The organism is Streptomyces sp. NPDC059832 (assembly GCF_042731715.1).
GTDB lineage: Bacteria > Actinomycetota > Actinomycetes > Streptomycetales > Streptomycetaceae > Streptomyces.
This window is the reverse complement of sequence record NZ_JBHWIY010000002.1, coordinates 440,173-496,197: the sequence shown is the minus strand read 5'-3', so window position 1 is coordinate 496,197 and position 56,025 is coordinate 440,173. Positions and strand designations below refer to the sequence as shown.

The following is a 56,025-nucleotide window of genomic DNA, read 5'->3' as shown; positions in this document are numbered from 1 at the left end:
CCTGGAACTGGTCGCTCGCCTCGATCTCCCGCTTGGAACGGATCGTGGCGCCGAAGCCGATGCCCTTGGCACCCGCCCGGGACTCGATGATCCGCTCCAGACCGGAGAAGGCACCGCCCACGATGAACAGCACGTTCGTCGTGTCGATCTGGATGAACTCCTGGTGCGGGTGCTTCCGGCCGCCCTGCGGCGGTACGGAGGCGGTGGTGCCCTCCAGGATCTTCAACAGGGCCTGCTGCACGCCCTCGCCGGAGACATCGCGGGTGATCGACGGGTTCTCGCTCTTGCGGGCGACCTTGTCGATCTCGTCGATGTAGATGATCCCGGTCTCGGCCTTCTTGACGTCGTAGTCCGCGGCCTGGATCAGCTTCAGCAGGATGTTCTCGACGTCCTCACCGACATAGCCGGCCTCCGTCAGCGCCGTCGCGTCGGCGATGGCGAACGGGACGTTGAGCATGCGGGCCAGTGTCTGCGCGAGCAGCGTCTTGCCGGAACCCGTGGGGCCCAGCAGCAGGATGTTGGACTTGGCCAGCTCGATGGCGTCGTCCCGGCCCTGGGCGCCGCCGTTCTCACCCGCCTGGACCCGCTTGTAGTGGTTGTACACAGCGACCGAGAGGGCCTTCTTCGCGGGCTCCTGCCCGACGACGTACCCCTCGAGGAACTCGTAGATCTCGCGCGGCTTGGGGAGTTCCTCCCACCGCACCTCGGAGGTCTCGGCGAGCTCCTCCTCGATGATCTCGTTGCAGAGATCGATGCACTCGTCGCAGATGTACACACCGGGTCCCGCGATGAGCTTCTTCACCTGCTTCTGGCTCTTTCCGCAGAACGAGCACTTGAGCAGGTCGCCGCCATCACCGATGCGTGCCACGAGGTGCTTCCCCTTCGCCTGGGAGCAGCTTGGTTCAGCGGCTCCTGGTGCCTCTATCCGACGGTACCTTGCCTTGGCCCCCGTTCGGGCCCCCCTTGGCACGGTTCACACGGCCAAGACCGGGCGAACGTGGCGCGCCAAGGGGTGAAGGCCGACGTCAGGCGGCCGTAACCGCCTGCTTGCGGGTCGACACGATCTGGTCGACGAGACCGTAGGCGAGGGCGTCCTCGGCGGTCAGGATCTTGTCGCGCTCGATGTCGTCGCGGATCTTGTCGATCGGCGTGGTGGAGTGCTTGGCCAGCATCTCCTCCAGCTGGGTGCGCATCCGCAGGATCTCGTTGGCCGCGATCTCCAGGTCGGAGAGCTGCTCACGGCCGGTCTGCGAGGACGGCTGGTGGATCAGCACACGGGCGTTGGGCAGCGCCATCCGCTTGCCGGGCGTACCCGCGGCGAGCAGCACGGCCGCGGCGGAGGCCGCCTGACCCATGCAGACCGTCTGGATGTCCGGCTTCACGAACTGCATCGTGTCGTAGATCGCGGTGAGCGCGGTGAACGAGCCGCCGGGGCTGTTGATGTAGATCGAGATGTCCCGGTCCGGGTCCATCGACTCCAGGCACAGCAGCTGCGCCATGACGTCGTTGGCGGAGGCGTCGTCGATCTGCACGCCGAGGAAGATCACGCGCTCCTCGAAGAGCTTCGCGTACGGGTCGTACTCACGCACGCCCTGCGAGGTGCGCTCCACGAAGCGCGGCACGATGTAGCGGTTGTCCACCTGCGGGCCGGTGTAGAGGCCGCTCGCGGAGGCGCCGGGGAAGTTGTTCATGTGGGTGTTCACCATCCTGGTGGCGTTCTGTGGCTGGGTGTCTCGGCGTACGAGAGGTGCGCGGGGCGGTGGAACCGGATCCGGTGGGTACCGGATCAGGCGCCGGTGCCGCCGCCGCCCGGAACGCCCGATGCGATCGTGATGATCTCGTCGATGAGGCCGTACTCCTTGGCCTCCTCCGCGGTGTACCAGCGGTCGCGGTCGCCGTCGCGGATGATCGTCTCGACGGTCTGGCCGGAGTGACGGGCGGTGATCTCCGCCATCCGCTGCTTGGTGCGCAGCAGGTACTGGGCCTGGATCTTGATGTCCGAGGCCGTACCGCCGATGCCGGCCGAACCCTGGTGCATGAGGATGTCGGTGTTCGGGAGCGCGAAGCGCTTGCCCGCGGTGCCGCCGGTGAGCAGGAACTGGCCCATCGAGGCCGCCATGCCCATACCGATGGTGACCACGTCGTTCGGGATGTACTGCATGGTGTCGTAGACCGCCATGCCGGCCGTCACCGAACCGCCGGGGCTGTTGATGTAGAGGTAGATGTCCTTCTCGGGCTCCGCGGCGAGAAGAAGAAGCTGCGCGGTGATCTTGTTGGCGATCTCGTCGTCGACCTGCTGGCCGAGGAAGATGATGCGCTCGCCGAGCAGCCGGCTGTAGACCTGGTCACCGAGGCCTCCACCGAGGGACGGCTCTCCGGCGGCGTAGGGCATCAGATTCGTCACGTATCCACCTGCTCGTCTCTGACGGCTCCGGCCGTCTCAGCGTCTTCGTACCGGGTGGGCGGGGACTCCCCTGCCCTTCCTATTCATGGACCCTAACGCGCAGGTGGGACAACGCCATCCCGCTTCCGCAACTGTTCGCTGGGAGCGCAAGCTCCGCAGTCCGCACAAGGGTTGTGGGGCACCGTACGCCATACGACGACGGGCTCCGGACGCACAAGCGTCCGGAGCCCGTCGTTCGGGTTCAGCGCGAGGCTCAGGCCTCGTTCTTCTCCTCGGCGGCCTCGGCGGCGTCGGCGGCGGCCTCGGTGGTGCCCTCGGCGGCCTCGACGGCCTCGATGGCCTCCTCCTCGTCGTCCTCCAGCTCGACGAGCTCACCGTTGGTGTCGACGACCTTGGCGGCCTCGACGACCACGGCCAGCGCCTTGCCGCGGGCGACCTCGCCGACGAGCATCGGCACCTGGCCGCCCTCGACGACGGCCTGGGCGAACTGGTCGGGGCTCATGCCGGAGGAAGCAGCGCGCCGCATGAGGTGCTCGGTGAGCTCCTCCTGGTTGACGTTCAGCTTCTCCTTGTTGACGATCTCGTCCAGGATGAACTGGGTCTTGATGCCCTTGACCGCCTGCTCGGACGTCTCGGCGTCGAACTCCTCGGCCGTCTTGCCCTGGATCTCCAGGTACTTGTCGAGGGTCAGACCCATCTGACCGAGCTGGTGGTGCTCCAGGTTGTGCTTGCGGGTCTGGACCTCGTCCGCGAGCAGCTTCTCCGGGATCGGGACCTCGGCGAGCTTCAGCAGCTCTTCCAGGACGCGCTCCTGGGCCTGGGTGGCCTGGTCGTACTGCTTGGTGTTCTCGAGGCGCTTGCGGCTGTCCGTCTTGAGCTCGTCGAGGGTGTCGAACTCGCTCGCCATCTGGGCGAACTCGTCGTCCAGCTCGGGGAGCTCACGGGCGGCGACGGTGGCGACCTTGACGGTGACCTCCGCCTCCTTGCCCTCGGCGGAGCCGCCCTTCAGCTCGGAGGTGAAGGTGGCCTCGCCACCCGCCTCCAGGCCGGTGACGGCGGCGTCGATGCCGTCGAGGAGCTCTCCGGAACCGATGGTGTACGAGACACCCTCGGCCACGCCGTCCTCCAGGACCTCGCCGTCGACCTTGGCCTGCAGGTCGATCGTCACGACGTCGCCCTCGGCGGCGGCGCGCTCGACCGGGTTGGTGGAGGCGAAGCGCTCGCGGAGCTGCTCCACGGCCTTCTCGACGTCCTCGTCGCTGACCTCGAGGGCGTCGACGGTGACCTCGATGCCGGAGTAGTCCGGAATCTCGATCTCGGGGCGTACGTCAACCTCGGCGGTGAAGGCCAGCAGCTCGCCGTCCTTCAGCTCGGTGATGTCGACCTCGGGCTGACCGAGGACATTGAGCTCACCCTCGTTGACGGCCTCGGTGTAGAACTTCGGGAGGGCGTCGTTGACGGCCTCCTCCAGCACCGCACCACGGCCGAAGCGCTGGTCGATGACCCGGGCAGGGATCTTGCCCTTGCGGAAGCCCTTCACCGTGACCTGCTGGTTGATCTTCTTGTACGCCGCGTCGAGGCTGTCCTTGAGCTCCTCGAAGGGCACCTCGACAGTGAGCCGAACCCGGGTCGGGTTCAGGGTCTCCACGGCGCTCTTCACGGTTCGGTCTCCTTGTGGCTGACTTCTTGGGGTTCTGCTCCGCCGCACGGGTGGCGGCTTCGCGGACCGAGCCCGGTACATCAGACACACGGGCACGCATTTTGCATAGTAACGGCAAGGAGTCGGACTCCCACAATGCGATCTTGCCCGTGGTCTGCGATCTTGCGGGTGGTCCCTGGTCCTGCTTGCGATGGTCCCTGATCTTGCCGGTGGTCGGGGTGGCCGGATTCGAACCGACGACCTTCCGCTCCCAAAGCGGACGCGCTACCAAGCTGCGCCACACCCCGTCGGTGCGACACGTAGGGTACATGCAGTCAGGCAGTGCATCGGCCGCTTTGCGCGAGCGGCACCCAACGCGACACCGGGTGGCTGCAATCGGGTGTGCGGGCAGCGCCCGTGACCCGCTACGATGCTTCACGTGCCGCCGGTCCTCCGGACCTGTGGTGCGGCTTTGCGGGCGTAGCTCAATGGTAGAGCCCTAGTCTTCCAAACTAGCTACGCGGGTTCGATTCCCGTCGCCCGCTCCATGCTTGGGCCCGGTCCGGCGAATTCCTCGCCGGACCGGGCCTTTTGCGTGATGTCCGCGTGGCGCCGGGTCGCCCGCGCCGGAGCACGGACGACCGGTTCGGCCGGCTCGGCCCGATCCGCCGGATCAGAAGGAGATCTGGTTGATGGTCTCCGCTATCGAGTTCATGAATCTGTTGATCGACGGCGCCATGCCGGTCGATGCCAGGAAGAAGCCGAAGAGCACCGCGACGATCGCCGGCCCGGCTTTGATGGAGCCGCCCCGGATCAGGACCACCAGGATGATCGCCAACATCAGCACCACAGACAGTGAAATGGCCACGACTGATCACACCCTTGGTCGGTCCGCCTTGCCGGCCCGGAGGGGCGCATCCGAACACTCCTCCGTCCCGTCCATCGTGCCACCAACTCCCCTGTGGTCGCTGCCAGGTGACGGATCGAACTGACGGGATCGCGCCATCCTTGCGCCCCGCGCGCGCCTGGGGCGCACGGCCGCACGAGGGGTCGCACGGGGCCCGGTCAACGCCCCTCACACCTGTGAGTGAACTGTGAATCCATCAATCGCAATGACGTGCGAATGTGACGGTTTCCATATCCACACACTTCATTCACATGCAATTCCAAGGTTCAAGTGCGATGAAATTCACGCCCCTCAACAGCCTGCCGATATGCACCATTTAAGGTGGATGAATCGGTGCATAGCGGGCGGTTGCCGGTGGTTTCACTTTCGATTGGTCGGGAACACGCGATATCCCTGAGCGGTTTTACGAATTCCAATCGAGGCGTCTAAGGTGCATGAGATGTTCCACGCTCCGAACGTATTTCAGAGGGCCCCGCTCCCATCGGCGACCCGGGAGTCGGAGCCCAGACCCCGAGGGACGAGCACCACCGCGGCACCTCCCGCACCGGTGGCGAACAAGCCTCCGGCGACCGCACCGGCGAAGAGGCGTGACGCCTACTTCGACAACGCCAAATATCTGGCCATCGTGCTCGTCGCGGTGGCGCACTCGTGGGAACCGGTGATGGACGGCAGCCGGACCGCCCGTGCGCTGTACATGGTGGCGTACACCTTTCACATGCCGGCGTTCATCATCGTCTCCGGCTACTTCTCCCGCTCGTTCGACATGTCCGCCGCCAAGGTGAAGCGCCTGGTCACCGGCGTCGCCGTGCCCTATGTGGTGTTCGAGACGGCGTATTCGCTGTTCAAGCGGTACGCGGACGACCAGGCCGATCTGTCGATCACCCTGCTCGACCCCTGGTACCTCACCTGGTTCCTGATCGCGCTGTTCATCTGGCGGATCACCACGCCGCTGTGGCAGGCGCTGCGCCATCCGCTGGCGGTCGCGCTCGTCATCGCCGTGCTCGCCTCCTTCTCCCCGGCGATCGGCGACGATCTCGATCTCCAGCGGGTTCTGCAGTTCCTGCCGTTCTTCGTGCTGGGGCTCCGGCTGCGGCCCGAGCACTTCCAGCTGGTGCGCCGGCGCGAGGTGCGGTTGCTCGCGCTCCCGCTGTTCGCCGGGGCCCTGGTGTTCGCGTACTGGGCGGCGCCACGGATGCAGTTGGGCTGGTTCTACCGCAGCAACAGCGCGCAGGAGATGGGCGCCCCGTGGTGGTCCGGTGCCGTGATGACGCTGGCGATGTTCGGCTGCGCGCTGCTGCTCACCATCGGGTTCCTGTCCTGGGTGCCGCGCCGCCACATGTGGTTCACGGTGCTCGGCGCCGGGACGATCTGCGGCTATCTGCTGCACGGCTTCCTGATCAAGGGAGCCGGATACGCCGGGGTGTTCGACCTCTACGACTGGCTCTCGGCGCCCGTCGGCCTGGTCCTCGTCTCCCTGGTCGCGGCCGTCGCCGTGACGCTGATGTGCACGCCGCCGGTGCGGCGGGTGCTGCGCCCGGTGACCGAGCCCGACATGGACTGGGCGTTCCGGCGGGACTCGGCCAGGCTCTGAGCCGAGCGGCCGAGTGGATCAGTCCTTCGCCGTGTTGGCTTGAACCGATTGCTCGGCGGGCGATTCGCCCGGGGTGAGACCCAGCAGCCCCCGTACCAGCGCATACTTCTCGGTCAGCCGGGTACGGGTCGCCGGTTCCAGCACGGCGAGGCGGGCCGGGTCCGCGTTGTGTGCCAGGTCGGACTCCTTGATCAGCAGCGCACCCGGGGTGTCCAGGATGCGCCGGGTGTACGAACGGAGGTCCTCGCCGTCACGTTTGGTGACGGCGAGGACCATGTCCTTCACCTGCTGCGGCAGCGCGGCATCGGCCAGCCACCGCGCCGGCAGCGCGTCGTCCTCGACCGCGTCGTGCAGCCAGGCCGCGGCGATCTGTTCGTCGCTGCCGCCCCTGCTCCGTACCCCCTCGGCGACGGCGGCGAGGTGTTCGGTGTACGGGCGTCCCGCTTTGTCCCGCTGCTGGGCGTGGGCCTCACGGGCGATGGCCTCTACTTCGGCCAGGGTCAGGTGTGCGTGTGGCGCGGTCATGGCCCGACTCTACGGACGGGCGGCCGTTCCGCGCAGGGCCGCTCGGGCCGGGACCACCATGGCGAGGAGGCCGAGGCCGACGGTCGCGGCGACGAAGCTCCCGTACAGGACCGGCGGGATGTACGGCGACTCGCCGGTCAGGCCCTTCATCATCGGGAAGAGCGTGGCCATCGCGATGCCGGTGCCGAGCGCGACGCCGGCCACCGTGACCAGCAGCGCCTCCCATCGGATCATGCCCATGACCTGACTGCGGGTGGAGCCGACCAGGCGCAGCATGGTCAGTTCGCGGCGGCGGTCGAGGACGGTCATCACCAGGGTGTTGATGGCGGCGATTGCGGCGAATCCGCCGAGTACCGCGGCCATGACGGTGTTGGCCCAGGCGTTCAGCTCGCGGTCCTTGTCCTGTGCCGCGGCGTAGCCGGAGGAGTCGGTGACGGTGCCGAGCGCGGTGAGCTCCTGTGCGGCGGCGGGGGTGGCCCGTACCAGGATGTCGGTGGCGTACGGCGAGGTCATATGGGTCTTCAGGTCGGCTGCGGGGAGCGTGACGAGGCTGGTGCCGAGGCCGCGTCCGTAGACCGCGACGACCTTCGGGTTCGCCTTGGTGCCGTCCGGCAGCCGCAGGGCGAGCCGGTCGCCCGTACGCACGTCCGCCGTGTCGGCGAGCGTGGTGTCGACGGCGACGGTTCCGGGCCGCAGGCCGGTGAGGGAGCCGGTCCTGACGTCGAGGTCCTGGACCCTGGCGAGCTCCTTGCCGGAGCCGATGACGCCCTGCGCGGAGGCGCTCTGCAGCACCGGGCCGTCGCCGCCCGGCACCAGGACGGAGCCGCGGAGCAGTCCGACCGCGGTGGAGACACCGGGGGTGGCGGCGGCCCGTCCGGTCGCGTCGGAGCCGAGTCCCGCCGGGGCGGAGACGATGTGGTCGGCGGTGATCGCGTCGCGCTGCTGGTGTGCGGTCACCCGCTCCTGGCTGGTCTGCATGAAGACGAGCGTCGACGAGAAGGCCATGGCGAGCACGATCGGGGTGATCGCGGAGGCCAGCCGGCGGGAGTTGGTACGGGAGTTGGCGGCGGCCAGCGAGCCCGACGCGCCGGCGGCGCGCAGCGGGAGGCCGATGACGGCGGCGCAGATCCGGGCGATCACCGGGCCGAGCAGCCCGACCGCGACCATGAAGAGCATGACTACGCCCAGGGCGGCGTTCGCCGAGTCGCCGCCGGACGTGGAGGCCGCGACTCCGGCGAGGACCACACCGCCGACGAGGGCGGCGATGCCGAGCGGGGTGCGGATCACACCGAACGGGGCACGCTCCACGGCCGTCTGGGCCAGGGCGAGTCCCGGCTTCAGCTTGGCTGGGCGCCGCGCGGCGAGGTAGCCGGCGCCCAGCGCGGTGAGCATGGTGGTGGCCGCCGCGATGGCCAACGGCAGCCAGGAGACGTGCAGGGCGACGCTGTCGAGGACCGCTCCCCGGTCCTGGAGCTGTCCGAACCACCACGTGGCCAGGGCGGTTCCGGGCAGGCAGCCGAGCGCTCCGGCGAGCGGGGCGACGAGCAGGGACTCCGTGGCGATGCTGCGGCGCAGCTGGCGCGGGGTGGCCCCGATGGCGCGCAGCAGGGCGAACTCCCGGCTGCGCTGGCCCACGGAGAGGGCGACCGTGCCGGCGGCGGTGAAGACGGCGACCAGAGTCGCGACGCCGCCGAAGGAGAGGCCGAGTCCGAGAAGAAGGTCCTTGGTGCTCGCGAGGGCCGGGGTCTCGACGGCGCCCCGGTCGTCACCGGTGTGCACCCGGGCGGTGGCGGTGTGGCCGACGGCCTCACGGACCTGGTCGGCGAGGGTGCCGGTGGCGGTGCCCCGGTCGGCGAGCACGGCGATGGCGTCGACCCGGCCGGGGTGGCCGGAGAGCTGTACGGCCTGCCGGTCGGCGAACCAGACGGTGGCGTCGGCGGCGGTGGTGCCCGACACCTGGAACTCCCGTACGCCCGCGGGCGTGTCGAGGACCACGGTGTCGCCGACCCGGCTCTTGGCGCCGGCCGGGACGACGACCTCGCCGGCCCCGGGCGCGTCCCCGGTGACCAGCCGCGTACCGGTGAGGGCGGTGGAGCCCCAGCCGTGCGCGGTGAGGGGGGTGCCGTCCTGTCGTACCGCGTAGCCGACGTCCCCGATCGCGGTGGCCGCGCCGGGGGCCGAGGCGGCCTTCGCCACCAGGGATTCGGGCAGCCGCGCGGTGTCCGGGATCAGTACGTCGGTCTCCTCCGTGCTGTCGCCGCTGCCGGACTTCAGATGGATCTTCTGGTCGGCGGCGACCACCACGGGGGCCTTCGCGTAGCGGTCCGCGGGTACGGAGGCGCGCAGGCCGGACTCCGTCAGGATGCCGCAGGCGGAGACGACGGCCGCGGCCAGCAGGAGCGCGACGAAGGTCCCGATGAACGACGAGGGTTTGAAGCGGACGGCCGCGCGGGCGAGGCCGTTCGGGGCGTGCAGGATGGACATCAGGCTGCTGCTCCTGCGTGGGCGGGGGCGGTGCGCGCGGTCAGCGCGGTCATCCGGGCGGCGATCTGTGCGGCGCCGGCGCGCGGCAGGCTGTCCGCGATGGCGCCGTCGGCGAGGAAGAGCACCTGGTCGGCGTAGGCGGCGGCGGCCGGGTCGTGGGTGACCATGACGACGGTGGCGCCGAGGCTGTCCACCGCGTTGCGGAGCAGGGCGAGGATCTCGGCGGCGGTGGTGGTGTCGAGGGCGCCGGTCGGCTCGTCGGCGAAGATCACATCGGGCCGGGTGACCAGGGCGCGGGCGACGGCGACGCGCTGCTGCTGGCCGCCGGAGAGCTGGCCGGGGCGGCGGTCTCCCTTGTCGCCGAGGCCGACCCGGGTGAGCATCTCGGTGGCTTCGCGGCGGCTGCGGGCGGAGCCGGTGCGCTGTCCGGCCAGGCGCATGGGCAGGACGACGTTCTGCTCGACCGTCAGGGACGGCAGCAGGTTGAAGGCCTGGAAGACGAAGCCGAGGCGGGTGCGGCGCAGTTCGGTGAGCCGGTTCTCGCTCATGCCGGTGATCTCGGTGCCGCCGAGGCGTACGGAGCCCTCGGTGGGGCGGTCGAGTCCGGCCGCGCACTGGAGGAAGGTCGACTTCCCGGAGCCGGACGGTCCCATGACGGCGGTGAAGCTGGAGCGCGGGAGGGCGAGGTCGATGCCCCGCAGCGCGTGGACGGCGGAGCCGCCCCGGCCGTACTGCCTGCGGACGCCGCGCAGTTCGACGGCGAGGTCCGAGGGCCCGGACCCCTGGTGGATGTCCGTCGTGTACTGCCCGTCCTGCGCGCGCTGCCTGGTGCGTCGCAGCCCCATGATGTCCGCCTTCCGTCGCTCATCGGCCGCTTCTTCGACCACGACTCGAACCTACGGATCGGGGGCGGGTCCGGAACATGGCGGCTGCTGGCGGATCGGGGGTGGGGGAAACCCCAGGTCCCATCGGGGGGAAGCGGACCCCGGCGGACGGAACACCGACGTTCTCCCGGCGGATTCGCGAGGGAATCCCGGCGGATTCGCGAGGGTTCCCGAGGCGTTCCCAGCGTTCTCCCGACGTTTTCCCGAGGGGAGACAGTTGCAACGTCAATCGTTCGGTAAACTAATTACTGACGCTTCCTTGACGCTCTCTTGACCTAACGAAGGATCGGGCCCATCGGACACGCAGACACGCTCATCGCCATGGGCGGCGCCTTCCTCGCCGCCGCCGTTCTCGCCCGCGTGGGCAGCCGCATCGGACTGCCGACCATCCCCCTGTTCATCCTGGCCGGAATCCTGCTCGGCCCGCACACACCCGGCATCGTGCTCGTCGCCGATCCGCACGAGCTGGAGATGCTCTCCGCACTCGGCCTGGTGCTGCTGCTCTTCTACCTCGGTCTCGAATTCCACCTCGACGACCTCAAGACCGGCGGCCGCAAGATGGCCATCGCCGGCGGCACCTATCTCGCCCTGAACGTCGGCGCCGGGCTCGGCTTCGGCTTCGCGCTCGGCTGGGGCACGTCGGAAGCACTCGTCCTCGCCGGTGTGCTCGGCATCTCGTCGTCGGCCATCGTCACCAAGGTCCTGGTCGACCTGGGCCGTATCGGCAATCCGGAGACCAAGCCGATCCTCGGCATCATCGTGGTCGAGGACGTCTTCCTCGCCCTCTACCTGGCCGCGCTCCAGCCCATCCTGTCGGGCGCCGACAGCCTGTCCGCCGCGGCGGTCGACGGCGGCAAGGCCTTCGGCTTCCTGCTGCTGCTCGCGCTGGCCGCCCGCTTCGGCACCCGGGTCATCGGCAAGCTGATCAACACCCGTGACGACGAACTCCTCGTCATCTCCTTCCTCGGCGCCGCGGTCTTCATGGCGGGCGTCTCGGAGTGGTTCGGGGTCGCGGACGCGATCGGCGCGTTCATGGTCGGCCTGATGCTCGGCAGCACGACCTCCGGCGAGCGCATCCTCAAGCTGGTCCACCCGCTGCGGGACGCCTTCGGCGCGATCTTCTTCTTCGCCTTCGGGCTCTCCATCGACCCGGGCGATCTGCCGACCGTGCTGTGGCCGGTGCTGGCCGCCGTCGCGGTGACCCTGGCCATGAACGTCTTCGCCGGGCTCGCCGCCGCGAAGGTGTACGCGTTCGGCCCGCAGGCCACGGCGAACATCTCCACCACCCTGGTGGCGCGCGGCGAGTTCGCCCTGATCCTCGCGACGATGGCGGCGGCCGCGGGGCTGGACGAGCGGCTCTCCCCGTTCATCGCGGGCTATGTGCTCCTCCTCGCGGTCCTCGCACCGCTGGCGGCCGGGCGCTCGCACTGGCTGGCCCGCATCCTGCCGGGCGGGCGGGGCCGGGGCGAGGACAGCGACAGCGACGACGGTGCCGGGAAACTCGCGGTCCCGGCCTGAGGCGACGCCCACGGTGTTCCGGGCACGGGGACGGGCCTCGCCGTCCCCGTACCCGGACATACCGGTGTCCACGTTCCGGTGATGGGCCGATCACCGTTGACCCGCGCCCGGTTCGGGCCGTTTGCGTACGGTTCAGGATCCGCGCGACACCATCTGCGTACGGTTCAGGATCTGCGCGACAACAGCAGCAGCGCCCGGTCGTCGTTGACGTCCTTGGCGCACGCCTCGATCAGATGCCAGGCCGCGCCCTCGAACCCGGTGGCGACATAGCGGTCGGCCTCACCGGTCAACCGGTCGATGCCCTCCGCGATATCGCGGTCCGATGCCTCGACCAGGCCGTCCGTGAACAGCATCAGCACGTCGCCGGGGGCCAGCGAGCCCTTCACGGCGTCGAACTGCGCCCCGTCGTACACCCCCAGCAGCGGCCCCTCGGCCGCCTTCTCCTCCCACTGACCGCTGCCCGAGTGGAGCTGGAGGGCGGGCGGGTGCCCGGCCGACAGGAGTTCGTAATCGCCCGATTCGAGGTCCAGGACCAGATGGATCGAGGTGGCGAACCCCTCGTCCCAGTCCTGGCGCAGCAGATAGCCGTTGGCCGCCGGCAGGAAGCCGTGCGGGGGCAGCGAGCCGAGCAGACCGCCGAAGGCCCCGGACAGCAGGAGGGCGCGGGAGCCCGCGTCCATGCCCTTGCCGGAGACATCGGTGAGCACGGCTTCCAGGGTCCGTCCGCCGTTGGTGCGGGCGGCGACGACGAAGTCCCCGGAGAAGGACTGCCCGCCCGCCGGGCGCAGCGCCATCTCGCGGTGCCAGCCCTGGGGCAGTCTGGGCAGGGCGCTCTGCACCCGGATGCGTTCGCGCAGGTCGAAGAGCATGGTGCCGCCGCGCCGCCACGGCACACCGACCCGGGCCCGGAACTGGGCGAGGACCAGCCCGAAGAAGCCGCAGGCCGCGACCACCAGGACGATTCCCGGTGTCACCCGGGCCGGACCGTCGTCGTACGGGCCCAGTCCGATCGACTCCACGATCAGGGCCGTGGCGGCGGTCGCGTACAGGCCCAGCAGACTGGCCGGGCGCAGCAGCAGGCCGCCCGCGACGATCGGCAGGACGAGTGCGGCCGGTGAACACCACATCGGATCGAACAGCGTGGCGCAGGTGATGGCGGGAACGGTCAGCAGCAGGCCGACCAGCGCGATCCAGTCGGAGCCGTCGCCGCGGAAGTAGTCGACACCGGACTTGCGCAGCGCGATGCGTGCCCGGTGCGCCGATTTCCGCAATCGGGCCGGGTACGTGTCTGCTCCTGCGCGACGGGCCATTGCCGGGACCCTATCTACCCGGCGGCCCGAGGTGCAGGGGGACCCCGTGACAATGCGTTCGAAATCGGGTCGCCCCGCCGCCGTGCCCCCTGGTAGGCATGGCCCATGACTACTGAGCTTCGTGTACTGCGTCCGTCCGAATGGAACCAATGGTTCGGGTGTCTGGAGCTGGCGTTCGGCGGGGACCCGGAGACTCCCGAGGAGCGCGAGCTGTTGGAGCAGCTGACCGAGCCCGAGCGGTCGCTCGGTATCTGGGACGGTGACGACGTGGTCGGCACGGCGGGGGCGTTCAGCTTCCGGGTCGCGGTGCCGGGCGGGGCTCTGGTGCCCGCCGCCGGGATCACCATGGTGAGCGTCGCCTCCACGCACCGCAGGCGCGGGCTGCTGACCTCGATGATGCGCCGGCAGCTGGACGACATCCGCGCGCTGGGCGAGCCGTTCGCCGTACTGACGGCCTCGGAACCGGTGATCTACGGCCGGTTCGGCTACGGCGCCGCCTCGCGGCAGATGTCCCTGACGATCGAGAAGGACCGGATCCGGCTGGACGTGCCGCCGGGCACGGACGAGGTGCGGCTGCGCCACGCGAAGCCGGACGAGGCGATGGCGGCGTGCGAGAGCGTGTACGAGCAGCTGGTCTCCGGCCGTCCCGGCGTCCCGGCCCACGCGCCCGGCTGGGAGCGCAAGCCCATGGTCGACCCGGTCGCCAACCGGCAGGGCTCCTCGGCGCAGCAGTGCGTGCTGGCGGAGCGGGACGGGAAGATCGTCGGCACTGTGACGTACCACATCAAGCCGGAGTGGGAGCCGGCCGGCCCCAAGGGCACCGTCGTGGTCAACGACCTGGCCGCGCTGGACCCGGCGGCGTACGCGGCGCTGTGGCGGTTCGTCTTCGACATCGACCTGATGACGACGATCGTGGCCCGCAACCGCCCGGTCGACGACGCGGTGCTGCACCTGGTGTCGGACGTACGGCGGTGCAACATCCGGGTCCGCGATTCGCTCCATGTGCGTCTGGTGGAGCTGGGGGCGGCGCTGGAGGCCCGGACGTACCGGGGCCCGCTGGACGTGGTGTTCGAGGTGGAGGACGCGTTCTGCCCCTGGAACGCGGGACGTTGGCGGCTCACGGCCGACGAGAAGGGCGTCGCGTCGTGTCGGCGCACCGACGACCCGGCCGATCTCGCGCTCTCGGTACGGGAGTTGGGCTCCGCGTATCTGGGCGGCGAGTCACTGAGCTCGCTGGGTCTGGCCGGGCGGGTACGGGAGCTGCGGGCGGGCGCGCTGGCGGAGACGTCGTCGGCGTTCTTGTCGGACACGGCCCCGTGGCTGCCCCGGGGGTTCTAGGGAATCCCTAGGACTTCTGGCACCCCGGGCACCAGAAGAGATTGCGGGCGGCGAGGTCGGCGGTGCGGATCTCGCCGCCGCAGATGTGGCAGGACTGGCGGGCCCGGCGGTACACGTAGACCTCGCCGCCGTGGTCGTCGACCCGCGGCGGGCGCCCCATCGCCTCCGGCAGGTGCTCGGGGCGGACCGTGTCGATCCGGTTGTTCCGCACGCCCTCGCGCATCAGCGCCACCAGGTCCGCCCAGATCGCGTCCCACTGCGCGCGGGTGAGGTCCCTGCCGAGGCGGTACGGGTCGATCCCGTGCCGGAACAGCACCTCCGCGCGGTAGACGTTGCCGACCCCCGAGATGACCTTCTGGTCCATCAGCAGGGCCGCGACGGTGATCCGGCTGCGCGAGATCCGCAGCCAGGCCCGCTCGCCGTCCTCGTCGGTCCGCAGCGGGTCCGGTCCGAGACGGTCGTGTATCGCGCGCTTCTCCGGATCGGTGAGCAGCGCGCAGGCCGTCGGACCGCGCAGATCCGCGTGGTGCTCCTCGTTCAGCAGGCGCAGCCGGACCGTGTCGGTGGGCGGCGGGGCCGGGACCGTACCGAATCCGAGCTTGCCGAACAGGCCCAGGTGGATGTGGACCCAGCCGGTGCCCCCGAAGCCGAGGAAGAGGTGCTTGCCGTGGGCGTCGACGCCGGTGAGGGGCCGGCCGTCGAGCAGTGCGGCGCCGGCGGAGAACTTGCCCTGCGGGCTGCTCACCCGCACCGGCCGCCCGGCGAACCTGTCCCGGTGGTCCGCCGCGAGGCGGTGGATCGTATGTCCCTCGGGCACGGCGGCGGCTCTCCTCGGTGACGTAGGGACGCGGGGACGCGGGGACGCGGGGAAATGGCTGTGCCGCCGGGAGCACCGGCGGCACAGGGGTGGGACCGGTCAGCCCTGCTGCGGGTGGTGGGCCGGGATCGGGGGGAGCTCGCCGGTCGTCTCGTACGCCGTCAGCATCTCGATGCGACGGGTGTGACGCTCCTCGTTGGAGTACGGGGTGGCGAGGAAGATCTCGACGAACTTGGTGGACTCCTCCACCGAGTGCATCCGGCCACCGATGGCGACCACGTTGGCGTTGTTGTGCTCGCGGCCCAGGGCGGCGGTCTGCTCGCTCCAGGCCAGTGCGGCGCGGACACCCTTGACCTTGTTGGCGGCGATCTGCTCGCCGTTGCCGGAGCCGCCGATCACGATGCCGAGGCTGTCCGGGTCCGCGGCGGTCCGCTCGGCGGCACGCAGGCAGAACGGCGGGTAGTCGTCCTGGGCGTCGTAGATGTGGGGGCCGCAGTCGACGGCCTCGTGGCCCTGGGCCGTGAGCCACTCGACGAGGTGGTTCTTGAGTTCATAGCCGGCATGGTCCGAGCCGAGGTACACGCGCATGTTCCGAGTGTGGCACGTGCGACGCGGGGTAGCCGCCATCGGGGTCGGAACGTTCCGGCCGGTCCGCCGGGGACCTGCGGCGGGCCTCGTGCGATCACGATGCGCGGACGCCGTGTGAGCAAGGCCACCCGGGCAACGGTCCGGGCAACGATTTGGTCAACGATTCGGAGGAAAGGGTTCCGCTTTTCTGTTCCGCCGGGCTTCAATGCATCACTCGCTGCCGCACCCCACTTCGGCGGCCGGACACGCATCGCGTGACTCCGAGAACGTAAGGATTCGATCCATGACGTCGCAGACGACTACGGCCGGGCCGGGCCACCGGCCCGGCGAGCCGGACCGGTCGAACGGGCCGGGCACCCCGGACTCCCCCCACTCCTCCGACGGTCTCCAGGCGGGCCTCAAGAACCGGCACCTCTCGATGATCGCCATCGGAGGGGTGATCGGCGCGGGCCTCTTCGTGGGCTCCGGCGCCGGTATCGCCGCCGCGGGACCGGCCATCCTGCTCTCGTACGCCCTGGTCGGCCTGATGGTCGTCTTCGTGATGCGGATGCTCGGCGAGATGGCCGCGGCCCGCCCCAGCTCGGGCTCCTTCTCCGCCTACGCCGACCAGGCGCTGGGCCGCTGGGCCGGTTTCTCGATCGGCTGGCTGTACTGGTTCTTCTGGGTCGTGGTGCTCGCCGTCGAGGCCACGGCGGGTGCCAAGATCCTGGAGGGCTGGGTGCCGGGCGTCCCGCAGTGGGCGTGGGCGCTGATCGTGATGGTGGTGCTGACCGCGACGAACCTGGTCTCGGTCGGGTCGTACGGCGAGTTCGAGTTCTGGTTCGCCGGGATCAAGGTCGTGGCGATCGGCGCCTTCGTGGTCGTCGGACTGCTCGCCGTCTTCGGGGTGCTGCCCGGCTCGGACAACCCCGGCGCGGGCTTCGCGCACCTCACCGACACCGGCGGGTTCTTCCCCGAGGGGCCGGGCGCGATCCTCACCGGTGTGCTCATGGTCGTCTTCTCCTTCATGGGCAGCGAGATCGTCACCCTCGCCGCCGGTGAGTCCGAGAACCCGCAGCGCGCCGTCCAGAAGGCCACCAACAGCGTGATCTGGCGGATCGCCGTCTTCTACCTGGGCTCGATCTTCATCGTGCTCACCCTGCTGCCGTGGAACGACAAGTCGATCGTGAAGGACGGCAGCTATGTCGCCGCCCTCAACTCCATCGGCATCCCGCACGCCGGCCAGGTCATGAACGTCATCGTCCTCACCGCCGTGCTGTCGTGCCTGAACTCCGGTCTCTACACCGCCTCGCGAATGGCCTTCTCGCTGGGCGGGCGCGGGGACGCGCCGAAGGCCTTCGCCCGGACGAACAAGCGGGGCGTGCCGCAGGCCGCCATCCTGTCCTCGGTCGTCTTCGGCTTCGTCGCCGTGTTCTTCAACTACCAGTGGCCCGACACCGTCTTCCAGTTCCTGCTGAACTCCTCCGGTGCGGTCGCCCTGTTCGTCTGGCTGGTCATCTGCTTCACCCAGCTGCGGATGCGCGGCATGATCCTGCGCGAGTCGCCGGAGAAGCTGGTCGTACGGATGTGGCTCTTCCCGTATCTGACCTGGGCGACCATCGCGATGATCTCGTTCGTCCTGGTCTACATGCTGACCGACGACGACGGACGTCAGCAGGTACTGCTCTCGCTGCTGGTCGCGGCGCTGGTGGTGGCGATCTCGCTGGTCCGTGAGGCCAGGAACCGCAAGAACCGCACGGCCGTGGAAACGCCTGCCAATACCTGACGGACCTTGTCAGGTATAGCGGAAAGGCTCTCCCTCGCAACGCCACCGAGCGAGCGATCGGAGAGCCTTTCCATGACCACCACCGCCCCCGCCGGCTTCCAGACCGGTTTCGCGGTCCGGCCCGACCTCGTCGTCGAGGCCGCCCACGCCGACGACGTACGCACCGCCGTGGCCGGCGCCGCCGCGCGCGGACTGCCGGTCCACGTCCACGCCACCGGCCACGGGCTGCCCGGGGCGGTCGAGGGCGGGGTCCTGATCAGCACCCGCCGGATGGACTCCGTCGAGGTCGACCCGGTCCGCCGCACCGCGCGGATCGGCGCGGGCGCCACCTGGGGACAGGTGATCGAGGCCGCCGCACCGCACGGGCTCGCCCCGCTGAACGGTTCGTCCCCGTCGGTCGGCGCGGTCTCCTACACCCTCGGGGGCGGGCTGGGCGTGCTGGCCAGGGAGTTCGGCTACGCGGCCGACCATGTGCACGCGCTCGACGTGGTGACGGCCGACGGGGCGGTGCGCCATGTCTCCCCGGACAGCGAGCCCGATCTCTTCTGGGCGCTGCGCGGCGGCGGCCACCGGCTCGGCGTGGTGACCGGCATGGAGATCGGCCTGGTCCGGGCCGGGCGGCTGTACGGCGGCTCGGTCGCCTTCGACGGGGAGGCGGCCGGGACGAGCGCCGCCGAGGTGGTCGGCCGCTATCTGGAGTGGGCCGGGGCCGTGCCCGACACGCTGACGTCCTCGCTGGCGGCGATCCGGTACCCCGACGTCCCGCAGCTGCCGGAGCCGCTGCGGGGGCGGTACGTGATCTCGGTACGGGTCGCGTACACCGGCAGCGCGGCCGAGGGCGAGCGGCTGGTCGCGCCGCTGCGGGCGATCGGGCCCGCGCTCGCGGATTCGCTGCGGGAGATGCCGTACACCGACAGCCACACCATCCACAGCGACCCGCCGTTCCCGCACGCCTACTACGGCGACAGCGTGGTGCTCGGCGGCCTGGACGAGGACCGCGCCGGGCGCGTGCTGGAGCTGACCGGGCCGAAGGCCCCGATGATGACCGTGGTCCAGATCAACCACCTGGGCGGCGCGCTCGCCGCGCGGCCCGCCGTCGACAACGCGGTGCCGTACCGCGAGGCCGGGTTCCTGGTGCGGCTGCTCTCACCGCTCGACGGTACGGACGTGGCCTCGGTACGGGCCCTGTACGCGGAGGTGGCCGAGGTGCTCGCCCCGGTCGCCCTGGGCCGTTCGCTGAACTTCTCCTTCGGCGGCGGGGACCGGACCGAGGGCTTCCACGACACGCGGACACAGCAGAGGCTCGCCGGTCTGGTGTCGCGTCACGACCCGGCGAGCCTCTTCAGGGGGAGTTACGGCATCAGCCCCGGCGGCCGATGAGCTTCCAGGCCGCGGGCAGCGCGCCCATGGCCAGCGCCGCCTTCAGCGCGTCGCCGAGCAGGAACGGCACCAGGCCGGCCGCGATGGCGGCGCTCGCCGACATGCCGGTGGCCAGCGCCAGGTACGGGACGCCGACCGCGTAGATGATCGCGGAGCCCAGCACCATCGTGCCCGCGGTGCGCAGCACGGAGCGGTCGCCGCCGCGGCGGGCGAGGCCGCCGACCACGGAGGCGGCGAGCAGCATGCCGAGGACATAGCCGAACGAGGGGAAGCCCATGCCGGAGGTGCCCTCGGAGAACCACGGCATGCCCGCCATGCCCACCAGCGCGTACACCGCGAGGGAGAGGAAGCCGCGGCGGGCGCCGAGCGCGGTGCCGACGAGGAGCGCGGCGAAGGTCTGGCCGGTGACCGGGACCGGGGAGCCGGGGACCGGCACGGCGATCTGGGCGGCGATGCCGGTGAGCGCGGCGCCGCCGAGGACCAGGGCCGTGTCGACGGCGTAACGGTGCCTGGCGGCGGGCAGCAGGTCGGCGAGGACCGCTCCGGTGCGGGCAGGGGCGGCGGCAGCAGTGCTCATCGGGACTCCGCGGGGTGAGGGCAGGTGGGGACAGACTGAGCCCGACGTTAGCCCACGGGTTAACGCCCGATCACCATCAGTGGCCCACAAAGCGATGACCGAGGCGTTGGTGGGGTTCACACAAAGGACGGTGCGCAATCACGCGGGGGCGTGATGCTTGTCACTGAGGTGGGGGCGGAGTGGCTCGGATCCGGCTGGACGCGACCACCGGGAAGGACTGTAGGGTCCCGCCAATTCCACCCGGGATCGACCGGCGGTCGACCGGACGCCGAGCCGGCCGCGACCCGGCCATCGCCCCGCTGTGTCCGGGTGTGCACCTTGTGTGAGCATCGTGCCCGTATGGCGGACACTGGTTCCCCGTCGGCGGGGTGCGTGCCCAGACTGTCCGCGCACGTCCCCCCACGTCCCCACATCCCCACGTCCCCCACGTCTCGCCTACCGAACAGAGCTTGTCCATGTCTCGGAAATCCGCGTCTCCCCCCACCGGCTCCCCGGTCGCCGTCTCCGACACCGGGGCCGATTCGGCTCTCACCCACGGGCTCAAGCAGCGCCATCTGTCGATGATCGCCCTCGGCGGTGTCATCGGCGCCGGACTCTTCGTCGGCTCGGGCGCGGGCATAGCCGCCGCGGGACCGTCGATCATCATCGCGTACGCCGTTTCCGGGCTGCTGGTGATGCTCGTGATGCGGATGCTCGGTGAGATGTCGGCCGCGAACCCGGCCTCCGGTTCCTTCTCCGTCCACGCGGAGCGGGCGATCGGGCCATGGGCGGGGTTCACCGCGGGCTGGGCGTTCTGGGTGCTGCTCTGTGTCGCCGTCGGCCTGGAGGGCATCGGCGCCGCGAAGATCGTCACCGGCTGGCTGCCCGGTACCCCGGAGTGGGCCTGGGTCGCGCTGTTCATGGTGGTCTTCCTGGGCACCAACCTGGCCTCGGTGACGAAGTTCGGCGAGTTCGAGTTCTGGTTCGCCACCCTCAAGGTCGTGGCGATCACGCTCTTCCTGGTCCTGGGCGTGCTGGCGGTCCTGGGCGTGCTGCCCGGTACGGACGCCCCCGGCACCGCCAACCTCAGCGGCGAGGGCGGTTTCATGCCGAACGGCGCCGAGGGACTGGTGATCGGACTGCTCGCCTCCGTCTTCGCGTACGGCGGTCTGGAGACCGTCACCATCGCCGCGGCGGAGTCCGAGGACCCGGTGCGGGGTGTCGCCAAGGCCGTGCGGACGGCGATGTGGCGGATCGCGCTCTTCTACGTCGGATCGATGGCGGTCGTCGTCACGCTCGTCCCGTGGGACGACCCGAAGGTCGTGAAGGTCGGTCCGTTCTACGCCGCCCTGGACCACCTCGGCATCAGCGGCGCGGCCGAGATCATGAACGTGGTCATCCTGGTCGCCCTGCTCTCCGCGATGAACGCCAACATCTACGGCGCCTCGCGGATGGCCTGCTCGCTGGTCGCCCGGGGCCAGGGCCCCAAGCGGCTCGGCAAGGTCTCCTCGGGTGTTCCGCGCACCGCGGTGCTGGTCTCGTCCGTGTTCGGCTTCCTGTGCGTGCTGCTCAGCTACTGGCGTCCCGACGACGTCTTCCCGTGGCTGCTCAACATGATCGGCGCGGTGATCCTGGTCGTCTGGATCTTCATCGCCGTCTCCCAGCTGATCCTGCGCGACCGGCTGGAGCGCGAGGCCCCGGAGAAGCTCGTCGTACGGATGTGGCTCTTCCCGGTCCTGACGGTACTGGCGCTCCTGGCGATGGCCGGCGTCTTCGTCCTGATGCTGCGCCAGCCGGGCACCCGTGACCAGCTGGTGGCGTCCGGCGCGCTGACCCTCGTGCTGAGCGTCATCGGTCTCGTACGGCAGCGGCGGGCGGCGGCCGTCAAGGTCTGACGCCCGGTACGCGCGGCACGTCAGGTACGCCTTGTGCGCCGGGGCCGTCCGGTGCGCAGGGCACGTTGAGGGAGAGCAGCGCACCGCCCTGCGCCCCGATCCGCACCTCGCTCACCGCCGTGTTCCGCAGCCGCGGGAAGACCCGGCGGTAGGCGCCCAGCGGAATCGACAGCAGTTCGCACAGCACCAGCCGCAGCAGGGTGTTGTGCGCGACGACGAGCACCCGCTGCCCCGGGTGCCCGTCCGCGATCCGGCGCAGCGCCGCCGTCCCCCGGGCCGCCGCGGCCCGCGGGTCCTCGGCCCCGGGAAAGGGGTGGGCCACCGGGTCGGCGCGGTACTCCCGGGCCCGCTCCGGGTGCTCGGCCGCGAACTCCGCCAGGGTGCGCCCCTCCACCTCGCCGAAGTCGCATTCGCGCAGCTCGTGCTCGCGCCGGGGGGCGAGGCCGAGCGCCTCGCACGCGGGCCGTGCGGTCTCGATCGCGCGGCTGACCGTGGAGGTCCAGATCGCGTCGACCTCGCTCCGGGCGGCCCACTCGCCCAGCTGCCGGGCCTGGCGGCGGCCCTCGTCGGTCAGGGCGATGTCGCTGACCCCGGCGTAGCGGTTCTCCGCGTGCCAGACGGTCTGACCGTGGCGGGCGAGCAGCAGGGTGGCCGGGCTCCTGGTCATGGCTGCTCCGTTCGGATACGGGCGGTCATGGCTGCTCCGTTCGGGTTCCGATGGTCGCGGGCGGTCACGGCTGCTCCGTTCGGGTGCGGGCGTGGGCGGCGACCGGGCCGGGGAGCCAGCCGCGTCGCTCCAGTTCGTCCACCAGGGTGAGGTAGGGCTCGGTGTACCACGCCGTGCGCACCGGGTGCGGGTGCAGCACGTGGCGCAGCCGCACCATCGCACCCGCTGTCCTGATCAGGCTGGTCCCGGTCCCCGCCCCGTACGCGGCGAGGATCGCCATGCCGAGTGCGGGTTCGCTGTACTGCGGGATGCACACGGACCGGCCCAGGATGTCGGCGCGCAGCCGGCTCCAGTAGCCGCTGCGGGCCGCGCCGCCGGTGAAGGTGAGCCGGTCGTACTGCTGGGCGCCGAGCAGGTCGAGGTAGTCGAGGCAGAGCCGTTCGACCAGGCCCACCCCGGTCAGCAGGGCCAGCCAGTGTTCGGCGTCGGAGGCGGGCTCGCCGAGCAGGAACCCGGTGGCCTCCGGCGCGACGAACGGGAAGCGCTCCCCCCTCGCCACCAGCGGATACGCCACCACCCGCGCCGGTTCGTGGTCGCGGGCCAGCGCGTCCATGCGGACCGGGTCCACGGCCGGGAAGGCGGCCGTCAGCACCCCGCCGCCGACCCCCGAGGCGCCGCCCGGCAGCCAGCTCCCGTCCGGCGCGCGGTGGTTGTAGACGACCCCGGCCCGGTCCTCGACCGGTGACGAGGTGACTCCCTTGAGGACCAGCGTCGTGCCGAGCACCGAGTTCCAGGAGCCGACGGTGAGCGAACCGGAGGCGAGCTGCGCCGCGCACCCGTCCGTCATCCCGGCCACGAGGGGCGTGCCCGCCGGAATCCCGGTCTCCTCGGCCGCCGCCCGCCCCACCTCACCGATCCTCGTGCCCGGCCGCACCACGTCCGGGAACAGCCCGTCGGGCAGGCCCAGCTTGCCGAATCTCCGCCGCGGCCAGTCGTCCCGTTCCAGGTCGTAGCCGGTCTTCAGGGCGTGGCTGGAATCGGTGGGCAGCGGCGTTCCGGCGAGCCGCGCCAGGACCAGATCGGCCTGGTGCATGACCCGTACGGCACCGTCCGCCCCTCCCCCGTACTCCCGCAGCAGCCACATCACCTTGGGCAGGGCCCAGCTCGGCGGGGCCTTGGCCCTGGCCGCCTCCGCGACGGCCCGCCCGTCGTCGTACATCACCCCGGGAGTCAGCGGCCGGCCCTCCCGGTCGGCGAGCAGCACGGTGCCCGAGGTGGCGCAGACGGCGAGCGCACGTGGAGCGGGGCAGTCGCGCAGCGCCTGACGGGCCGCCGCGCACACGGCCGTCCACCAGTCGAGGGGCCGCTGCTCATGCCGTACGCCGTCACGTCTGCCCGTGAGCGGGGCCGAGCCGCTGCCAAGGATCTCACCGCGGTCTCCTGCCACCACCGCCCGGACGCTCTGCGTGCCGAGATCGATGCCCATCCACATATCGGTCCCCTCTGTGAACTTCTCACTCTGCACCGAGAATTTCCGTTGCGCGAGGGATTGACGGCCAACTTCCGTTGTTCCAAGCTCTGTTAACCAGTCGATTCAACGTGTGAACGGGCCCCCCACCCATCTCCGGCCGGACCGTGGAGGTCACGGATGGACATGCACGCGCACGACCGGCGACGGTTCCTCGCCATCGGCGCGGCCACGGCCGCGTCCGCCGCCCCGCTGCTGACCGCCTGCGGCGCGGGCTTCGGCGACGGCAGGGCCAGGAGCGACGGCTCCGCGGCCGACGACATCACCGGCTCCTTCGACTGGAAGCGGGCCAAGGGCAGGACCGTCAAGGCGCTGCTCAACAAGCATCCGTACACCGATGCGCTGATCGCCGATCTGAAGGCGTTCACCGAGAAGACCGGGATCGAGGTCGAGTACGACGTCTTCCCGGAGGACAACTACTTCGACAAGCTCACCGTCGACCTCTCCAGCGGACGCGCCTCCTACGACGTGTTCATGCTCGGCGCGTACATGGTGTGGCAGTACGGACCGCCGGGGTGGCTGGAGGACCTCGGTCCGTGGATGCGCAATTCCTCGGCCACCGGGGCCGAATGGGACCAGGAGGACTTCTTCCCCAACCTCCTCTCGGCCGACCAGTGGTCGCTGAAGGCGGGCGCGCCGCTCGGGCGGGGCGGGCAGTACGCGCTGCCGTGGGGCTGGGAGACCAATGTCGTCGCGTACAACACCGAGGTGTTCAAGAAGCTCGGCCTGAAGCCCGCCGAGACCTTCGACGAGCTGCGCGAGGTCGCCGGGGCGATCACCCGCCGGGCGCCGGGGGCGGGCTTCGACGGGATGTACGGGGTCGCGGTGCGCGGCTCGCGCAGCTGGGCGACGATCCATCCCGGCTTCATGACGATGTACGCCCGCAACGGCCTGAAGGACTTCACCGTCGAGGGCGGGAAGGTGAAGCCCGCGATGAACTCCCCGGAGGCAATCGCGTTCACCCGGGACTGGGCGGAGATGGTCAGGAAGGGCGGGCCGCCGTCCTGGACCTCGTACACCTGGTACCAGTGCTCCAGCGACCTCGGGGCGAAGAAGGCGGGGATGCTCTTCGACGCGGACACCGCCGCCTACTTCCAGGCGGTGAAGGGGGCCTCCCCCGCCTCCGGGAAGATCGCCTTCCACCCCGGGCCGAAGGGCCCCGGCGGCTCGCTCGCCACGAACATGTGGATCTGGTCGCTCGGCATGAACGCCAGGAGCCGCAACAAGTCCGCCGCCTGGCTGTTCCTCCAGTGGGCGACCGGCAAGGAGCATCTGCGCAAGGGCGCGATCGAGCACAACCACATCGACCCGGTACGGAAGTCGGTCGGCCAGGACGCCGCGTACAAGGACAAGATGCGGGCCGTCCCCGGCTTCATCGAGACCTTCGAGACGGTCGTCGACGAGACGCGGATCCAGTTCACCCCGCAGGAGCAGTTCTTCGACGCGACGACCAGCTGGGCCGCCGCGCTCCAGGAGATCTACGGCGGGAAGAACGCCTCGTCCGTGCTGAACGGCCTGGCCGGCGATCTGGCGTCGAAGGTCGGCTGACCGGTGCCGGGACGCGCGGCCCCCGTGCCGGTGGCCGACCACGGGGCGGCCTCCGGCGCGGGGACCGGGAAGCGTGCGGTGCGGGCGGTGCCGGCCTGGCGCCGCTCGCTGCGGCCGTATCTGCTGATCGTGCCCGCGCTGCTGCTGACCGGCGGCATCCTCTACCCGTTCGGGCTCGGCCTCTACTACACGGTGTTCGACTTCGCGGCGAGCAAGCCACAGCCCGACCTGGTGGGCCTCGGGAACTACCGGCGGATCTTCACCCAGCCCGCGTTCTGGGACTCGGCGCGGGTGACGGTGGCGTACGCGGTCGGCGCGGCGGCCGTCGAGACGGTGCTCGGAGTGGCCGTGGCGCTGCTGCTGCACCGGTCGAGCCTCGTCGGGCGGGTGCTGGAGAAGGTCCTGATCCTGCCGCTGATGATCGCGCCGGTGATCGCCGCGATCATGTGGAAGCTGATGCTCCAGCCCTCGGTCGGCGTCATCAACCACCTCCTGGAGCCGCTCGGCCTCGGCGGGGTGCAGTGGACGGACACCCCGACGGGCGCGCTGCTCTCGTCGATCGCCGTGGACGTGTGGGTCTACACACCGTTCGTCGCGATCCTCGCGCTGGCCGGTCTGCGCTCGCTGCCCGCCTCGCCGTTCGAGGCGGCGGCGGTAGACGGGGCGGGCTGGTGGTTCACCTTCCGGCGCCTGATGCTGCCGATGCTCTGGCCGTACGTCCTGGTCGCCGTGATCTTCCGGTTCATGGACTCGCTGAAGGTCTTCGACATCATCTACGCGCTGACCGAGGGCGGCCCCGGCGACTCGACGATGGTGCTCCAGATCCGCGCCTATCTGGAGGCGATCCGCTTCCAGCGCTACTCGTTCGGGATCAGCTACATGATCGTGCTGTGGGCCGTGGTCTACCTGGTCACGATGGTGCTGGTGCGCTATCTGGGCCGGATCCAGAACCGGGCCGCGGAGGTGGAGCGATGAAGCGCGGGCTGCTCTCCGTCGTCGCCGACCTGGCGCTGATCGCCTACTTCGTCTTCGCGCTGTTCCCGGTCGCCTGGATGGTGGTCCTGTCGCTGAAGCCGACGAACGAGCTGTTCAGCACGTACTTCTCGTTCACCCCGACCCTCGACTCGTACCGCACGGTGCTGGGCGCCGGGGACGACCAGGGCGTGCCGTTCCTCCGGTTCTTCGTGAACAGCCTCGTCGTGTCGCTGGGCGCCGTCGCGCTGTCGCTGGTGATCGGGCTGCCTGCCGCGTACGCCGCCGCGCGGTGGCGGTTCCGCGGCTCGGAGAACCTGATGTTCACCCTGCTCTCGTTCCGCTTCGCACCCGAACTCACCGTGATCATCCCGCTGTTCGTGCTCTACCAGCAGCTCGGGCTCTTCGACACCTATGTCGGCATGGTGTGGGTGCTGCAACTGGTGACGCTCCCGCTGATCGTCTGGATCATGCGGTCGTACTTCTCCGACCTCTCCCCCGAGCTGGAGCAGGCGGCGCTGCTGGACGGCTACACCCGCAAGCAGGCGTTCTTCAAGGTCGCGCTGCCGCTGGTGAAGCCGGGGATCGCGGCCGTCTCGCTGCTGGCGTTCATCTTCGCGTGGAACAACTTCGTCTTCCCGCTGATCCTCACCTCGTCGAACGCGCAGACGGTGACGGTCGGCGCGCTGTCCTTCCTCGGCGGCGACCGGCCCAAGTACAACCTGACGGCCGCGGCGGCCCTGGTCTCGGTGGTCCCGCCGCTGCTGCTGGCGCTCACCATCCAGCGGTATCTGGTGCGCGGACTGTCGTTCGGGGCGGTGAAGTCATGACCGGCCCGGCAGCCATCGCGCTGCGCGGTATCCGTAAGCGGTACGGGAAGAACACCGCGCTCGACGGCCTGGACCTGGAGGTGGCGGAGGGCGAGTTCTTCTGTCTGCTCGGCCCGTCCGGCGCCGGGAAGACGACCACGCTCAAGACGATCGCGGGCCTGGAGCAGCCGCAGGCCGGGACGGTCGAGCTGGGCGGGGCGGACATGGCGGGCGTGGAGCCCTACGACCGGGGCGTGGCCATGTGCTTCGAGTCGTACGCGCTCTACCCGCACCGCACCGCGTACGACAATCTCGCTTCCCCGCTCCGCTCGCCGCGCCACCGCCTCCCCGCGAACGAGGCGCGCGAGCGGATCGGGGAGATCGCCGAACTCCTGGGCATCGGAACCCTGCTGGACCGCCAGGTGGGACGGCTCTCCAACGGCCAGCGGCAGCGGGTGGCGCTCGGCCGGGTACTGGTACGGCCGGCCAGGGCGTTCCTGCTCGACGAGCCGCTGTCGCACCTCGACGCGAAGCTGCGGCAGGCGATGCGCGCGGAGCTGCGGGCGATCGGCGCGGTCCGGCGCACCACCACGCTGTACGTCACCCACGACTCGGTGGAGGCGCTGGCGCTCGGTGACCGGATCGGGGTGATCAGGGACGGCCGCATGGTGCAGACCGGCACCCGCGAGGAGCTGTGGCACCGCCCGTACGACACCTTCGTGGCCCGGTCCTTCGGCCGGCCGCGGATCAATCTGCTGCCGGGGACGGTGACGCCCGAGGGGCACTTCCGGTCGCCCGACGGGGCCTACGAGCTGCCGCTGGCGGTGCCCGCACCGCCCGGCACCGCCGTCCAACTGGGCGTACGGCCGCGGGACATCGGACTCCGGGGACCGGCGGAGACCACCGGCGGGGACCCGGCCCCGGAGCTGACCGGCGCCGTCCATGTCACCGAGCTGCTGGGCCGGGCCACCGAAGTCACCGTCCGGATCGGCGGGCAGCAGCTGTCCCTCGTCGTCCCGCGCGCCGAGGCGGCCGGCCTGAGCCCCGACCATCCGGTCCGGCTCTCCGTACCGCCTGAGAGTCTGCTGCTGTTCGAGGCCGACCGGCCGGCACGTCCAGGACGAAGGATCAGCACGTGAGCAACGTTCCGCAGCGGGGTCCCGCCCCGCGCCAGGCATCCATAGCCGAGTACGTCCTCGCGCAGGGCGAGGTGAGCGCCGCCGAACTGGCGGAGCGTTTCGACGTCAGCCTGATGACCATCCACCGCGATCTGGACGAGCTGGAACGGCAGGGCATCGTCCGCAAGTTCCGCGGCGGCGTCACCGCCCAGCCGTCCGGCGTCTTCGAGTCGAACGTCTCCTACCGGCTGAAGACGATGCGGGCCGAGAAGGCCGCCGTCGCCGAACGGGCCCTGAAGCTCATAGAGCCGGGCATGGCGGTCATGCTCGACGACTCGACGTCCACGCTGGAGATCGCGCGCAGGCTCCGCTCCATCACCCCGCTGACCGTCGTCACCAACTTCCTGGAGGCGATCAACCTGCTGTCGCAGGAGCGCGGCATCCATCTGATGGGCCTCGGCGGGGACTTCGACCCGCTGCACTCCTCGTTCCTCGGCGTCTCGTGCGTGGAGGCGGTGCAGTCGCTCCAGGTCGACATCTGCTTCACCTCCACCTCCGCCGCGTCCGGCGGCTTCGCCTACCACCAGGAGCAGCACATCATCTCCGTGAAGCGCGCGATGCTCGACTCGGCGAGCCGCAATGTGCTGCTGCTCGACCACTCGAAGCTGGGCCGGGTCGCCCTGCACCGTCTCGCCCCGCTGTCCCGCTTCGATCTGCTGCTGGTCGACGACGGGGCGTCCCCCCAGGCACTGCGCGAGCTCGACGAGCACAAGGTGCCCTACGAGGTCTGCTGCACCGGCCGGGACTCCGGAGCGGGGGACGGCGATGACGGGTGAGGGCGAGGCGGCGATGACGGATGACTGAACTGGCCCTGCGCGCACTGCGCAAGACCTACACCGGGCGGGGCCGGGTGGCCGTCGAGGCCGTCCGGTCCGTCGACGTCGAGCTGCGCTCCGGCGAGCTGCTGGGGCTGCTCGGCCCGTCCGGCTGCGGCAAGTCCACGACCCTGCGGATGATCGCCGGCCTGGAGACGGTCACCGGCGGCGACATCCTCATCGGCGGTTCGTCGGTGGTCCGGCTCCCGGCCCGGCAGCGCAATATCGGGGTGGCGTTCGAGAACTACGCGCTCTATCCGCCGCTGACGGTCGCGGAGAACCTCGGTTTCGGGCTCGCCGCCCGGGGCGGGTGCGGCCGGGCCGAGATCCGCCGCCGGGTCACCGGGATGGCCGAGCGCATCGGGATCACCGACCTCCTGGACGCCCGTCCGGCCGGGCTCTCCAGCGGCCAGAAGCAGCGGGTCGCGCTGGCCCGCGCGCTGATCCGGGTCCCCGACGTCCTCCTTCTGGACGAACCGCTCTCCCATCTCGACGCCGCCCAGCGGGACACCACCCGGCGGGAGTTGAAACGCATCCAGCGCGACAGCGGCCACACCACCATCCTCGTCACGCACGACCAGGAGGAGGCGCTGTCGCTCGCCGACCGGATCGCGGTGATGCGGGACGGCGAGATCCAGCAGCTCGGCACGCCCGAGGAGATCTACGACGCCCCGGCGAATCTGTTCGTCGCCGACTTCGTCGGGGAGCCGGCGGTCAATCTGCTGCCGGGTACGGCCGACGGATCGGGCGGGGTGCGCCTCTCGGACTCCGTGCGCGTCCCCGTGCCGCACCGGATCGCGGCGGGACGCGCGGTGGTGCTCGGCATCCGCCCGGAGGACCTGCGCCTGGACGACACTGGTGCACGGGCCCGGGTCGCCGCCCATGAACCCCTGCTGGAATCCGGCATCGTCACGCTGTCGCTCGACGGGGTGGCGAAGCCGCTGGTCGTCGTGACCGGTCCGGAGGTACGGCTCGACCGGGACGACACCGTACGCATCACCGCCGATCCCCGGCACGTCCATGTCTTCGACGCCCAGACAGGAGACGCTCTGCGATGACCCGCCCCGAGACGGTCCGCCCCGCGACGAGGATTCTGCTCGCCGGTGACCACTTCGTCCGCAACTCCCTGCTCGCCGAGGCCCTGCACCACGTGCTCGACCCGCTCGGCACGGAGCCGCAGCTCGGCGAACTCACCCTGCCCTGGCCCCTGGAACCCTTCGGCAAGGTCGCCGAGGTCGACGAGGCGAGCGACGCCGAGGACGCGCTGATCGCCGCCCTGGACGGGGTCGAGGTGTGCGTGACGCAGATGGGCCCGTTCACGGAACGGGTACTGGCCGCCGCGCCCGATCTGCGGCTGATCGTGGTCTGCCGGGGCGGCCCGGTCAATGTGAACGCGGCTGCGGCACGCGCCCGGGGCGTACGGGTGTGCTTCGCGCCGGGGCGCAATGCGGCGGCGACCGCCGAGTTCACCGTCGGGCTGATCCTCTCCGCGCTGCGCCGCATCCCCGACGCGCACCGCTCCCTCGCCGTCGACGGCCGCTGGGACGCCTCCCACTACACGTACGAGAACTGCGGCCTGGAGCTGGAGGACACCCCGGTCGGTCTGATCGGCTACGGCGCGGTGGGCAGCCGGGTGGCCCGGGTGCTCTCCGCGTTCGGCGCCGAGGTCGAGGTGTACGACCCGTATGTGCGCGGCGACGTCCTCGGGATGCGGGCCGGTTCGCTGGAGGCGCTGCTGGCCCGCTCGCGCGTCCTCACCCTGCACGCCAGGCTCACCCCGGAGTCCCGGCATCTGATCGGCGCCCGTGAGCTGGCGCTGCTGCCGCGCGGTGCGGTGCTGGTGAACGCGGCCCGGGGCGGGCTGCTGGACACGGAAGCGCTGTGCGACGCCCTGGACTCGGGGCAGTTGCGGGCGGCGGCGCTCGACACGTACGAGCAGGAGCCGCCCCCGGCCGGTTCGCGGCTCTTCCGTACCCCGCATCTGCTGATGACCCCGCATGTGGCGGGGGCCAGCCGGGCCGTCGCGCAGAAGGCGGCCCGGATCGCGGCGGCCGAGGTGGCGCGCTATGTGCGGGGCGAACCGCTCGCCCACGCCCTCTGAGAGGAGCCGTGACGATGACCGGAAGCGTAACCGGGCCGCGCTACATCGGTGTCGATGTCGGCACGTCCGTGGTGAAGGCCGCGGCCTTCGACCCGCTCGGCCGCACGCTGGCCGTCGAGTCCCGCCCGGTGGGGCTGGCGATCCACGACGGGTTCGTGGAGCAGGACATGGACGAGGTGTACGGGGCGGTCCGCGAGGTGCTGGCCGCGCTCGGCTCCGACGGGGTGGCGTTCGCCGGACTCACCGGACAGGGCGACGGCGTCTGGCTGGTCGACGCGGCGGGCCGGCCGGTCCGCAAGGCGATCTCCTGGATGGACGGCCGGGCCCATGAACTGGTCGATGCCTGGCTGGCGTCCGGCGTCTTCGAGACCGTCTACCGGCGCACGGGCAGCGCGATGTTCCCGGGCTGTCCGGGCCCGGTGCTGGCCTGGCTCGACCGGCACGAACCCGCCTCGCTCGACGCCGCGGCGACCGCCCTGTACTGCAAGGACATGGTGTTCCAGCGGCTGACGGGGGTCCGGGCCACGGATGTCTCCGACGCGTCGATGCCGTTCCTGGACCCGATGACCCGTGCGTACGCCTCCGATGTCGTGGCCGCGCTCGGCCTCGCCCACCGGGCCCCGCTCCTCGCCCCGGTGAGCGACCCGGTCGCCACCGCCGAACTCCCCTCCGGGTTACGGATCTCCAACGGCCCGTACGACCTGCCGGCCTGCGCGCTCGGCGCGGGCGTCACCCGCCCCGGCGACGGGCTGCTGATCGTCGGCACCTGTCTGGCCGCGCTGGTGGCCACGGAACGGCTCGACCTGGACGGCGAACCGGCCGGGCTGCACATCTCCACCGACCGCCCCGGCCACTGGCTGCGCGCCATGCCCGCGATGGTCGGCACCGCGGCCCTGGACTGGGTCCTGACCACCACCGGCGTACGCCACACGGAGGTCGACGCACTGCTCGCCGCCACCGCGCCCGGCGCGAACGGGGTCCGGGTGCTCCCCTACTTCGCCCCGTCCGGCGAACGCGCCCCGTTCGTCGAGCCGAGGCTGCGCGCCGAGTTCACCGGCGTGTCCCTGGAGACCACCCCCGCCGATCTGATCCGCGCCGTCTGCGAGGGCATCGGCTTCGCCGCGAGGCACTGCCTGGAGGCCGCGGGCCTCACCGGCACCCTCGCCCTGTGCGGCGGCGGCACCCGTTCCCCCGCCTGGATGCGGCTGTTCGCCGATGTGCTGGGCCGGCCGGTCCGGATCGTGGAGGGCGAGGTGGGTGCGCGCGGCGCGGTGCTCGCGGCGGCCCGGCGCTTCGGCACGGAGCTGGACACGGCCGCGTGGACGGCCCCGACCTCGGTCGTCGAACCGGACCCGGCGCGGGCGGCGCACTACGCGAAGGCGTACGAGGACCACCTGGACCGGCTCGCCGACGCCCGCACGCGCGCCCGTGCGTGAGGGCGCGCCCGGTCCTACGTCGAAGGGCTGATCACTATCGCCCCCTCCTGCTGTTAGCCTGCTCTTGCATATAGGTTGCAATAACAACAGGACAGCAGCTGGAGGGTTCGACCACATGGCCACGTACACGCTTCCGGAACTCCCGTACGACTACGCGGCGCTCGAACCGGTCATCAATCCGCAGATCATCGAGCTCCACCACGACAAGCACCACGCCGCCTATGTGAAGGGTGCGAACGACACCCTGGAGCAGCTGGCGGAGGCCCGCGACAAGGAGGCCTGGGGGGCGATCAACGGACTCCAGAAGAGCCTCGCGTTCCACCTCTCCGGCCACATCCTGCACTCCATCTACTGGCACAACATGACCGGCGACGGCGGCGGTGAGCCGCTCGCGGCGGACGGTGTCGGCGACCTGGCGGACGCGATCACCGAGTCGTTCGGCTCCTTCGCCGGCTTCAAGGCCCAGCTGACGAAGGCCGCGGCCACCACGCAGGGCTCCGGCTGGGGCGTCCTGGCGTACGAGCCGGTCAGCGGCAAGCTGATCGTCGAGCAGGTCTACGACCACCAGGGCAACGTCGGCCAGGGCTCCGTCCCGGTCCTGGTCTTCGACGCCTGGGAGCACGCCTTCTACCTCCAGTACAAGAACCAGAAGGTCGACTTCATCGAGGCGATGTGGGCCGTCGTCAACTGGCAGGACGTGGCGAAGCGTTACGCGGCCGCCAAGGAGCGCGCCGACGTGCTGCTGCTCGCCCCCTGACCGGGAGGCGCAGATACGTCCTGCCTCGTGATCGTCTTCTCAACCTTCACCGGGCAGGCGGATGAAGGGAGGGCCCCCGCCTGGACGTGCAGGCGGGGGCCCTTCTGTGACGCCGAACGGCTCAACGTTTCAACAGCTCAACGGCCCACGACACGCCCCAGCAACGTGCTCAGCACCTGCTCGGAGTGCGTCCAGAGCACCGCCCCGCCGGCCTCCGGCACCAGATGCCGGACCGCGCCCGGGATGCGCGAGGCCAGCCGGACCCCCTGGTCGGGCGAGTGACCGGTGTCCTTCTCCCCGTACCAGAGGTCGACGGGTACGGCGATGTCCGACAGCCCGATCCCCCAGCGCCCCATGGCCAGGACGGTGTCCCGGGCGTAGCCGGCCGCCCCCTGTGCGAAGGCCTCGTCGAGGGCCCGGCGGTAGGCGGCGGCGAACGCGGGCTGTTGGTACACGGCGAGGTCGCACTCCGGGCTGTTGGACATGACCATGTCCCACATCCCCTGCGGGGTGAACCCGGCGAAGACCTGCTCGGCGGCGGCCGGGTCGGCCACGGCCAGGCCGACGAGGCGCCGCAACTCCTCCGGAAGCGCGTCGGCGAAGCACGGCTCGGCGACCTCGTCCGCACCGGAGACCACCGCGAGCGCCCGGACCGCCCCGGCGGCGGCGCACGCCAGCGCGAAGGGCGCCCCCTGAGAGTTGCCGACCATCAGGGGCCGCCCCAGGCCGCGCAGGCCGGCGAACGCGCGGACGTCGTCGACGAAGTCACCGAACGTACGCCCCGGCACGGGCGAGGAGACTCCCAGACCGGGGCGGTCGACGGAGATCAGCCGCACCCCGAGCCCGTCCAGCACATCGGCGCCGAACCCGAGATGCCTGCTGGTGGCCGCACCGGGCGAGAACAGCACCGGCACCCCGTCCCCCGGCCCCCACTCGGCCCAGCCCAACAGCCGCCCTCCCGGGAGCTGTTCCGTACCGACACGAACCGGTTCAATCACACTCGAAAGCATGCGCCCGATCATGACAGGATCCGCTGCCCGCGTCGAAGGACTTTCCCCGGAGCCCGGACCGGACCGTCTCAGGGGGCAGTGGTGTCCGGCCAGGAGACGTCGGTCTCGACCGGCGCGGCGTAGTCGATGCCGGGCACGGCGAATCCGTACAGGCGCTGCACTTCGGCGTGGAACCAGTCGAGGTCGGCGAGTTCGGTGATGTTCTCGGTGGTGGCGGCCTGCCACCGCTCGGTGACGGCCGCCTGGACGGCGGGGGCGAGTTCCCAGGTGTCCAGGCGCACCCGCCCTTCGTCGTCGAGGTCGAGCGGGCGGACCCCGGTGAGCTGGTCCCACAGGTCGGTGAGCTGCCCGATCGGCGGGACCATGGCATCGCCGAGTACGCCGCGCAGCAGCCCGACGTACAGGGCGAGGCCGGGGATCGCGGTCGAGGACTGGGTGACGGCAGCCGCGTTGACCGAGGTGACCGCGCGCCCCTCGACCAGCTTGCCGAGCCGCTCGTCGAGGGTGCGGGCGGTCTGTTCGAGGTGGGACTTGGCAGCGCCGATGGTGCCCTGCCGGTACATCGCGGCCGTCAGGGCGGAGCCGATGTAGGAGAGGGCGGCGGTGGTGAATCCATCGGCGAGCAGTCCGCGGTCGGCGAGGTGGTCGATCCACCGTTCCCAGTCGGTTCCGCCCATGACGGCGACGGTCTGCTCGATGTCGTCGCCGTCGGCCGGCTGCGTCCCGACCTCCCGCACCTCGCCGGCGCCCCCGTCGTCGAAGACGAGGGTCTTGGTGCTGTACGCCTCACCGATGGGCTTGAGGACGGACGCGTAGGTGGTCCCGGTGTCGGGGTCGGTGCGGCGCGGGGCGGCCACCGAGTAGATCAGGTAGTCCAGACGGCCGCCGAAGCGCTCCTCCAGCACCTGCGCGACCTGGCTCTTCATCTCGTCGGAGAACGCGTCCCCGTTGAGGAACACCATGTCGTGACCGTGCCGACGGGCGAGTTCGGCGGTCGCGGCCGTGCGGTACCAACCGGCCGTACCCGTGCGCCGTCCGGGGGCTTTCTCGAAGCAGACCCCGATCCCGCGGATCCCGGCACGGGCGAGACCCGCGATCGTCGCGGCCAGCCCGTACCCGGCGGAGGAGCCGATGACCAGCGCCACGGGTGCCCGGTCGGGCACGCGGGAAGGGGCGGGGACGGCCTGCCACATGTCCTCCACCAGGCGCTCGCAGCCGGCCGGGTGGGAGTCGAGGAAGAGGAAACCGCGGTTCTTGGGGGCGATGACGCGTTCGCTCACGGGCTCGGGTCCTTCGGTTCGTCACGGACGAGGAAGCGGCGACCGCGAGGGCATGCACCGCACCCCGCAAGTCTGCGACCGCACGAACACAGGTGGTCACCTCGCCGGACACAGTAATACTCACCAGTCCTTGGAGGCTTTCCACCATTTCGGCCGGCCCGGACACGCCGACGCCCGGCCCGTTCGGGGCGCGCTTCCAACTGCCCGCGTCCCCGGTCGGGACGCCGCGTGGGAAAACTCGTCGACCGGCCCATCGCCGGCTCCTACGCTCTGCGCATGTACGAGGACGGAACCGATGCCCGCGAGCTCTTCAACGCCCTGGTCGACAACGAAGGGCCGGACGTCTTCGGCCGGGTGGTCGTACCGTGGCTGGCGAAGGCCGGGCGGAGCTACCGCGACGCGGTCGCGCATGCCTGCGCCGACGGCGCCTGGCGCACCGGCGAGGGGGTGCCCGAGCGGCAGGACCTGTGCCTCCGCCACGAGCTCTACGCCCTCAGCCGCGTCAGCGACGCCCTGCTCCACCACTTCCAGCCCGCGCCGGACCCGGACGGCACCCGGCCGTGGGCCGATGCGCTCAGCACGTACGACGGATGGCCGGTGGTCTCCCGTGCCGAATACCTGGAGTTGTTCACCACCCTGGGCATGAGCCCGTTCGACGGCACCGACTTCGACCCGTTCCATCACGAGATCACCGAGGTGGAGCAGAGCGACGATCCGGACGAGCCCATCCGGATCCTGGAAGTGGTGTGGCCGGGGCTGATGCTCGGACAACTGCTCTTCAGCCGGGCCGGGGTCCGGGTCCGGGCCGGGGTTCACCACGCCCGGCGCGGCGTCGCCGACTGCTCCCCGCTGTACTGGGCGTACCTGCGCCGGTACCGCCCGACCGTCGACCTGTCCCGCGGCTGGGGAAGCAACTCGCAGTGGAGGACCGATCTCCGCCTCGACTACCGGACACCGACATCCACGCGGCTCAATGTGGCCGGGTCCACGGATATCGACGACCCGGCGCATCTCGGCGACGAGGAGCAACTGCTGACTCCGGCCGAACGACGCGAACTCCTGCGCCACCGCTGCCTCCTGAGAGCCCCGGACGCCGCCGACGAGCTGGGAGACCCGTCCCGATGGGGCGGGGACCTCTCCCCCTACACATGGCGGCTGCCCGGCGCGGAGGAGGGCGCCGGGCCGGTGGGATGAGGGGCCTCTGGCCCGAACGTGACAGGTGGGGGCCACCCTGTCACGTTGCGCGGACGGGGGGGGCGTCCCCACCCGGCGGGCGCCCCGCCCGGCACCACTCGCCGCGGGCTTCCCGGCCGAGGCCGGCGGATGTCAGCCGGTGACCAGCGCCATCATCAGCCCGTCGTACCCCTTGCTCCCGACGGTCTGCAGCGCGGTCGCGGTCAACGTCGGCTCGGCCGCGACGAGTTCGGTGAACCGGCGCACGCCCTGCACCTTCGGGTCCTCGCTGGCGCCGTCGGCCACCTCTCCGTCGCGTACGACGTTGTCGGCGACGATCAGACTGCCGGGCCGGGTCAGCTTCAGGGACCAGGCCAGGTAGTCGGGGTTGCTCGGCTTGTCGGCGTCGATGAACACGACGTCGAACGGCCCGTACCCCTCCGCCGCGAGCTCCGGCAGCGTGTCGAGGGCCCGGCCGACCCGGATCTCGACGACATCCGCGAGCCCCGCCCGTTCGATGTTCCCGCGCGCCACCTCGGCGCACTCCGGATCGGCCTCCAGCGTCACGACCTTGCCGCCCTCGGGGAGCGCGCGGGCCAGCCAGATGGTGCTGTAGCCGCCCAGGGTGCCGATCTCCAGCACGGTGCGCGCGCCCTGGAGCCTGGCCAGCAGGTTCAGCAGCTTGCCCTGGTTGGCGGCGACCTGGATCGCCGGGAGTCCCGCCGCCTCACTGGCCTCCACGGCCGCGTCCAGGGCCTCGTCCGGGCCCACCAGCAGACCGTTGAAGTAGTCGTCGACCTCGGTCCAACGTGCCAGCGTCACGGCGTTTTCCTCTCTCGATCCCCGTGGGTTCCCAAAAGGAACTTACATCATGCGAGGCGAATGCGATGATGAGCGCCATGAGCGCCACGAGCCCGGCACCCGCCGACCCCACCGTCCTGCACCCGATGCCGGGCCAGCCGCGGGTCGCCCTGCTGAAGCCCCTGGTGAAGTCCGAGCCGATCGAGACCGAGCACCTCACCCGCCACATCCGCACCATCATGTCCGGCAGCGTCGACGCCCTCGAAGCGGCCGCCCCGGAGGGGACACCATGACGATCACCGTCAGCGAACTGGCCTACTACCCGGTCAAGGGCTGCGCCGGGACCACGGTCGACTCCGCGCAACTCCTCGGCACCGGCCTCGAACACGACCGTACGTTCATGGTGGTGGACGCGGCGGACGGCGCCTTCCGCAGTCAGCGCACGCACCCCGCGATGGCCGCGATCAGCGTCGAAGTCCTGGCCACGGGCGCGACGTTGGCCCTGACGACCGCCGGCATCGAACCGCTCCACCTCGACGTCGACCCGCACGGCCCGCGCCTCGACGTCAGCATGTTCGACCGCCCGCTCGGCGCGGCCATCGACCAGGGCGACGCGGTCGCGGAGTGGTTCTCCGACGCACTCGGCGTGAAGTCCCGTCTGGTACGGGTGGCTCCCGGCTTCGACCGGGACGGCTGGGGCGACACCCCGGGCAAGGTCAACTTCGCCGACGCGCACGCGGTGCTGGTCGCCTCGACGGCCTCCCTGGACGACCTCAACGCCCGCATCACCGCCCGGGGCGACGCGAAGCCCGTCCCCATGAACCGCTTCCGCCCCAACATCGTCCTGACCGGCAACCACGAACCCCACTTCGAGGACCGGGTACGCCGGATGACCATCGGCTCCGTCGAACTCGCCCACTCGGTACGGGCGACGCGGTGCGCCGTCCCCATGGTCGACCAGGCCACCGGCCACCGCGCGGGCCCGGAACCGATCCGCACCCTGTCGACCTACCGGCGCGAGCCGGAGTACGGGAACAGGGTCAGCTTCGGTGCGAAGAACGCCGTGGTCTGCGAGGGCACGGTGAGCGTCGGGGACGTGGTCGAGGTCACGGAGTGGCTCGGCACGTGAAGGCCCCGGACTCCACCGCCCCCGGCGATGGCTGAGGGCTGCCCCTTAGGCTGCCGAGCATGGACATCGTGATCCCGCTCTTCGACCGCTTCGAACCGCTCGACGCGATCGGTCCGTACGAGATCCTCGCGTACGTGCCCGGCGCCACCGTCAAGTTCGTCACAGCCGAACCCGGCCTGGTGCAGGACGTGTTGGGCTCCCTGCCGGTGCACGTCCCGACCAGGTACTCCGACGTGGAACGCTGCGACGTCCTGCTGGTCCCGGGCGGGGGCAGCTTCCAGACCATGGTGGCCGACCCCGCGTTCCTCGACTGGGTGCGCAGGATCCACGCCGGCACCCGCTTCACCACCTCGGTCTGCACCGGTTCCCTGGTGCTCGGCGCGGCCGGCCTGCTGAACGGCCTCACCGCCACCACCCACTGGGACGCGGGCGCCGACCTGGAGTCGTACGGCGCCGTCTACACCCCCGAACGGGTCGTACGGCACGACCGGGTGATCACCTCGGCCGGGGTCTCCTCCGGCATCGACATGGCCGTCCGGCTGGCCGCCCTGCTCACCGACGACGTGACCGCCCAGGCGATCCAGCTCTACACCGAGTACGACCCGCAACCCCCCTTCGACACCGGCTCGGTGGCCAAGGCCCCGGCCGAAGTGCTCGAACGGGCCCGCACCCTGGGCTGAGTCGTTTCGTCGGATCATCCGGCAGACCGGATTCCTGGCGCCGCTCTCGTTCCCTTGTGGGTTACGGCAGATTCAGCCTCCTCGTGGTGAGGCGAGTGGGCCACCCGCCCAGCAGGCAGAGGGGCGAAGACGGCCAAACGGCGATTTTTGGCTTATCTCTGTAGCCAATCGTCATATCAGGCCGTTTGGGTGACCCCTCCGAGCAGCAAGATTCCCCTCGCAAGGTTCGAGGTAAGGGGACAGGAACATGGCTGACTGGAAGAACATCTCCGGTGGTCTCACTTCGATCTCGGTCGGGTCCAGGACCCATGTCTGGGGCGTGAACTCCCTGGGCCAGATGTACCGGTACACGGGCTACGACGCCAACCCGTGGGTAGGCATCCCCGGCAAGGCCGTCGACATCGGCGTAGCAGCCGACGGCACCGTATGGCACGTCAACTCAGCAGGCGGAATCTACCGCTACACCGGGGACCAGGGCTCCACGGACTGGGTCTCCGTCTCAGGCGGCCTGACCCGCATTTCGGTCGGGTCCAGGACCCACGTCTGGGGCGTGAACTCCCTGGGCCAGATGTACCGCTACACGGGTCACGACGCCAACCCGTGGGTAGGCATCCCCGGCAAGGCCGTCGACATCGGCGTAGCAGCCGACGGCACCGTATGGCACGTCAACTCAGCAGGCGGAATCTACCGCTACACCGGGGACCAGGGCTCCACGGACTGGGTCTCCGTCTCAGGCGGCCTGACCCGCATTTCGGTCGGGTCCAGGACCCACGTCTGGGGCGTGAACTCCCTGGGCCAGATGTACCGCTACACGGGTCACGACGCCAACCCGTGGGTAGGCATCCCCGGCAAGGCCGTCGACATCGGCGTAGCAGCCGACGGCACCGTATGGCACGTCAACTCAGCAGGCGGAATCTACCGCTACACCGGGGACCAGGGCTCCACGGACTGGGTCTCCGTCTCAGGCGGCCTGACCCGCATTTCGGTCGGGTCCAGGACCCACGTCTGGGGCGTGAACTCCCTGGGCCAGATGTACCGCTACACGGGCTACGACGCCAACCCGTGGGTAGGCATCCCCGGTAACGCCGTCGACATCGGCGTAGCAGCCGACGGCACCGTATGGCACGTCAACTCAGCAGGCGGAATCTACCGCTACACCGGGGACCAGCCGAGCTGATCCCGGACACCGACGACTGTGGGCCCACGCGTGGTGCGCGTGGGCCCACCTTCGTCCCCGCCGGGGACGGTCGTCCGGTGATCCGGTCGGCGGTCACCGGCCGGGCCGTCCCTGGACGACATGGGTCGGGAAAACGTGTATGCGTACGGGATCCCCGCCATGCAGGATGGCGTCGGGAAGCGAGGTCTCGTGGACGAGTTGAGGCGATTCAGCCAGGCGGCGGTTATATGGGCGGCAGGCGGAGCGGGATCGGACGCGGCAGCCGAGGAGGCGCGGGAGCTGGCCGGCGGTGTGCGGACGGTCGTGCTCGTCGAGGGAAGCAGTGACCAGGTCGCGATCGAAGCACTGGCCACGCGCCACGGCCGCGACCTCGGCGCGGAGGGCGTCGCGGTGGTGCCGCTCGGCGGCGCGATGAGCATCGGGCGCTTCCTGGACGTGTGCGGCCCGCCGGGGCTCGGCCTCCCGCTGGCGGGGCTCTGCGACATCGGCGAGGAGGGGCACTTCCGGCGCCATCTGGAAAGGGTCGGGCTCGGCTCCGACCTCACCCGCGCCGGACTGGAGACCCTCGGGTTCCAGGTGTGCGTGGCCGACCTGGAGGACGAGCTGATCCGCGCCCTGGGAGCCGAGGGCGTACAGCAGGTGATCGAGGCCCAGGGCGAGATGCGCCCCTTCCGTACGTTCCAGGGCCAGCCGGCACAGCGGGAGCGCCCCGTGGAACACCAGCTGCGACGGTTCATGGGCACGCACAGCGGCCGCAAGGCGCTGTACGCGCAGGCGCTGATCGCGCACCTGGACCCCAAGCACGTTCCCCGGCCGCTGGAGCGCCTGCTCACGCACGTCTAGCGCAGCGGACCCGGGTGCGTCAGCCTCCGAAGGCCCCGCCCTTCACCCCGTCGACGAACGCGGCCCACCCCTCGGGGGCGTAGAACTGGAGCCCGCCGCCAGGGTTCTTGCTGTCCCGGACGGCGCGGCCACCGTCGGCGGTGTGGGCGACCTCGACGCACTCGTTGGCCGACCCGCCGCCGGAGAACGACGACTTCACGAATGGGCTGACAACTTCCTGGCTGCTCACGATTCCTCGTTCTCCGCGATGATGCCGTTCATAGTCTTCCGGATGAAGGTGAGACTCCGATCCGGAGTGAGAGCTGCGGACCGGAGCGCGTCGAAGGCGTGGACGTACCCCGCCATGTCTTCATGATCTTCCAGAATGACGCTGTTGACCAGCGTGTCCTGCACGATGGCCTCCGGCGAGGCTTCGTGCGCGTAGGACAGTGCGACGAAGGCCGGCGCGACGCGTGCTGCCGCCCACTCGGTGTGGGGCAGCACCTGGAGCGTCACATTCGGCTGCTTGGCCATCCTGATGAGATGGGCAAGTTGATCGCGATGAACGTTCGCCGAGGGCATCGGGCCGGATATGGCCGGCTCCCAGATGACTGCGGCAAACCGCGCGCCCGACTCCTCGAACACCCGGCGCCGCTCCTGCCGCACCTTCACGATCTCGTCGGCCGCTTCGCTGCTGAGCACTTCGGGGTTGGCCTCGGTCAATGCCCGGGTGTAGTCCGGTGTCTGGAGCAGACCGGGAATGAAGACCGGTTGCCAGGCGCGGATGTACGTGGCGTCCGTCTCCAACGAGAGGAAGTCGCCCAGCCGGTCAAGTGCGGGTGACTGGAACGGGAAGTTCAGCCACCAACCACGCTTGTTGCTGTCACGGGCCAGCTTCTCCAGCCTCTTGCGCTCTGCCGCGTCTTCGACCTCGTACAGGTCGAGCAGCACACGCACATCGCCCACGCGGGCGCTGACCGTCCCGGACTCGATCCGACTGATCTTGGCCGTTGAGCACGCCACCGCCTCGGCGGCATGTTCCTGGTCCAGGAGCGCGTTCAAGCGAAGGCGCCTCAGCGCCGCCCCCAACCGGCGGCTACGCACCGTGGGCTTCCCACCTGCGGGCATACGTCCCCCTCACTCTCCAAGCCAGTGTGCCCACTAACTGTTCGCAGGCGCTAGCGACTTGACCCTCGCGGGTGAATGCAAGCTTGCATTCACGACTTGCTTGCCTTTCGTCAGAACCTACCTCTAGCGTGGCTTGCGTCACACCGCGCCGCGGAATGGGCGCACTCCGTGACCGTGAATCCGCCTGCCCACCCACGACCTTGGGGGACCCATGTCCGGGCGCACGCACATCAAGAGGTTCCGGGCCCGCAGGGACTCCGTCCCCGCCGCTCGACGCCACGTCGAGAGCATCCTGACCGAGTGGAAACTCGGTGGGCTCATCGACGAAACAACCCTGCTCGCAAGTGAGTTGAGCACCAACGTGGTCAACCACGCCAAAGGGACCGGCGACTACTTCGAACTGGGCTTACGCCGTCGCAACGGCACGCTCGTACTGGAGGTTTCCGACTCGTACCAGTGGCGGATGCCCACGCTCCGCACCCCCACGCTCGACGACCTCTCCGGCCGTGGCCTGGTCATCGTGGACGCGGTCGCCGCGAAGTGGGGCGTACGGCCGCGCGATCCCGGCAAAACCGTCTGGGTCCATCTGACCATCGGTCAAACGGAGTTGACGTGAGGCGGCCCCTCAGGACCACCTGGCGGTGCGAGGTCACCGCCGACGGACTGCTCGTACGGGCCGAGCACGCCGCCACCCCCACGCAGGCGCTGATCTGGATGCGGGTCTCCGTACGGACCCTGCTCTCCGGGTTTGACGCGGAGCACCGCGACCGCACCTTCCGCTGGCTCGACCACGGTCAGTGGGAGGCCGTCATACGGCTCAGGGCCGGCGAGCCGTACACCTACACCGCTCGCGCGGGCGGACGCGTCGTCGACTGGTCCGCGCGCCCCGTGCGGGTCCTGCCCGTAGTAACGGTCACCGCGGTTCCGCGTCGATGGATTCCGCGATGTGGGACATGACGGACCAGATGATCGCCTTCCGGCAGTTGCTCAGGCCCTTGTCCTCGATGTACAGGGTGTTGTCCGCGCCGACCCGGTAGTTCTCCCGGCGGCCGTCCGCCTTGAGCTTGAGCCCCTCCATACGGCGTCGCAGGTGGGGAACGGTGATGGCGAGCTGGCTGGCGTTCACGGCCAGGCGGGTTACCTCGTCCCACGGGATCTCGTCGGCGGCGCCCTTGACGTGCAGGTACGTACCGCCGAGCTCGAAATGGTCGTACTGGACCTTGCCGCCCTCGGTGGCCAGTTCGCGCAGGTCGTGCCGTACTCGCGCCTCGGCGACGCGGTCGATGATGCCCGCGAACATCGGCGTCAGGTTCCCACGCGCAGGCAGGACCGCGCCCCGAGTGGGCTCAGGACGCGCTTCCCGGGTCCTTCCCCACTCGGTCGAGCAGTAGGTCGATGGCCGCCTTCGCCTCCGTCACGGTCGCACCGGTCGCCTTGCGCCAGATTTTGATCGCCTGGATGCGGTCACCCGCGCGTGCGTGGGCGAGGGCGAGCCTCGCGTGGAGCGGGTGGCCCGGCAGCCGGGCGGGAATCGGGCGGCCGCGCGGCTCGCCGTGACGGCCGCTGGGGTCGAGTTCGTCGAGCGAGGAGTGCAGCCCGTGGACCGGCGCCCGCCCGGCCGGCTCCTCGTCGCGGACCGCCACGAGCTCCCAGCGGAACTCCGCGGGCCGGGATCCCTCGTGGTCCAGCCCGATTCCCAGCAGTCCGGGATCGTCGATCAACTGACAGACGTTGTAGAGGACTTCGTGCTGCCTCTCCCGTACCAGGTCGGTCAGATCGTCCGGGTCCACACCGCACGCCAGCACCCGCTGGAGCGCGCTCGTCCCCGCGTCGGCGGGACCGTTGCCCTGTTGGTCGCTCCTGAGTTCGGGTTCGAGCCAGGACGGGTGACCATCGGTGTAACCGTCCTCATCGACGACCAGACTCCACAGCGTGGCGAGGAACGACTGGAGTGCCTGCGCCGACCGTTCGTCAGGGCGGGAATCTTCGCGCTCGATCATCCGCCAACCCTGCCAGAGAGGCATCCGGGGTTGACCACGACCCCGAGTTCGCGAGCGAGGGCAAAGAGAGTGCCGTTCGTCAGCCGGCGAAGTGCAGTACGTCCCCGTTCTGGGCAAGCGCGGGGTGCTGGGATGCCTCTGGGCCTCCGCCCCGGAGAACGCGGCGAGCTTCGAGCCGCAGGACTACGCGGACGACGAGCACTACGAAGCCGGCCTCGTATGGCGGGACCGCCTGCGCTCCGCTGCCGACCGCGGGCTCTCCCCCTTGCCGGCCCTCACCGAACTCGCCCGGCTCCCGGAAGAGGGCGGGTCGGGCCGCGTCACCCCGTCGGCAGAGCCGATGTCATCGACCCTGGCCTCTTTGAAGAAGTGAGCGGCCACCCCCCTCAACCGTCCCGCTGCGCCCCCACCAGTACGTCGCCCGCCTCCGTGCGGAAGTACAGGACGGAGCGGCCGGTTCGGCGGCGGTCTGCCAGGCCCGCGTCCAGGAGGATCTTGAGGTGGCGGCCGACCGAGCCCAGGGCCTGGTCGGTCAGGGCGACCAGTTGGGTGGTGCTCTTCGGGTCGGCGAGGAGGACGAGGACGGCCGCTCGCGCGGGGCCGAGGAGGCGGGCCAGGCTGTCCGGGACCCGGGCCCGGTCCGCGTCGGCCAGGGTGCCGGAGCAGGGGTAGACGACCGCGTAGCGCCGGGCTTCGTCGTCCCAGGAGACCCAGCCCGAGCGCTGGGTGACCGGGACGAACAGCAGCCGTGCGCCGGACAGTTGCTTCGGCGGGTAGTCGTGCGCGTTGATCCGGAGCCGGCTTTCGCCCAGCCACCGCATCCCCGGGCGCAGACCGCCCAGGGCGGCCGCCCAGCCGCCCTGGCTCAGCTGTCCGGTCCGCGCGACGATGTCCGCCTCGATGATCCGGCGGCGGCGCGGCCAGTCCGGCAGGACGGTGTGCAGCCAGACCCAGTGCAGGACGTCGGCGGCCCGCCGGGCCAGGTCGTCGCGGTCCAGGAGCGCCGGGAGGGGGCCGCCGCCGAGCGACACCGCCAGGTCCGCTCGGGCGCGCTCGGGGGTGGTCGCCCGGACGGGAACCAGCTCCTCCTCGAAGGACGGGGCGCCCTCGCCCGTCGGCGTCGGGGTGATGAAGTCCGCGTTCCAGCTGCCGCCGAGCGCCGCCGGTACGAGAAGGGCCGCGACCGGGTCGGCGGCCTGCCGGGCGCGGTAGGCGGGCAGATGGGCGTCGAGCCAGGCCCGTTCGCCGGGGTGCTCGGGCCGGCCCCGCTCCAGGGAGTTCAGGGCGGAGAGGGTCTCGGCGAGCGGTGAGACGACGAACCGGCTCCCGGCCAGCGTGTCCGTGTTGATCTGCCACAGGCCCACGACGTCATGCCTCCACGTTTCGCCGACACGCGAAACTGTAACGGCCGCCCCGGACGGCCGCCGAGACTCCCCGCATGCGCACCTACCGGGAACTCTTCCGTACGCCGCAGTTCGGACCGCTCTTCGCGACCAGTGCCGTCCAGGTCGCCGCGTCGACGACGAGCGGGCTGGCCCTCGGCACCCTCGTCTACGCCGCGACCGACTCGCCGCTGCTCGCCGCCCTGTCCATGTTCGGCTCCTCGCTCGCCCAGGTGATCGGGGCGACCGTGCTGATGTCGGCGGCGGACCGGCTGCCGCCCCGGGCCGCGATGACCGGCATGGCACTCGCCTTCGGGCTGGCCACCGCCGTCCTCGCCGTCCCCGGGCTGCCGCTGCCGGTGGTCTTCGCGATCATCCTGGCCGAAGGGCTGGTCGCGGCCGTGGGCGGCGGTGTGCGGTACGGACTGCTCAACGAGGTGCTGCCCAAGGACGGCTATCTGCTGGGGCGTTCCGTACTGAACATGTGCTCCGGCCTGATGCAGATCGGCGGGTTCGCGCTCGGCGGGCTCCTGGTGGCGACGCTGTCCGCGCGCGGCACGCTGCTGGTCGCCGCCGCCCTGTATCTGGCGGGTGCGGTCGTCGCCCGGTTCGGGCTGGCGCGTCGGCCGCCCCGTTCCGCCGGGCGGCCTTCGGCGGCCGAGACCTGGCGGATCAACGCCGTGCTGTGGTCCTCGGGCCCGCGCCGCCGGGTCTATCTCGCGCTCTGGGTGCCGAACGGGCTGATCGTCGGCTGCGAGTCGCTGTTCGTCCCGTACGCACCCGAGCACGCCGGGCTCCTCTTCGCCTTCTCCGCGCTGGGGATGCTCGTCGGGGACACCGTGGCGGGCCGGTTCGTCGCGCGGCACTGGCGGGGGCGGCTGGCCACACCGTTGCAGCTGCTCCTGGCCGCCCCGTATCTGCTCTTCGCCGCGCGCCCGGCGCTCCCCCTGGCGTTCGCCCTGACGGTGCTGGCCTCGGTCGGGTTCTCGGCGAGTCTGCTGTTCCAGGAGCGGCTGATGGCCCTGACCCCGGACGAGTTCACCGGTCAGGCGCTCGGCCTGCACTCCTCCGGCATGCTCACCGTGCAGGGCGTCGCGGCGACGCTGGCCGGCACCGTCGCCCAGCGGACCTCCCCCGCGACGGCGATGACCGTGATGGCGGTGGCCTCGCTCGCGGTCACCCTGGCTCTGACCGCGGCCGGGCGCCGGGCCGCGGGAGCGGTGGACAGCGTTGCGTCCCATGGGACTTCGGAACACGGGACTTCGGAAGCGGTGGACGTCACGGGTACTGCTGATCGACGAGCATGACCGGCTGCTGCTGTTGTGCGGCAGGGCCCCGGGCCGGGACGGCGCCCGATGGTGGTTCACCGTCGGCGGTGGGGTCGAGGACGGCGAGGACTACGTGCGGGCCGCGATACGTGAGGTCCGGGAGGAGACCGCGCCGGACCTGCCGGCCGACCGGCTGGGGCCGGTGGTGTGGACCCGGCAGACGCTGTTCAGCGTGGACGGTCAGGGGTTCGACCAGTACGAGGAGTACCGCACCGCCCATGTCACCGCCGCCGAGGTGGCGGTGATGCGGGTGGAGACCGACGAGGCCCGGTACGGCCGTCGCTGGTGGACGGTGCAACAGGAACCCGGTCCGCCGCCGCCGCATCCGGGCGATTTCGACCTGGACAAGGACAAGGACGGCGCGGGGCCGGGCGGCTGCCGGGACTCGCACCGCACCCGGCAGGTCAGTCGAAGATCGGGCCCTGGGTCCGGGTCCGCTTGATCTCGTAGAAGCCGGGGATCGACGCCACCAGCAGCGTGCCGTCCCACAGCTTCGCCGCCTCCTCGCCCTTCGGGGCGGGGGTGACGACCGGGCCGAAGAAGGCGATCTGCTCGCCGTCCGCGCCCGGGACGGCGATGACCGGGGTGCCGACGTCCTGGCCGACCTTGTCGATGCCCTCCTTGTGGGAGGCGCGCAGCTCGGCGTCGTACACGTCCGAGTCCGCGAAGTCCGCCAGCTCGGCCGGCAGGCCGACGTCCTGGAGCGCCCCCAGGACCGCCTCGCGGGTGGGGCCCTCGCCCTGGTTGTGGAAGCGGGTGCCGAGCGCGGTGTACAGCGGGCCGACGATCTCGTCGCCGTGCTTCTGCTGGGCGGCGATCACCACACGGACCGGGCCCCAGCCCTTCTCCAGCAGCTCGTGGTACTCCTCGGGCAGCTCGTCGATCTTGTCCTCGTTGAGGACGGACAGGCTCATCACGTGCCAGCGGACCTCGACGTCGCGGACCTTCTCCACCTCCAGCATCCAGCGGGAGGTCATCCAGGCCCAGGGGCAGAGCGGGTCGAACCAGAAATCGACGGGGGTCCTGCCGGTCGCCGTGCTGTTGTCAGACATGTCTCTCCTCATAAGGGCGCTCGCATCTGCCCGCCAGAACGCCCCGGGGCGCACCGGCCATTCCCGTATGCCGGGCCGAGTGGTGGCATGGGAGGATCAAAACTATTCGAACGTGACACAAAGGAGTGTGCCCGTGCCCGGTGAGAACCTGTCCCGTGACGAGGCCCGCGTGAGGGCCGAGCTACTGACCGTCGACGGTTACGAGGTCGAACTCGATCTGCGTTCCGCCGTGGACGGGCCCGACGGTGACGGGGACGCCGCCGCCGGTCCGCGGACCTTCCGCTCGGTGACCACGATCCGGTTCCGCAACGCGCGGGCGGGGGCGTCGACCTTCGCGGACCTGGTGGCGCCGGCCGTGGACGCGGTGACGCTGAACGGGCGGTCGCTCGACCCCGCCGTCGTCTTCGACGGCGCGCGGGTGGCGCTGGACGAGCTGCCGGAGGGCGAGAACGTCCTGGTGGTCGACGCGCAGTGCGCGTACAGCCGGACCGGCGAGGGCATGCACCGGTTCGTCGACCCCGAGGACGGCGAGGTCTACCTCTACACGCAGTACGAGCCCGCCGACGCGCGGCGCGTCTTCGCCAACTTCGAGCAGCCCGACCTGAAGGCACCCTTCCGCTTCCAGGTGACGGCGCCGGAGGGCTGGACGGTCCGGAGCAACGGGGCGGAGGAGTCGCGGGACGGCGAGACCTGGCGGTTCGCCGAGACGAAGCCGATCGCCACGTACATCACGGCGGTCGTCGCCGGTCCGTACCACTACGTGACGGACTTCTACAGCCGTACGTTCGAGGACGGTACGACGCTGGAGATCCCGCTCGGCGCGATGTGCCGCAAGGGGCTCGCCCGGCACTTCGACGCGGACGACGTCTTCCTGATCACCAAGCAGGGCCTGGACTTCTTCCACGACAACTTCGACTACCCGTATCCGTTCGGGAAGTACGACCAGGCGTTCGTGCCCGAGTACAACCTCGGCGCGATGGAGAACCCGGGCTGTGTCACGTTCCGCGAGGAGTACATCTTCCGCGGCAAGGTGACGCAGGCCGCGTACGAGAGCCGCGCCAACGTCATCCTGCACGAGATGGCGCACATGTGGTTCGGCGACCTCGTCACCATGCAGTGGTGGGACGACCTGTGGCTGAAGGAGTCCTTCGCCGACTTCATGGGCGTCTTCGCGATGGTCGGGGCGACCCGTTTCGAGGACGGCTGGATCACCTTCGCCAACAACCGCAAGTCCTGGGCGTACCGCGCCGACCAGCTGCCGTCCACGCACCCGATCACGGCCGACATCCGTGACCTGGAGGACGCCAAGCTGAACTTCGACGGCATCACCTACGCCAAGGGCGCCTCGGTCCTGAAGCAGCTGGTGGCGTACGTGGGGCGGGAGGCGTTCCTGGAGGGCGCCCGGCGCTACTTCAAGAAGCACGCCTACGGCAATACGCAGCTGGGCGATCTGCTGTCCGTGCTGGCCGAGACGTCCGGGCGGGACATGGCCGCCTGGTCGCGGTCGTGGCTGCAGACCGCGGGCGTCAACTCGCTGACGCCGGTGGCGACCTACGACGCGGCGGACCGGATCACGGAACTGGCGGTCCTCCAGGAGGCGGCCGACTCCCACCCGGAGCTGCGGCCGCACCGGGTCGCGGTCGGGCTGTACCGGCGGACCGCCGACGGCGACCTGGTGCGGTACGCGCGCGCCGAGGTGGACGTGGCGGGGCCGCGCACGGTGGTCGGGGAGCTGGCGGGGGCCGAGCGGCCCGAGCTGATCCTGGTCAACGACGACGACCTCACGTACTGCAAGGTCCGCTTCGACGAGGTGTCGCTGGCCACGCTGCGGGCCCACCTGGGCGACATCACGGACCCGCTGGCGCGGGCGCTGTGCTGGTCGGCGCTGTGGAACCTGACCCGGGACGGGCTGATGCCGGCCCGCGACTTCGTCTCCCTGGTGCTGGCCTTCGCGGGCCGGGAGTCCGACATCGGCGTGCTGCAGATGCTGCACGCCTGGACCCGGACCTCGCTGGTGCAGTACGCGGCGCCCGGGTGGCGCGAGGAGGGCGGCCGGGCGCTGTCCGAGGGTGCGCTGCGGGAGCTGCGGATCGCCGAGCCGGGCAGCGAGCACCAGCTGGCGTGGGCGCGGTTCTTCGCGTCGGTCGCCGACTCGGAGGCGGACTTCCAGCTGCTGTCCGGGCTGCTGGACGGCTCGGCCCGGATCGACGGGCTCGACGTCGACCAGGAGCTGCGGTGGGCGTTCCTGTCCCCGCTGGCCTCGCACGGGGTGGCCGACGAGTCGGTGATCGACGCCGAGCTGGCCCGCGACGACACGGCGTCCGGCAAGCGGCACCAGGTGCGGTGCCTGGCCTCGCGGCCCTCCGCCGCGGTGAAGGCGCAGGCCTGGGCGGGCGTCGTGGAGTCGGACGCGCTGTCCAACGCCTTGGTGGAGGCGACGATCTCGGGCTTCACGCAGTCGTCGCAGCGCGAACTGCTCGCGCCGTACGCGGGCAAGTACTTCGACGCGATCGAGCGGGTCTGGGCCGAGCGGTCGATCCAGATCGGGGTGATCGTGGTCAAGGGCCTGTTCCCGGCCCTTCAGGACGACCCGTCGACGCTGACCACGACGGACGCGTGGCTGGCCGCCCACGAGGACGCGGCGCCGGCGCTGCGGAGGCTGGTGCTGGAGGCCCGGGACGACCTGGCGCGGGCGTTGCGGGCGCAGGCGTGCGACGCGGGCGCGGCGAAGGCCGGGGCCGGGATCTGATGTCCGGCGGACGGCGCCGGGGCCGGGCGGTCCCGGCGCCGTCCTCGACCGGAGCGAGCTGCCGGAAGAGGCCGTGGCGGCCCTTTTCGGTCGTCGAACGTGCGCACATCAGGACGGCGTTGTCCTGAATTGTCGACGAGCATGTAACAGGGGTTAGCGCCGCCACGGCATGCGGGATACCCCGGAACATGACCCAGAACACCCCACTCTCCCCCTGCCACCCCCGCATCGCCGACGATGTCCGCCAACGCGTGCTGTCCGCGGCGCAGTTGAGGGCGCAGGGGGTGTCCGCCGCGGAGGCCGCCGCGCACTGCCGGGCCGGTGGGCCGTGGCAGCAGCCGCTGCCCGGCGTGTATGTGCTGCACCCGGAGCCGCCCACCGGTGAGGAACGGCTGCGTTCCGCCCTGCTGTACGCCGGCCGGCCACCGGCCTCCGGCCGCCGGGGCGTACCGGCGCAGCCGGGGCGGGAGGCCGAGCCGGAGTCCGGTTACGGCGAGGCCATGCTCACCGGGCTCGCCGCGCTCGCCCTGCACGGGTTCGCCGCCGCGCCGCCGCCCGCGTCGGCGGCCGTGATCGACGTCCTGGTGCCGCGCACCCGGCGGCTGCGCCCGGTCGGGTACGTCCATCCGGTGCGCTCCTCGGGAACGCCCCGTGCGGAGCAGGTGCGCGGGCTGCCCGTGGCCCCCGTGGAGCGGGCGCTCGCGGACGCGGTCGCCGGGCTCGGCGACCCCCTGGCCGTGCGCGGGCTGCTGATCGAGGCGGTGCGCGGCGGGCACTGCGAACCGGCCGCCGTCGTGAGCGAGTTGAGCCGGGCGAAGCTGCTGGGCCGACCGCAGGTGGTGCAGGCCGTCGACTCGTTCCTCGCCGAGGGGCGGGCGCTGGCGGAGGCCCGGCTGTACGACATGGTGCGGACGTACGGCCTGCCGGAGCCGCTGTGGAACGTGGATCTGCGGCTGCCCGGCGGCCCCTGTCTCGGCGGTGTGGACGCCTACTGGCCCGAGCAGGCGGTCGCCGTGGAGCTGGACATCAGGGCGCCGAGGCGCGGCGGCCCGGACGACGGGCGGTGCCGGGAGGAGCGGGAGCACGGGGCCGAGTGGTCCGGGTGCACCGCGGAGCGGGAGCATCTGGAGCGGCTCGGCGTCACCGTCGTCCGCCTCGCGCCGAGGAAGCTCCGCGACGCGAGCGAGCAGCAGGCGGTCGTGGTGCGCACGGCGCTGATGGCGGCGGCCGACCGCGAACCGGCGGCGTATGTGATGATCCTGCCCCGCTGAGAACGGCGGATCCGGTCACGGGCGTCACTTATCCCCCGCTTCATCCCTGATGGCACACCAGCCCCGGTGGCGGAATTCCGCCATGTCCACATCCAGTCCCCTCCAACTCTCCACAAACCCCTGTCATTTACGAAAGGGTGAGCGGTCATCCGGTACCGAATTCCGGACTCTCTCTTTCATATCCAGGGATGCTGATGACCACCGAGTCCCCCAGTTCCATACCCGGGGCGAGACGCGCGGCCCGGGTCGCGGCTGCCGCCGGCCTGGTGGCCGCGCTGGCCGCCACCGGCGCCGCCCCCGTCTTCGCCGACGACGCTCCTGCCCCGGCTCCGGTCAAGTCCGCCGCCGAGGGCGCCACGGCCGACAAGCTCGGCACCAACGACGAGCAGCTTCTGGCCAAGGCGAAGGCCGAGGGCGAGAAGAACATCACGATGATGGTCGCCACCGCTCCCGGTGCGACCGAGCAGGTCACCAAGCAGCTGGACGCCGTCAAGGGCTCCGTGCTGGGACGTGCGTACGACAAGCTCGGCTACGTACGGGCCACCGTGCCCACCGCGACCGCCGAGGCGACCATCAAGGCGGCCGCCAAGCTGTCGTCCGTCCACGGCATCGATCTCAAGCAGGAGATCAAGCTGGACGACCCGACGCCCGCCGCCGACCGGGCGGCCGGTGCCAAGACCAGGGCCAGGTCGACCGGCTCCTACCCGGCGCCCGGCAAGAAGACCCCGGCGAAGAACCCGTACAACCCGTCCTTCGAGACGGGCGCGGTCGACTTCGTCCAGCAGCACCCGAAGGCCGACGGCCGCGGGGTGACCATCGGCATCCTCGACTCGGGTGTCGACCTCGGCCACCCGGCGCTGCAGAAGACCTCCACCGGCGCGCGCAAGATCGTCGACTGGGTGACCGCGACCGACCCGGTCAGTGACGGCGACGGCACCTGGCTGCGGATGACGGACGCCGTGACCGGCCCGACGTTCACGTACAAGGGCCGTACGTACAAGGCGCCCCAGGGCGACTACCGGATCAAGCTGTTCGCCGAGGCCGCCACCAAGGGCGGCGACATGAAGGGCGACCTGAACCGGGACGGCGACACCACCGATGTGTGGGCCGTGCTCTACGACCCGGTCACCGGCGCCGTCCGCGTCGACCTGAACGACGACGCCGACTTCACCAACGACACCACCATGAAGCCGTACAAGGAGAAGCACCAGGTCTCCTACTTCGGCAAGGACGACCCGCGGACCGATGTCGTCGAGCGCGTCCCGTTCACCGTCGAGTCGCGCAAGAGCGTCGTCTACAACGCGGCGGGCGACAAGGCCGACTTCGTCAGCATCGGCGTCATCGAGAGCGAGCACGGCACCCACGTCGCGGGCATCACCGCCGCGAACGGCCTGTTCGGCGGCAAGATGAACGGTGCCGCGCCGGGCGCGAAGATCGTCTCCTCGCGTGCCTGCACCTGGGACGGCGGCTGCACCAACATCGCGCTCACCGAGGGCATGATCGACCTCGTCGTGAACCGCGGCGTCGACGTCGTCAACATGTCGATCGGCGGTCTGCCGCCGCTCAACGACGGCAACAACGCCCGCGCCGCGCTCTACAAGCGGCTCATCGACATGTACGGCGTCCAGCTGGTCATCTCGGCCGGCAACGACGGTCCGGGCGTCAACACCATCGGTGACCCCGGCCTCGCCGACCACGTCATCTCCGTCGGCGCGTCGATCTCCAAGGAGACCTGGGCCGCCAACTACGGCTCGAACGTCACCAAGAAGTACGACATGCTGCCCTTCTCCTCGCGCGGTCCGCGTGAGGACGGCGGCTTCGCGCCGATCCTGACGGCCCCGGGTTCGGCCATCAACACCACCCAGACCTGGCTGCCCGGCGGCCCGGTCAAGGAGTCGGGCTACGACCTGCCGGCCGGCTACTCCATGCTGCAGGGCACCTCGATGGCCTCGCCGCAGGCCGCGGGCGCGACCGCGCTGCTGCTGTCGGCCGCGAAGCAGAAGCACATCGAGCTGCCCCCGGCCGATCTGCGCACCGCGCTGACCAGCACCGCCACCCACATCAAGGGCGTGCCCGCGCACGCCCAGGGCTCCGGCCTGATCGACATCGTCGGCGCCTGGAAGCAGATCGAGAAGCAGGGCGCCCCGGCGCACGAGTACTCGGTGAAGGCCCCGGTCGACACCGCGATCGACTTCGCGCTGAAGACCCCCGGCTTCGGGACCGGTCTGTACGACCGCGAGGGCGGCCTCAAGGCCGGCCAGGCGAAGACGTACGACGTCACGGTCACCCGCACCACGGGCCCGGACAAGGCCGTCAAGCACAAGCTGTCGTGGAAGAACAACGACGGCACCTTCAAGCTGGTCGGTCCGGCCACCGTCGCCCTGCCGCTGGACAAGCCCGTGACCGTCAAGGTCCAGGCGAAGCCGGGCAGCGCGGGCGTGCACAGCGCGATCCTGAAGGTGGACGACAGCAAGACCTCCGGTGTGGACCAGCAGATCCTCACCACGGTCGTCGTCTCCACGAAGCTGGTGAAGCCCGCCTACGCGTTCAAGGCGTCCGACTCGGTGCAGCGCAACAGCAGCAAGTCGTACTTCCTGACCGTTCCGGAGGGCGCCAAGACCCTTGAGGTCGCCATCGGCGCGCTGCGCTCGGGCAGCCAGACCCGCTTCATCTCGATCCACCCGTACGGGGTGCAGATGGAGGACAGCTCCACGATCTTCTGCTACCCGAACTACGAGAACCCGACCAACACCTGCCGCCCCGACGTGCGCTCCTACAAGGACCCGCAGCCGGGCGTCTGGGAGATCGAGGTCGAGGCACGCCGTACGTCGCCGCTGCTGGACAACCCGTACAAGCTGGATGTCTCGCTGCTCGGCGCCACCTTCGACCCGGCGGTGCAGACCATCGCCGAGGCGAAGATCGGCACGCCCGCCTCGGTGACCTGGAAGGCCACCAACAACGCCGGTGACCTGGTCGGCTCGCTCAAGGGCGGCTCGCTGGGCTCGGCCAAGGTCGACAAGCCGTCGATCAAGACGGGCGACACGCAGGAGTACACGGTCACCATCGGTGAGGGCGTCGAGAAGCTGGACGTCGCCATCGGCGGCACGTCGGACGCCAACGCCGACCTGGACCTGTACGTCTACCGGGGCGACGCCGAGGTGGGCAAGTCCACCACGGCCGGTTCCGAGGAGGCGGTCAGCCTGGCCAAGCCCGCCGCCGGCACGTACACCGTCGTGATCGACGGCTACGACGTCCCGGCCGGGACCACCACGTACGACTACCGCGACGTGTACTACGCACCGTCGCTCGGCACGATCAAGGTCGACGAGTCGAAGGCCGTGAACCTGGCCAACGGCGCCTCCGCCCAGATCACCGCCGAGGTCTCGGTCGCCGGGGCGGCCCCCGAGGGCCGGCAGTTCTTCGGCGAGGTCCACCTGGTGAACAGCCGCGGCACCGCCGCGGGCACCGGCAGCGTCGTGATCGAGAAGGTCACGCCGTAACGGCCACCGTGTGATCCGTACAACATGTACGGCAGTGGGGGGGGGGGGGGAGGGGGGGGGGGGCCAACCGGCACGGTGGGGCTAGGGGGGGCGGAGGCGTCACCGACGGATGAAGGGCGGAGGAAGGAGAA

51 protein-coding genes, 2 tRNA genes and 1 pseudogene (1 of these 54 only partly in view) are annotated in these 56,025 nt (G+C 70.7%); 30 read left to right on the top strand and 24 right to left on the bottom strand.

The genetic code is table 11. The features are described from left to right. From clpX to ACFV8T_RS04590, 5 genes are all read right to left on the bottom strand, one after another. Positions 1-868 carry the 5' portion of an ATP-dependent Clp protease ATP-binding subunit ClpX gene (clpX, locus tag ACFV8T_RS04610; RefSeq protein ID WP_072483632.1) on the bottom strand. It extends 431 nt beyond the left edge of the window, so 868 of the gene's 1,299 nt are visible here — the first part of the coding sequence; it begins with the start codon at positions 866-868; its stop codon lies off the left edge, out of view. 157 nt (positions 869-1,025) lie between these two features. Further along, positions 1,026-1,706: an ATP-dependent Clp protease proteolytic subunit gene (locus ACFV8T_RS04605; RefSeq protein ID WP_385324477.1), complete on the bottom strand. Its 681-nt coding sequence runs from the start codon at positions 1,704-1,706 to the stop codon at positions 1,026-1,028. Positions 1,707-1,786: 80 nt separating this feature from the next. Then, complete coding sequence (locus ACFV8T_RS04600; RefSeq protein ID WP_177328013.1) at positions 1,787-2,392, bottom strand: ATP-dependent Clp protease proteolytic subunit; 606 nt, start codon at positions 2,390-2,392, stop codon at positions 1,787-1,789. 265 nt (positions 2,393-2,657) lie between these two features. Then, a complete protein-coding gene (tig, locus tag ACFV8T_RS04595) occupies positions 2,658-4,064 on the bottom strand; it encodes a trigger factor (RefSeq protein WP_385324475.1) in 1,407 nt (468 codons plus the stop codon). A 210-nt stretch (positions 4,065-4,274) separates the two neighbouring features. Next, a tRNA-Pro gene (locus tag ACFV8T_RS04590) sits at positions 4,275-4,351 on the bottom strand. Positions 4,352-4,517: 166 nt separating this feature from the next. On the opposite strand from ACFV8T_RS04590, the gene ACFV8T_RS04585 reads away from it, so the two are divergent. After that, positions 4,518-4,591, top strand: a tRNA-Gly gene (locus ACFV8T_RS04585). Positions 4,592-4,716: 125 nt separating this feature from the next. Here the strand turns inward: ACFV8T_RS04585 and ACFV8T_RS04580 are convergent. Then, positions 4,717-4,911, bottom strand: coding sequence for a hypothetical protein (locus ACFV8T_RS04580; protein WP_266419258.1), 195 nt, complete (start codon positions 4,909-4,911; stop codon positions 4,717-4,719). Between the two features lie 478 nt (positions 4,912-5,389). Here ACFV8T_RS04580 and ACFV8T_RS04575 point away from each other — a divergent pair, with 478 nt between their 5' ends. Next, positions 5,390-6,541 carry an acyltransferase family protein gene (locus tag ACFV8T_RS04575; protein WP_385324472.1) on the top strand — a complete coding sequence of 384 codons (1,152 nt, stop codon included), beginning with the start codon at positions 5,390-5,392 and terminating at the stop codon, positions 6,539-6,541. 18 nt (positions 6,542-6,559) lie between these two features. Here the strand turns inward: ACFV8T_RS04575 and ACFV8T_RS04570 are convergent, their stop codons facing one another. The 3 genes from ACFV8T_RS04570 to ACFV8T_RS04560 are packed head-to-tail and all read right to left on the bottom strand — an operon-like array spanning position 6,560 to position 10,395. After that, positions 6,560-7,066: an HD domain-containing protein gene (locus tag ACFV8T_RS04570; RefSeq protein WP_385324471.1), complete on the bottom strand. Its 507-nt coding sequence runs from the start codon at positions 7,064-7,066 to the stop codon at positions 6,560-6,562. 9 nt (positions 7,067-7,075) lie between these two features. After that, a complete protein-coding gene (locus ACFV8T_RS04565) occupies positions 7,076-9,550 on the bottom strand; it encodes an FtsX-like permease family protein (RefSeq protein WP_385324468.1) in 2,475 nt (824 codons plus the stop codon). Further along, a complete protein-coding gene (locus tag ACFV8T_RS04560; RefSeq protein ID WP_385324774.1) occupies positions 9,550-10,395 on the bottom strand; it encodes an ABC transporter ATP-binding protein in 846 nt (281 codons plus the stop codon). The genes ACFV8T_RS04565 and ACFV8T_RS04560 overlap by 1 nt, the downstream gene beginning before the upstream one ends. 360 nt (positions 10,396-10,755) lie before the next feature. Here ACFV8T_RS04560 and ACFV8T_RS04555 point away from each other — a divergent pair, with 360 nt between their 5' ends. Continuing rightward, positions 10,756-11,952 (top strand): cation:proton antiporter, encoded by a 1,197-nt coding sequence (locus ACFV8T_RS04555; protein WP_385324466.1) that lies wholly within the window; start codon positions 10,756-10,758, stop codon positions 11,950-11,952. A 164-nt stretch (positions 11,953-12,116) separates the two neighbouring features. On the opposite strand, the gene ACFV8T_RS04550 is transcribed toward ACFV8T_RS04555, so the two are convergent. After that, positions 12,117-13,262: a PP2C family protein-serine/threonine phosphatase gene (locus tag ACFV8T_RS04550; RefSeq protein ID WP_385324464.1), complete on the bottom strand. Its 1,146-nt coding sequence runs from the start codon at positions 13,260-13,262 to the stop codon at positions 12,117-12,119. A 105-nt stretch (positions 13,263-13,367) separates the two neighbouring features. Between ACFV8T_RS04550 and ACFV8T_RS04545 the strand changes: the two genes are divergently transcribed. Beyond that, positions 13,368-14,600, top strand: coding sequence for a GNAT family N-acetyltransferase (locus ACFV8T_RS04545; RefSeq protein WP_385324462.1), 1,233 nt, complete (start codon positions 13,368-13,370; stop codon positions 14,598-14,600). Between the two features lie 7 nt (positions 14,601-14,607). Here ACFV8T_RS04545 and ACFV8T_RS04540 read toward each other — a convergent pair whose 3' ends face one another. Both ACFV8T_RS04540 and ACFV8T_RS04535 read right to left on the bottom strand, forming a co-directional pair. Further along, on the bottom strand, positions 14,608-15,417 hold the full coding sequence (locus ACFV8T_RS04540) for an Fpg/Nei family DNA glycosylase (RefSeq protein WP_385324459.1): 810 nt from the start codon (positions 15,415-15,417) through the stop codon (positions 14,608-14,610). A gap of 99 nt (positions 15,418-15,516) precedes the next feature. Then, entirely contained in the window at positions 15,517-16,005 is a 489-nt protein-coding gene (locus ACFV8T_RS04535; protein ID WP_072483643.1) for a ribose-5-phosphate isomerase, read from the bottom strand. Positions 16,006-16,288: 283 nt separating this feature from the next. Here ACFV8T_RS04535 and ACFV8T_RS04530 point away from each other — a divergent pair, with 283 nt between their 5' ends. Next, the gene (locus ACFV8T_RS04530) at positions 16,289-17,770 is read left to right on the top strand and encodes an amino acid permease (RefSeq protein ID WP_385324457.1); all 1,482 of its coding nucleotides are present in this window, start codon (positions 16,289-16,291) and stop codon (positions 17,768-17,770) included. Positions 17,771-17,842: 72 nt separating this feature from the next. Continuing rightward, entirely contained in the window at positions 17,843-19,150 is a 1,308-nt protein-coding gene (locus ACFV8T_RS04525) for an FAD-binding oxidoreductase (RefSeq protein ID WP_385324455.1), read from the top strand. Here the strand turns inward: ACFV8T_RS04525 and ACFV8T_RS04520 are convergent. Beyond that, entirely contained in the window at positions 19,131-19,727 is a 597-nt protein-coding gene (locus ACFV8T_RS04520; RefSeq protein WP_124717707.1) for a biotin transporter BioY, read from the bottom strand. The two genes, ACFV8T_RS04525 and ACFV8T_RS04520, sit on opposite strands and share 20 nt — an antisense overlap. Before the next feature lie 455 nt (positions 19,728-20,182). Here ACFV8T_RS04520 and ACFV8T_RS04515 point away from each other — a divergent pair, with 455 nt between their 5' ends. Then, a complete protein-coding gene (locus tag ACFV8T_RS04515) occupies positions 20,183-21,601 on the top strand; it encodes an amino acid permease (protein WP_385324452.1) in 1,419 nt (472 codons plus the stop codon). Here ACFV8T_RS04515 and ACFV8T_RS04510 read toward each other — a convergent pair. Further along, complete coding sequence (locus ACFV8T_RS04510; RefSeq protein WP_385324449.1) at positions 21,591-22,268, bottom strand: histidine phosphatase family protein; 678 nt, start codon at positions 22,266-22,268, stop codon at positions 21,591-21,593. The two genes, ACFV8T_RS04515 and ACFV8T_RS04510, sit on opposite strands and share 11 nt — an antisense overlap. A gap of 64 nt (positions 22,269-22,332) precedes the next feature. Next, the gene (locus ACFV8T_RS04505; protein ID WP_385324772.1) at positions 22,333-23,760 is read right to left on the bottom strand and encodes an FGGY-family carbohydrate kinase; all 1,428 of its coding nucleotides are present in this window, start codon (positions 23,758-23,760) and stop codon (positions 22,333-22,335) included. Between the two features lie 156 nt (positions 23,761-23,916). Between ACFV8T_RS04505 and ACFV8T_RS04500 the strand changes: the two genes are divergently transcribed. From ACFV8T_RS04500 to ACFV8T_RS04460, 9 genes are all read left to right on the top strand, one after another. After that, complete coding sequence (locus ACFV8T_RS04500) at positions 23,917-25,344, top strand: ABC transporter substrate-binding protein (protein ID WP_385324447.1); 1,428 nt, start codon at positions 23,917-23,919, stop codon at positions 25,342-25,344. 3 nt (positions 25,345-25,347) lie between these two features. Continuing rightward, entirely contained in the window at positions 25,348-26,319 is a 972-nt protein-coding gene (locus tag ACFV8T_RS04495; protein ID WP_385324445.1) for a carbohydrate ABC transporter permease, read from the top strand. Next, positions 26,316-27,146, top strand: coding sequence for a carbohydrate ABC transporter permease (locus ACFV8T_RS04490; RefSeq protein WP_385324442.1), 831 nt, complete (start codon positions 26,316-26,318; stop codon positions 27,144-27,146). Before ACFV8T_RS04495 ends, ACFV8T_RS04490 begins: the two co-directional genes overlap by 4 nt. Then, a complete protein-coding gene (locus ACFV8T_RS04485) occupies positions 27,143-28,264 on the top strand; it encodes an ABC transporter ATP-binding protein (RefSeq protein ID WP_385324440.1) in 1,122 nt (373 codons plus the stop codon). The genes ACFV8T_RS04490 and ACFV8T_RS04485 overlap by 4 nt, the downstream gene beginning before the upstream one ends. Then, a complete protein-coding gene (locus tag ACFV8T_RS04480) occupies positions 28,261-29,079 on the top strand; it encodes a DeoR/GlpR family DNA-binding transcription regulator (RefSeq protein ID WP_385324437.1) in 819 nt (272 codons plus the stop codon). Before ACFV8T_RS04485 ends, ACFV8T_RS04480 begins: the two co-directional genes overlap by 4 nt. Before the next feature lie 20 nt (positions 29,080-29,099). Then, positions 29,100-30,176: an ABC transporter ATP-binding protein gene (locus ACFV8T_RS04475; protein ID WP_385324435.1), complete on the top strand. Its 1,077-nt coding sequence runs from the start codon at positions 29,100-29,102 to the stop codon at positions 30,174-30,176. Beyond that, entirely contained in the window at positions 30,173-31,219 is a 1,047-nt protein-coding gene (locus tag ACFV8T_RS04470) for an NAD(P)-dependent oxidoreductase (RefSeq protein ID WP_385324433.1), read from the top strand. Before ACFV8T_RS04475 ends, ACFV8T_RS04470 begins: the two co-directional genes overlap by 4 nt. Positions 31,220-31,233: 14 nt before the next feature. Beyond that, positions 31,234-32,655, top strand: coding sequence for an FGGY family carbohydrate kinase (locus ACFV8T_RS04465; RefSeq protein ID WP_385324430.1), 1,422 nt, complete (start codon positions 31,234-31,236; stop codon positions 32,653-32,655). 115 nt (positions 32,656-32,770) lie between these two features. Further along, complete coding sequence (locus ACFV8T_RS04460) at positions 32,771-33,412, top strand: superoxide dismutase (protein WP_093542517.1); 642 nt, start codon at positions 32,771-32,773, stop codon at positions 33,410-33,412. Between the two features lie 137 nt (positions 33,413-33,549). Here the strand turns inward: ACFV8T_RS04460 and ACFV8T_RS04455 are convergent, their stop codons facing one another. Both ACFV8T_RS04455 and fabV read right to left on the bottom strand, forming a co-directional pair. Next, a complete protein-coding gene (locus ACFV8T_RS04455; RefSeq protein ID WP_385324427.1) occupies positions 33,550-34,422 on the bottom strand; it encodes an alpha/beta fold hydrolase in 873 nt (290 codons plus the stop codon). Between the two features lie 68 nt (positions 34,423-34,490). Then, positions 34,491-35,702 (bottom strand): enoyl-[acyl-carrier-protein] reductase FabV, encoded by a 1,212-nt coding sequence (gene fabV / locus ACFV8T_RS04450; RefSeq protein WP_385324424.1) that lies wholly within the window; start codon positions 35,700-35,702, stop codon positions 34,491-34,493. Positions 35,703-35,930: 228 nt separating this feature from the next. On the opposite strand from fabV, the gene ACFV8T_RS04445 reads away from it, so the two are divergent. Beyond that, positions 35,931-36,896, top strand: a complete 966-nt coding sequence (locus ACFV8T_RS04445; protein WP_385324422.1) for a hypothetical protein — start codon at positions 35,931-35,933, stop codon at positions 36,894-36,896. 132 nt (positions 36,897-37,028) lie between these two features. Here ACFV8T_RS04445 and ACFV8T_RS04440 read toward each other — a convergent pair whose 3' ends face one another. After that, a complete protein-coding gene (locus tag ACFV8T_RS04440; RefSeq protein WP_385324419.1) occupies positions 37,029-37,697 on the bottom strand; it encodes an O-methyltransferase in 669 nt (222 codons plus the stop codon). A gap of 77 nt (positions 37,698-37,774) precedes the next feature. On the opposite strand from ACFV8T_RS04440, the pseudogene ACFV8T_RS04435 reads away from it, so the two are divergent. The 5 genes and pseudogenes from ACFV8T_RS04435 to ACFV8T_RS04415 form a co-directional block, all read left to right on the top strand. Next, positions 37,775-37,882, top strand: a pseudogene (locus ACFV8T_RS04435) (antibiotic acetyltransferase); the annotation flags it as partial. Positions 37,883-37,965: 83 nt separating this feature from the next. Next, the gene (locus ACFV8T_RS04430) at positions 37,966-38,805 is read left to right on the top strand and encodes an MOSC domain-containing protein (RefSeq protein ID WP_385324417.1); all 840 of its coding nucleotides are present in this window, start codon (positions 37,966-37,968) and stop codon (positions 38,803-38,805) included. A gap of 59 nt (positions 38,806-38,864) precedes the next feature. After that, the gene (locus tag ACFV8T_RS04425) at positions 38,865-39,485 is read left to right on the top strand and encodes a DJ-1/PfpI family protein (protein ID WP_385324415.1); all 621 of its coding nucleotides are present in this window, start codon (positions 38,865-38,867) and stop codon (positions 39,483-39,485) included. Between the two features lie 247 nt (positions 39,486-39,732). Next, the gene (locus ACFV8T_RS04420) at positions 39,733-40,662 is read left to right on the top strand and encodes a tectonin domain-containing protein (RefSeq protein ID WP_385324412.1); all 930 of its coding nucleotides are present in this window, start codon (positions 39,733-39,735) and stop codon (positions 40,660-40,662) included. A 189-nt stretch (positions 40,663-40,851) separates the two neighbouring features. Beyond that, positions 40,852-41,505, top strand: a complete 654-nt coding sequence (locus ACFV8T_RS04415; protein WP_385324769.1) for a TOPRIM nucleotidyl transferase/hydrolase domain-containing protein — start codon at positions 40,852-40,854, stop codon at positions 41,503-41,505. Between the two features lie 19 nt (positions 41,506-41,524). Here ACFV8T_RS04415 and ACFV8T_RS04410 read toward each other — a convergent pair whose 3' ends face one another. Further along, positions 41,525-41,734, bottom strand: coding sequence for a DUF397 domain-containing protein (locus ACFV8T_RS04410; protein ID WP_385324409.1), 210 nt, complete (start codon positions 41,732-41,734; stop codon positions 41,525-41,527). Continuing rightward, complete coding sequence (locus ACFV8T_RS04405; protein WP_385324407.1) at positions 41,731-42,612, bottom strand: DUF5753 domain-containing protein; 882 nt, start codon at positions 42,610-42,612, stop codon at positions 41,731-41,733. Before ACFV8T_RS04405 ends, ACFV8T_RS04410 begins: the two co-directional genes overlap by 4 nt. A 211-nt stretch (positions 42,613-42,823) precedes the next feature. Here ACFV8T_RS04405 and ACFV8T_RS04400 point away from each other — a divergent pair, with 211 nt between their 5' ends. Further along, entirely contained in the window at positions 42,824-43,228 is a 405-nt protein-coding gene (locus ACFV8T_RS04400; protein ID WP_385324404.1) for an ATP-binding protein, read from the top strand. Further along, positions 43,225-43,569, top strand: coding sequence for a hypothetical protein (locus ACFV8T_RS04395; protein ID WP_385324401.1), 345 nt, complete (start codon positions 43,225-43,227; stop codon positions 43,567-43,569). Before ACFV8T_RS04400 ends, ACFV8T_RS04395 begins: the two co-directional genes overlap by 4 nt. On the opposite strand, the gene ACFV8T_RS04390 is transcribed toward ACFV8T_RS04395, so the two are convergent. Together ACFV8T_RS04390 and ACFV8T_RS04385 are read right to left on the bottom strand one after the other, a co-directional pair. After that, the gene (locus ACFV8T_RS04390) at positions 43,526-43,912 is read right to left on the bottom strand and encodes a hypothetical protein (protein WP_385324399.1); all 387 of its coding nucleotides are present in this window, start codon (positions 43,910-43,912) and stop codon (positions 43,526-43,528) included. The genes ACFV8T_RS04395 and ACFV8T_RS04390 overlap by 44 nt on opposite strands. Positions 43,913-43,958: 46 nt before the next feature. Then, positions 43,959-44,612 (bottom strand): hypothetical protein, encoded by a 654-nt coding sequence (locus ACFV8T_RS04385; RefSeq protein ID WP_385324396.1) that lies wholly within the window; start codon positions 44,610-44,612, stop codon positions 43,959-43,961. 91 nt (positions 44,613-44,703) lie between these two features. On the opposite strand from ACFV8T_RS04385, the gene ACFV8T_RS04380 reads away from it, so the two are divergent. Next, complete coding sequence (locus ACFV8T_RS04380; RefSeq protein WP_385324394.1) at positions 44,704-44,985, top strand: hypothetical protein; 282 nt, start codon at positions 44,704-44,706, stop codon at positions 44,983-44,985. Positions 44,986-44,998: 13 nt separating this feature from the next. On the opposite strand, the gene ACFV8T_RS04375 is transcribed toward ACFV8T_RS04380, so the two are convergent. Then, on the bottom strand, positions 44,999-45,976 hold the full coding sequence (locus tag ACFV8T_RS04375) for an ArsR/SmtB family transcription factor (RefSeq protein WP_385324392.1): 978 nt from the start codon (positions 45,974-45,976) through the stop codon (positions 44,999-45,001). Between the two features lie 74 nt (positions 45,977-46,050). Between ACFV8T_RS04375 and ACFV8T_RS04370 the strand changes: the two genes are divergently transcribed. Beyond that, positions 46,051-47,301, top strand: a complete 1,251-nt coding sequence (locus ACFV8T_RS04370; RefSeq protein ID WP_385324389.1) for an MFS transporter — start codon at positions 46,051-46,053, stop codon at positions 47,299-47,301. Then, positions 47,234-47,764 carry an NUDIX hydrolase gene (locus ACFV8T_RS04365; RefSeq protein ID WP_385324386.1) on the top strand — a complete coding sequence of 177 codons (531 nt, stop codon included), beginning with the start codon at positions 47,234-47,236 and terminating at the stop codon, positions 47,762-47,764. The genes ACFV8T_RS04370 and ACFV8T_RS04365 overlap by 68 nt, the downstream gene beginning before the upstream one ends. Here the strand turns inward: ACFV8T_RS04365 and ACFV8T_RS04360 are convergent. Then, positions 47,727-48,374, bottom strand: a complete 648-nt coding sequence (locus ACFV8T_RS04360) for a DsbA family protein (protein ID WP_385324384.1) — start codon at positions 48,372-48,374, stop codon at positions 47,727-47,729. The genes ACFV8T_RS04365 and ACFV8T_RS04360 overlap by 38 nt on opposite strands. Before the next feature lie 133 nt (positions 48,375-48,507). Between ACFV8T_RS04360 and pepN the strand changes: the two genes are divergently transcribed. The 3 genes from pepN (at position 48,508) to ACFV8T_RS04345 (ending at position 55,894) form a co-directional block, all read left to right on the top strand. Continuing rightward, a complete protein-coding gene (gene pepN, locus ACFV8T_RS04355) occupies positions 48,508-51,123 on the top strand; it encodes an aminopeptidase N (protein WP_385324382.1) in 2,616 nt (871 codons plus the stop codon). Between the two features lie 188 nt (positions 51,124-51,311). Next, positions 51,312-52,394, top strand: coding sequence for a hypothetical protein (locus ACFV8T_RS04350; RefSeq protein WP_385324380.1), 1,083 nt, complete (start codon positions 51,312-51,314; stop codon positions 52,392-52,394). A 188-nt stretch (positions 52,395-52,582) separates the two neighbouring features. Beyond that, on the top strand, positions 52,583-55,894 hold the full coding sequence (locus ACFV8T_RS04345) for a S8 family serine peptidase (RefSeq protein WP_385324377.1): 3,312 nt from the start codon (positions 52,583-52,585) through the stop codon (positions 55,892-55,894). Positions 55,895-56,025: the final 131 nt, after the last annotated feature.

Coding starts and splice junctions, on each gene's coding strand:
- ACFV8T_RS04525 (WP_385324455.1), top strand. CDS start 17,843: ATGACCACCACCGCCCCCGCCGGCTTCCAGACCGGTTTCGCGGTCCGG.
- ACFV8T_RS04365 (WP_385324386.1), top strand. CDS start 47,234: ATGGGACTTCGGAACACGGGACTTCGGAAGCGGTGGACGTCACGGGTA.
- ACFV8T_RS04500 (WP_385324447.1), top strand. CDS start 23,917: ATGGACATGCACGCGCACGACCGGCGACGGTTCCTCGCCATCGGCGCG.
- ACFV8T_RS04460 (WP_093542517.1), top strand. CDS start 32,771: ATGGCCACGTACACGCTTCCGGAACTCCCGTACGACTACGCGGCGCTC.
- ACFV8T_RS04515 (WP_385324452.1), top strand. CDS start 20,183: ATGTCTCGGAAATCCGCGTCTCCCCCCACCGGCTCCCCGGTCGCCGTC.
- ACFV8T_RS04575 (WP_385324472.1), top strand. CDS start 5,390: ATGTTCCACGCTCCGAACGTATTTCAGAGGGCCCCGCTCCCATCGGCG.
- ACFV8T_RS04465 (WP_385324430.1), top strand. CDS start 31,234: ATGACCGGAAGCGTAACCGGGCCGCGCTACATCGGTGTCGATGTCGGC.
- ACFV8T_RS04470 (WP_385324433.1), top strand. CDS start 30,173: ATGACCCGCCCCGAGACGGTCCGCCCCGCGACGAGGATTCTGCTCGCC.
- ACFV8T_RS04505 (WP_385324772.1), bottom strand. CDS start 23,760: ATGTGGATGGGCATCGATCTCGGCACGCAGAGCGTCCGGGCGGTGGTG.
- ACFV8T_RS04350 (WP_385324380.1), top strand. CDS start 51,312: ATGACCCAGAACACCCCACTCTCCCCCTGCCACCCCCGCATCGCCGAC.
- ACFV8T_RS04605 (WP_385324477.1), bottom strand. CDS start 1,706: ATGGTGAACACCCACATGAACAACTTCCCCGGCGCCTCCGCGAGCGGC.
- ACFV8T_RS04560 (WP_385324774.1), bottom strand. CDS start 10,395: ATGGGGCTGCGACGCACCAGGCAGCGCGCGCAGGACGGGCAGTACACG.
- ACFV8T_RS04345 (WP_385324377.1), top strand. CDS start 52,583: ATGCTGATGACCACCGAGTCCCCCAGTTCCATACCCGGGGCGAGACGC.
- ACFV8T_RS04555 (WP_385324466.1), top strand. CDS start 10,756: ATGGGCGGCGCCTTCCTCGCCGCCGCCGTTCTCGCCCGCGTGGGCAGC.
- ACFV8T_RS04600 (WP_177328013.1), bottom strand. CDS start 2,392: ATGCCCTACGCCGCCGGAGAGCCGTCCCTCGGTGGAGGCCTCGGTGAC.
- ACFV8T_RS04360 (WP_385324384.1), bottom strand. CDS start 48,374: ATGTCTGACAACAGCACGGCGACCGGCAGGACCCCCGTCGATTTCTGG.
- ACFV8T_RS04405 (WP_385324407.1), bottom strand. CDS start 42,612: ATGCCCGCAGGTGGGAAGCCCACGGTGCGTAGCCGCCGGTTGGGGGCG.
- ACFV8T_RS04390 (WP_385324399.1), bottom strand. CDS start 43,912: ATGTTCGCGGGCATCATCGACCGCGTCGCCGAGGCGCGAGTACGGCAC.
- ACFV8T_RS04490 (WP_385324442.1), top strand. CDS start 26,316: ATGAAGCGCGGGCTGCTCTCCGTCGTCGCCGACCTGGCGCTGATCGCC.
- ACFV8T_RS04510 (WP_385324449.1), bottom strand. CDS start 22,268: ATGACCAGGAGCCCGGCCACCCTGCTGCTCGCCCGCCACGGTCAGACC.
- ACFV8T_RS04400 (WP_385324404.1), top strand. CDS start 42,824: ATGTCCGGGCGCACGCACATCAAGAGGTTCCGGGCCCGCAGGGACTCC.
- ACFV8T_RS04425 (WP_385324415.1), top strand. CDS start 38,865: ATGGACATCGTGATCCCGCTCTTCGACCGCTTCGAACCGCTCGACGCG.
- ACFV8T_RS04385 (WP_385324396.1), bottom strand. CDS start 44,612: ATGATCGAGCGCGAAGATTCCCGCCCTGACGAACGGTCGGCGCAGGCA.
- ACFV8T_RS04475 (WP_385324435.1), top strand. CDS start 29,100: ATGACTGAACTGGCCCTGCGCGCACTGCGCAAGACCTACACCGGGCGG.
- ACFV8T_RS04485 (WP_385324440.1), top strand. CDS start 27,143: ATGACCGGCCCGGCAGCCATCGCGCTGCGCGGTATCCGTAAGCGGTAC.
- ACFV8T_RS04545 (WP_385324462.1), top strand. CDS start 13,368: ATGACTACTGAGCTTCGTGTACTGCGTCCGTCCGAATGGAACCAATGG.
- ACFV8T_RS04455 (WP_385324427.1), bottom strand. CDS start 34,422: ATGCTTTCGAGTGTGATTGAACCGGTTCGTGTCGGTACGGAACAGCTC.
- ACFV8T_RS04430 (WP_385324417.1), top strand. CDS start 37,966: ATGACGATCACCGTCAGCGAACTGGCCTACTACCCGGTCAAGGGCTGC.
- ACFV8T_RS04530 (WP_385324457.1), top strand. CDS start 16,289: ATGACGTCGCAGACGACTACGGCCGGGCCGGGCCACCGGCCCGGCGAG.
- ACFV8T_RS04420 (WP_385324412.1), top strand. CDS start 39,733: ATGGCTGACTGGAAGAACATCTCCGGTGGTCTCACTTCGATCTCGGTC.
- ACFV8T_RS04570 (WP_385324471.1), bottom strand. CDS start 7,066: ATGACCGCGCCACACGCACACCTGACCCTGGCCGAAGTAGAGGCCATC.
- ACFV8T_RS04550 (WP_385324464.1), bottom strand. CDS start 13,262: ATGGCCCGTCGCGCAGGAGCAGACACGTACCCGGCCCGATTGCGGAAA.
- ACFV8T_RS04370 (WP_385324389.1), top strand. CDS start 46,051: ATGCGCACCTACCGGGAACTCTTCCGTACGCCGCAGTTCGGACCGCTC.
- ACFV8T_RS04535 (WP_072483643.1), bottom strand. CDS start 16,005: ATGCGCGTGTACCTCGGCTCGGACCATGCCGGCTATGAACTCAAGAAC.
- ACFV8T_RS04565 (WP_385324468.1), bottom strand. CDS start 9,550: ATGTCCATCCTGCACGCCCCGAACGGCCTCGCCCGCGCGGCCGTCCGC.
- ACFV8T_RS04520 (WP_124717707.1), bottom strand. CDS start 19,727: ATGAGCACTGCTGCCGCCGCCCCTGCCCGCACCGGAGCGGTCCTCGCC.